The 57,671-nt window shown below is 54.8% G+C and carries 43 protein-coding genes and 1 pseudogene (1 of these 44 running past the window's edge); 16 read left to right on the forward strand and 28 right to left on the reverse strand.

Translation table 11 applies throughout. The annotated features are described in order from the left end of the window. Positions 1–71: 71 nt before the first annotated feature. Positions 72–332 (reverse strand): annotated as a pseudogene (locus AAE484_RS10000) (transposase); the annotation flags it as partial. 432 nt (positions 333–764) lie between these two features. Here AAE484_RS10000 and AAE484_RS10005 point away from each other — a divergent pair. The 3 genes from AAE484_RS10005 to AAE484_RS10015 all read left to right on the forward strand — a co-directional run bounded on the left by AAE484_RS10005 (position 765) and on the right by AAE484_RS10015 (position 3,547). Continuing rightward, positions 765–2,114 (forward strand): PDDEXK-like family protein, encoded by a 1,350-nt coding sequence (locus AAE484_RS10005; protein ID WP_341938242.1) that lies wholly within the window; start codon positions 765–767, stop codon positions 2,112–2,114. Next, positions 2,111–2,350, forward strand: coding sequence for a hypothetical protein (locus AAE484_RS10010; protein ID WP_341938243.1), 240 nt, complete (start codon positions 2,111–2,113; stop codon positions 2,348–2,350). Before AAE484_RS10005 ends, AAE484_RS10010 begins: the two co-directional genes overlap by 4 nt. A gap of 141 nt (positions 2,351–2,491) precedes the next feature. Further along, positions 2,492–3,547, forward strand: coding sequence for a hypothetical protein (locus AAE484_RS10015; RefSeq protein ID WP_341938244.1), 1,056 nt, complete (start codon positions 2,492–2,494; stop codon positions 3,545–3,547). Positions 3,548–3,573: 26 nt separating this feature from the next. On the opposite strand, the gene AAE484_RS10020 is transcribed toward AAE484_RS10015, so the two are convergent. The 7 genes from AAE484_RS10020 to AAE484_RS10050 all read right to left on the reverse strand — a co-directional run bounded on the left by AAE484_RS10020 (position 3,574) and on the right by AAE484_RS10050 (position 14,283). Next, on the reverse strand, positions 3,574–3,813 hold the full coding sequence (locus AAE484_RS10020) for a hypothetical protein (protein WP_341938245.1): 240 nt from the start codon (positions 3,811–3,813) through the stop codon (positions 3,574–3,576). A gap of 160 nt (positions 3,814–3,973) precedes the next feature. Beyond that, positions 3,974–4,753, reverse strand: coding sequence for a metallophosphoesterase (locus AAE484_RS10025; RefSeq protein ID WP_341938246.1), 780 nt, complete (start codon positions 4,751–4,753; stop codon positions 3,974–3,976). Positions 4,754–5,045: 292 nt separating this feature from the next. Continuing rightward, complete coding sequence (locus AAE484_RS10030) at positions 5,046–5,519, reverse strand: DUF6957 family protein (protein ID WP_341938247.1); 474 nt, start codon at positions 5,517–5,519, stop codon at positions 5,046–5,048. A 1,221-nt stretch (positions 5,520–6,740) separates the two neighbouring features. Continuing rightward, positions 6,741–8,327: a carbohydrate-binding protein gene (locus tag AAE484_RS10035; protein WP_341938248.1), complete on the reverse strand. Its 1,587-nt coding sequence runs from the start codon at positions 8,325–8,327 to the stop codon at positions 6,741–6,743. 155 nt (positions 8,328–8,482) lie between these two features. Further along, positions 8,483–10,345 (reverse strand): DUF5060 domain-containing protein, encoded by a 1,863-nt coding sequence (locus AAE484_RS10040; RefSeq protein WP_341938249.1) that lies wholly within the window; start codon positions 10,343–10,345, stop codon positions 8,483–8,485. 85 nt (positions 10,346–10,430) lie between these two features. Further along, on the reverse strand, positions 10,431–11,762 hold the full coding sequence (locus AAE484_RS10045) for a carbohydrate-binding protein (protein WP_341938250.1): 1,332 nt from the start codon (positions 11,760–11,762) through the stop codon (positions 10,431–10,433). A 334-nt stretch (positions 11,763–12,096) separates the two neighbouring features. Further along, positions 12,097–14,283 carry an agarase gene (locus AAE484_RS10050; protein WP_341938251.1) on the reverse strand — a complete coding sequence of 729 codons (2,187 nt, stop codon included), beginning with the start codon at positions 14,281–14,283 and terminating at the stop codon, positions 12,097–12,099. A gap of 307 nt (positions 14,284–14,590) precedes the next feature. On the opposite strand from AAE484_RS10050, the gene AAE484_RS10055 reads away from it, so the two are divergent. The 9 genes from AAE484_RS10055 to AAE484_RS10095 all read left to right on the forward strand — a co-directional run bounded on the left by AAE484_RS10055 (position 14,591) and on the right by AAE484_RS10095 (position 26,692). Beyond that, positions 14,591–15,730, forward strand: a complete 1,140-nt coding sequence (locus tag AAE484_RS10055) for a mandelate racemase/muconate lactonizing enzyme family protein (protein ID WP_341938252.1) — start codon at positions 14,591–14,593, stop codon at positions 15,728–15,730. A 13-nt stretch (positions 15,731–15,743) separates the two neighbouring features. After that, entirely contained in the window at positions 15,744–16,769 is a 1,026-nt protein-coding gene (locus AAE484_RS10060) for a zinc-dependent alcohol dehydrogenase (protein ID WP_341938253.1), read from the forward strand. After that, the gene (locus AAE484_RS10065; RefSeq protein ID WP_341938254.1) at positions 16,766–17,530 is read left to right on the forward strand and encodes an SDR family oxidoreductase; all 765 of its coding nucleotides are present in this window, start codon (positions 16,766–16,768) and stop codon (positions 17,528–17,530) included. The genes AAE484_RS10060 and AAE484_RS10065 overlap by 4 nt, the downstream gene beginning before the upstream one ends. A 4-nt stretch (positions 17,531–17,534) precedes the next feature. Then, positions 17,535–18,977 (forward strand): aldehyde dehydrogenase, encoded by a 1,443-nt coding sequence (gene aldA / locus AAE484_RS10070; RefSeq protein ID WP_341938255.1) that lies wholly within the window; start codon positions 17,535–17,537, stop codon positions 18,975–18,977. 162 nt (positions 18,978–19,139) lie between these two features. After that, positions 19,140–21,485 carry an agarase gene (locus AAE484_RS10075; protein WP_341938256.1) on the forward strand — a complete coding sequence of 782 codons (2,346 nt, stop codon included), beginning with the start codon at positions 19,140–19,142 and terminating at the stop codon, positions 21,483–21,485. Between the two features lie 21 nt (positions 21,486–21,506). Then, positions 21,507–23,855, forward strand: coding sequence for an alkaline phosphatase D family protein (locus AAE484_RS10080; RefSeq protein ID WP_341938257.1), 2,349 nt, complete (start codon positions 21,507–21,509; stop codon positions 23,853–23,855). A gap of 49 nt (positions 23,856–23,904) precedes the next feature. Beyond that, entirely contained in the window at positions 23,905–24,900 is a 996-nt protein-coding gene (locus tag AAE484_RS10085; RefSeq protein WP_341938258.1) for a sialic acid TRAP transporter substrate-binding protein SiaP, read from the forward strand. Beyond that, positions 24,897–25,412 carry a TRAP transporter small permease gene (locus tag AAE484_RS10090; protein ID WP_341938259.1) on the forward strand — a complete coding sequence of 172 codons (516 nt, stop codon included), beginning with the start codon at positions 24,897–24,899 and terminating at the stop codon, positions 25,410–25,412. The genes AAE484_RS10085 and AAE484_RS10090 overlap by 4 nt, the downstream gene beginning before the upstream one ends. Further along, positions 25,409–26,692 (forward strand): TRAP transporter large permease, encoded by a 1,284-nt coding sequence (locus AAE484_RS10095; protein WP_341938260.1) that lies wholly within the window; start codon positions 25,409–25,411, stop codon positions 26,690–26,692. Before AAE484_RS10090 ends, AAE484_RS10095 begins: the two co-directional genes overlap by 4 nt. Positions 26,693–26,717: 25 nt before the next feature. Here AAE484_RS10095 and AAE484_RS10100 read toward each other — a convergent pair whose 3' ends face one another. The 8 genes from AAE484_RS10100 to AAE484_RS10135 form a co-directional block, all read right to left on the reverse strand. Next, positions 26,718–27,974, reverse strand: coding sequence for an NAD(P)/FAD-dependent oxidoreductase (locus AAE484_RS10100; RefSeq protein WP_341938262.1), 1,257 nt, complete (start codon positions 27,972–27,974; stop codon positions 26,718–26,720). 2 nt (positions 27,975–27,976) lie between these two features. After that, entirely contained in the window at positions 27,977–28,285 is a 309-nt protein-coding gene (locus AAE484_RS10105; RefSeq protein ID WP_341938263.1) for a 2Fe-2S iron-sulfur cluster-binding protein, read from the reverse strand. Positions 28,286–28,330: 45 nt separating this feature from the next. Further along, positions 28,331–29,494 (reverse strand): cytochrome P450, encoded by a 1,164-nt coding sequence (locus tag AAE484_RS10110; RefSeq protein WP_341938264.1) that lies wholly within the window; start codon positions 29,492–29,494, stop codon positions 28,331–28,333. A gap of 160 nt (positions 29,495–29,654) precedes the next feature. Beyond that, positions 29,655–30,377, reverse strand: a complete 723-nt coding sequence (locus tag AAE484_RS10115; RefSeq protein WP_341938265.1) for a SapC family protein — start codon at positions 30,375–30,377, stop codon at positions 29,655–29,657. Positions 30,378–30,394: 17 nt separating this feature from the next. Further along, on the reverse strand, positions 30,395–31,945 hold the full coding sequence (locus tag AAE484_RS10120; RefSeq protein WP_341938266.1) for a tryptophan halogenase family protein: 1,551 nt from the start codon (positions 31,943–31,945) through the stop codon (positions 30,395–30,397). 217 nt (positions 31,946–32,162) lie between these two features. Continuing rightward, on the reverse strand, positions 32,163–32,768 hold the full coding sequence (locus tag AAE484_RS10125; RefSeq protein ID WP_341938267.1) for a GntR family transcriptional regulator: 606 nt from the start codon (positions 32,766–32,768) through the stop codon (positions 32,163–32,165). Between the two features lie 94 nt (positions 32,769–32,862). Then, positions 32,863–33,663, reverse strand: a complete 801-nt coding sequence (locus AAE484_RS10130; RefSeq protein ID WP_341938268.1) for an alpha/beta hydrolase — start codon at positions 33,661–33,663, stop codon at positions 32,863–32,865. 39 nt (positions 33,664–33,702) lie between these two features. After that, positions 33,703–34,818 (reverse strand): Zn-dependent alcohol dehydrogenase, encoded by a 1,116-nt coding sequence (locus AAE484_RS10135; RefSeq protein WP_341938269.1) that lies wholly within the window; start codon positions 34,816–34,818, stop codon positions 33,703–33,705. A 138-nt stretch (positions 34,819–34,956) separates the two neighbouring features. Here AAE484_RS10135 and AAE484_RS10140 point away from each other — a divergent pair, with 138 nt between their 5' ends. The 4 genes from AAE484_RS10140 to galK all read left to right on the forward strand — a co-directional run bounded on the left by AAE484_RS10140 (position 34,957) and on the right by galK (position 39,346). After that, positions 34,957–35,850: an AraC family transcriptional regulator gene (locus AAE484_RS10140; RefSeq protein WP_341938270.1), complete on the forward strand. Its 894-nt coding sequence runs from the start codon at positions 34,957–34,959 to the stop codon at positions 35,848–35,850. A 177-nt stretch (positions 35,851–36,027) separates the two neighbouring features. Continuing rightward, positions 36,028–37,068, forward strand: a complete 1,041-nt coding sequence (gene galE, locus AAE484_RS10145; protein ID WP_341938271.1) for a UDP-glucose 4-epimerase GalE — start codon at positions 36,028–36,030, stop codon at positions 37,066–37,068. 81 nt (positions 37,069–37,149) lie between these two features. Next, complete coding sequence (locus AAE484_RS10150) at positions 37,150–38,184, forward strand: UDP-glucose--hexose-1-phosphate uridylyltransferase (RefSeq protein ID WP_341938272.1); 1,035 nt, start codon at positions 37,150–37,152, stop codon at positions 38,182–38,184. A gap of 19 nt (positions 38,185–38,203) precedes the next feature. Next, a complete protein-coding gene (gene galK / locus AAE484_RS10155) occupies positions 38,204–39,346 on the forward strand; it encodes a galactokinase (RefSeq protein ID WP_341938273.1) in 1,143 nt (380 codons plus the stop codon). A gap of 82 nt (positions 39,347–39,428) precedes the next feature. Here galK and AAE484_RS10160 read toward each other — a convergent pair whose 3' ends face one another. The 12 genes from AAE484_RS10160 to AAE484_RS10215 form a co-directional block, all read right to left on the reverse strand. Continuing rightward, positions 39,429–40,553: a glycoside hydrolase family 117 protein gene (locus AAE484_RS10160; protein WP_341938274.1), complete on the reverse strand. Its 1,125-nt coding sequence runs from the start codon at positions 40,551–40,553 to the stop codon at positions 39,429–39,431. Positions 40,554–40,598: 45 nt separating this feature from the next. After that, complete coding sequence (locus tag AAE484_RS10165; protein ID WP_341938275.1) at positions 40,599–41,501, reverse strand: sugar kinase; 903 nt, start codon at positions 41,499–41,501, stop codon at positions 40,599–40,601. 403 nt (positions 41,502–41,904) lie between these two features. Then, entirely contained in the window at positions 41,905–43,470 is a 1,566-nt protein-coding gene (locus tag AAE484_RS10170) for a sugar porter family MFS transporter (RefSeq protein ID WP_341938276.1), read from the reverse strand. A 216-nt stretch (positions 43,471–43,686) separates the two neighbouring features. After that, positions 43,687–46,011, reverse strand: coding sequence for an agarase (locus AAE484_RS10175; RefSeq protein ID WP_341938277.1), 2,325 nt, complete (start codon positions 46,009–46,011; stop codon positions 43,687–43,689). A 43-nt stretch (positions 46,012–46,054) separates the two neighbouring features. Continuing rightward, the gene (locus tag AAE484_RS10180) at positions 46,055–47,074 is read right to left on the reverse strand and encodes an SMP-30/gluconolactonase/LRE family protein (RefSeq protein ID WP_341938278.1); all 1,020 of its coding nucleotides are present in this window, start codon (positions 47,072–47,074) and stop codon (positions 46,055–46,057) included. 82 nt (positions 47,075–47,156) lie between these two features. Then, a complete protein-coding gene (locus AAE484_RS10185) occupies positions 47,157–47,885 on the reverse strand; it encodes a SapC family protein (protein ID WP_341938279.1) in 729 nt (242 codons plus the stop codon). Between the two features lie 40 nt (positions 47,886–47,925). After that, the gene (locus tag AAE484_RS10190) at positions 47,926–49,476 is read right to left on the reverse strand and encodes a tryptophan halogenase family protein (RefSeq protein ID WP_341938280.1); all 1,551 of its coding nucleotides are present in this window, start codon (positions 49,474–49,476) and stop codon (positions 47,926–47,928) included. Between the two features lie 116 nt (positions 49,477–49,592). Then, entirely contained in the window at positions 49,593–52,415 is a 2,823-nt protein-coding gene (locus AAE484_RS10195; protein WP_341938281.1) for a TonB-dependent receptor, read from the reverse strand. A 253-nt stretch (positions 52,416–52,668) separates the two neighbouring features. Further along, complete coding sequence (locus AAE484_RS10200) at positions 52,669–54,975, reverse strand: agarase (RefSeq protein WP_341938282.1); 2,307 nt, start codon at positions 54,973–54,975, stop codon at positions 52,669–52,671. An 11-nt stretch (positions 54,976–54,986) separates the two neighbouring features. Beyond that, entirely contained in the window at positions 54,987–55,628 is a 642-nt protein-coding gene (locus AAE484_RS10205) for a bifunctional 4-hydroxy-2-oxoglutarate aldolase/2-dehydro-3-deoxy-phosphogluconate aldolase (protein ID WP_341938283.1), read from the reverse strand. Between the two features lie 12 nt (positions 55,629–55,640). Beyond that, a complete protein-coding gene (locus AAE484_RS10210) occupies positions 55,641–56,642 on the reverse strand; it encodes a sugar kinase (RefSeq protein WP_341938284.1) in 1,002 nt (333 codons plus the stop codon). Further along, positions 56,639–57,671, reverse strand: partial view of an MFS transporter gene (locus AAE484_RS10215; protein ID WP_341938285.1) — the 3' portion only. 248 nt of this gene lie beyond the right edge of the window; 1,033 of the gene's 1,281 nt are visible here — the last part of the coding sequence; the start codon falls outside the window, past its right edge; its stop codon occupies positions 56,639–56,641. Before AAE484_RS10215 ends, AAE484_RS10210 begins: the two co-directional genes overlap by 4 nt.

Genomic DNA, 57,671 nt, shown 5'->3' on the forward strand with positions numbered 1-57,671 from the left:
TACCTTGGAACGTTAGCACCAATCCCAACTGGTCTTAACCGGGTGGTTGGTTGGGCGCTTACGCTTTACCACTTTTTTGTCATGGCCTCCTGGATGATCTCGGCCTTCAAGCGCTCCTCGGCATACATCTTCTTCAGGCGCCGGTTTTCATCCTCAAGCTCCTTCAGGCGAGCCATCATTGAGGCGTCCATACCGCCAAACTTGGCGCGCCACTTGTAGAAAGTGGCGCTGCTCATGCCGTGCTCGCGGCAGAGCTCAGGCACCGGAACGCCAGTCTCAGCTTGCTTCAAGATTGCCAGGATCTGGCTGTCGGTAAAACGTGACTTCTTCATGCAGAATCTCCTCTGGGGATAGATTACGAGAAAATTCTACTTATGAGTACCCTCAATTTATGGGAGGATTACCATACTACAAGCTCTAACGAGCCATAATGGCTATGACTGAGGGAGTGTTTTTTGGCAAATACTAACAATAGGCAAAAATTCCCAGTTGAGATTTCCTAGGTCGAGCCCCACAACAAGTTGGCGAGCTCGACCACTTGGGCGTCCAAGCGCCGGGTATTTTTGTGTATAGCCAGTTATTGCCAGTACCAACGTAACTGATCGAATACGCTATTACAGCTTCTATGTTTGGCTCTTTTGGCATTTCGAAAAACAAGGCTTGCGCGCTCTGGAGCAATGGCAGCCATTGCTTAGACGGGCCGAGGCCGTCGATTTGGTGTTACAGAAAGCCGAAGCGCTGTCAAGTTCATGGAGCCGGTGACAATGCAATACACTTCATGGCAAAGTCTATTTGCCGCTATGGAATCGCTTGAAGCTGCGCAAACATCGCAGAAACAACAGGGGTTGAACGATTTCAATCTGCTCAGCTCTGTACTGTCAGTCAATGACGAAGTGCGGCTTCATACCCGCTTCATCTATTCTCTGCTGAACCCTGAGGGGAGACATTACCAAAGAACTCGCTTTTTGGAGATTTTTCTGGATGTGATCGGACGACAGGGGTGGCTTGAGCTCTCGTCTATCATGGTATGGAAGGAAGTTAGTCCTAACGGAAAGGGAGATCAGATTGATTTGCTGATAAGCGATGGCAACCGTCAAATCGTCATCGAGAACAAACTCAACGCACAAGATCAACCTCGGCAAGTCTTGCGCTATCTAGAGGCGGTTGGGGCGACAGACCCGGATCGGGCTGATGATACGCTGTTTATCTACCTGACGAAGAACCGAGAAAGCCCCTCCGCCCGCGGCTTGGGCGTCCTGAGAGTTTGCCCTCAGTCATTGTATTTGCGTAATGCCAGGGCTGAGCCAATGGCTCAGTACCAGAATATCAGCTACCGACGGAGTACCAGGCTAAATAGTATTCATGCCTGGCTTGATTTGTGCGCTAACGCTGTTGCTCAGAGATCCAACTTATCTTGGGCGATACGGGATTATCAGGCCGCAGTTGAAAGAGCGACAAAGGAGTACGTGAGCAAGGTGAAAACTTTAAAAGATACGCTGGAAGACGGATTCATTGACGGAAAGCGATACCATGAGCAAGCGATCCAATTGGCTAGGGAGTTGCCAGCCATCCACGCCAGTTGGCTTGATCAAGCGTTAACAGTAAATGTTGATGAGATGTTCGAGTCGCTAGTGAGCGAAGGCGTAGTGACTAAGATTGAATCAGAAAATACTGAATTGTTGAACCCATTCCTTAGTTCAGGCTATCAGGGAAACTCTGCTGATCTTCTCTACGAACGAAAATACAATTTTTTCAGTTCTGGGCATGAAGCTCGTAGTAGGGGGACGTTCTACCAAGTGGAGACCGGTCGCTTTGCCAAGCAAGCTATTCTAATGCTCTTTTACGGATCGCAGATGCTGCATGTAGGTTGTCTCCTGACGGATCACGCTGAAAACCAGTTTCCGGAGGTGCTGGCCGGCCTTAATCTTTCAAAGCCAGGTGCACTTCGAAAGAATATCTTTCCACGCGCCATGACTTACGCCGAACCACTTGAGTACCAAGGGATCATTCATTTGGCTGACTTTATGAAAAGTCCACAACGTGAAATTTTAGAGCAGGTTGCGAAGGCCTTGTGCTTTTTTGAAGCCACAGCTGTGGCTGGAGAGACGATGTGAGCTATGATGCAAATTTTGATAAAGCCCGCCTGGGTCAACTGTCAGAGCAATATCTGACAAACAGTGCCGCCGAAGGGCGGGTACTGTTTCTCAGCGATTCCGACGATAACCGCCTCGATCATGCCCGTTGGCAGGTGGACGATGTCGTGTATGACGATTTTTCGAAATCCGGCTTTAAAATGCATTTGATGGAGCTTCTGGACATCCTGCTGGTGTATCGCGCCCAGCATAGCTAGCCACACGCAAGCCGGGGCGTTGTTCTGATTCGGGGCAATGAACTTGCCATTGAGTGGCAGGCGAAGAGCGAGTTTGCATCACTTTTTGAAAAGTAAGCTGGCTCGAGAGCAGCCTTCAGTTTCCTAAGCGGTGGATTGAATATGGCAATTTACGAGATGAGTGATTCTGGTATTAGAATTCTAACGAAAACGACCTTTGCTGACCGGGGTATCCGGGAGCGGCAGGATATACAGCGCCTGCTAAAGGACCAAATAGAAGTTATCGTCGATGAAGCATTGGTGATTTCGGAGGAGTTTGGTGACTGGGATGCGAGCCGCCGCAGGATCGATCTTCTATGTATCGACAAGAATGCTAATTTAGTGGTGGTAGAGCTAAAGCGTACCGAAGACGGCGGCCACATGGAGCTTCAGGCAATTCGCTACAGCGCGATGATATCGACTATGACCTTTGATCAAGTAGTAGAGGCTCATCAAGCGTACCTCGATATCGCAGGCTCCGGAGAAGACGCTCAGCAGAGAATCCTTAACTTCCTGGAGTGGGAGGAGCCAGATGAGGATTCGTTTGCACAAGATGTCAGGATTGTACTTGCCAGTGCCGAGTTTTCAAAGGAGCTTACCAGCTCCGTTCTGTGGTTGAATGAAAAGGGATTGGATATCCGCTGCGTGAAGTTGGAACCATACAGCGATGGCCAGAGGGTATTTCTGGATATTCAGCAGGTTATTCCCCTGCCTGAAACGGAGCAGTTCCAAGTTCAAGTCAGAAAGAAGAAGCAGAAGGAGCAGCAATCAAGGGCTTCATCGACCCGTGATTACTCCAAGTTTACCCTTAGCTTCGGGGACAACGTACGAACTGGCCTTAATAAGCGCAATTTGATGTTTCTTCTCGTCAGTGAGCTGGTTGAGGCCGGAATTAAACCTGAAGAGCTTGCTAATATTCTTTACTGGCGGAAAAACAACCTATTCGCCAGCTTTGATGGATCATTGGATGAAGTCGATTTCTCTGAAAATTTGATGGAATTCGATGCGGGCGGAAAGCTTCCTATTACAAAGCGATTTTTCTGTAAGGCAGGAGAGCTTTTTGAGGTCGGGGACCGAACCTACGCTATGTCCAACCAGTGGGGGAAGAGGACGTTTGAGGCAATTGATCTTTTGGTGAAAAATTACCCAGCTCTAAACATCAATGTTGAGCGGGAGTAACTCCGAGGGTAGTAACCCCGGAGTTACTAGAGCATAATTTTCAGATCAGGCACATGGTGGCTGGATTGAGCCGTGGTCGGCCCATCATAGATGTCGCTCTGTCTGGGATTGGTATGATTAATTCTTACAGCCGTTCTTGTCGCAGGTGATACGCTGTGACGACTGAACCCAATGACTGGCATGTTCTTTGGTGTTGTATCCGCAGCCAGTGGTCCCCCTTTACTTCCTTGATGCACAATCCCGGTGGGTGTGTGTTTGACAGCCATGCCATTCTCCTTTACAGGTATTTGAGTGGACGTTCAAAGCAAGAAGCAGTTGATGACACTTGCTAATCTCACTATCAACTACATCGTAGTAAAGTGGTTTAAGTGTAGTCCAGACTTCTGATGTTTCAAGTTTCTTAAGAGGCGGGCTGAGCGTGAGATCCTACTTCAGCTCAATCGCTTTCGTAGCGCCGTAGGCAGGGATAGATCCTAGTTCGGAGGGGTACCCCAGTTGATTGCTTATCAGCCTAGTTTTTCCGATGCTGAGGTCGCTACTGTAATGATTGTGGCCGTATATCCAGACTGCCGGCTGGTGTTGCTGAATAAGGTGATCGACGTTTGCCTGAAAATAGGCGGCCATATCGTCGAGAGGGAAATTCTTATTGTGAGTTTCAAGTCCCGGTGGAAAGTGAGTTACCACAACTGTTTTTGAGGGATCGCTACTTGATAGTTCTGAATCCAGGTAGGCAGCGCTCTCTTTGAAGCGGCTGCCGGCGTCCTGTGGTGTGAATATCTCATCGTCTTTAGTTCTAATTAACACGAAATCGTTGATGCCTCTGCGGGCGACATACATCGCCCTATCTCCGTCGCCGAGTGCTGAAAAATCGGTCCAGAGTGTGCATCCGATAAATTTGACTGAGTCAATTTCGACTGAACTGTTTTCCAGAAAATGAACACGGTCATTTTTTGAGCAGGCCGATCGGTATTTCTCGATCTGGGAGTCAATGTTGTGGTTATAAAATTCGTGGTTCCCGGCTACCCATACAATATGGGACCTCGGGTATCTATCTGATAAATCCAAAACTATTTCGGTAGACAGGTTGCCTACGCCGATATCCCCGGCCAGGACAATAACGTCGGTATCGATTGGAAACGCCAGTGCCTGGGACCAGTCGGCTTGGGAGAATTCGAGGTGGAGGTCGGATGCCGCGACAATTTTCATTAGGGATGTCCAATTTTTAAAGAGTGTCGATATGAAGTCACACCATGCCCTGAGATCGAGACGTCGTTGTCTAGAATTCGGGGGATGGCATTTATGAGCCAACGCCTGTCGTTGTTGTGGCGCTTATTGGTAGCACTGAGCTACTCACCGTTGGCTTTCCTTACATACCCGGTGTACTTTGTCTCCGGGAATAAAAAAGCCGCCCACTCGTCTTTATCATCAGGGGAGGTCATACGATATCTCTCTATTCAATGTCTGGAATGCTTAAGGGGTATAGCTGAAGGTGCTGTCCTCAGATCAAACGAAGAAGCGCAACGACGTCGGGCTGGATGTAAATTCGCTTTCCGGGTCCTACCAGCATGTAAATTGAGTTCTGAGTGTGAAACAAGCAGCCGTCAGTGAGCGTTTTAAACGGTGAAGTAAAAACAGAGTTAAAACCGCGATTTCGACTATCCCTGATAATTCGGTTGGCATAGAGAAATGAGTAGGTCAGGCTCTCTGAATCGCCAATCTTGCCTAATCGCGTTAATTCACTGTCGACCCACTTCCATTGAGCAACAACGCAGACTGGCCGGTTAGGAGTGTGTTGTTTACACCTTCTGGCCATTTCGTCGATATTACCTTCTGAGCAGCCTAGGTCCATATTGGCGCCGGAATCATCGACTAGCGTGTCCAAAGCCGAGTAGAACTGCTCATACGTGACCGCCAATCCACTAGCCTGCCTTAATGAGCCGGAGGGTAGTTGGGCAGGAACGCTTGTGATCATGCATGCTTTGCCCTCTTTGAGGTGTTTATGCCGTTATGGTGAATGGGGCAACATTTGGAACGTCGCTGCAGTCAAATATATGGTGAGCAGATTGAAACGTCAAGCGGAAATGTATCGTAACCTATTGATAATAAAGACTTAATTTCGCGTATAATATGTCATGAAATTTGTAAGTGGTTGAACCAGCACAACAATTTATCGGTTTACTTTATGCTTTGAGGCGAAATACATAGGTTTTTATATGAATAAAAATAATACCTATTATGAGTAATTTGAATAATAAACGACTCCCTGCTCTGTCGCTTCGATGATGGCGAGCTTACGTTTCGAGTGATTTTGTCGTGGCCACCACCAAGTAGAATACTAGCCATCGTGCGTTTAATTATGACCCCTCGCATCTGGCTGTATACACAGGTTTCGGTGGTATTATCGGGTCTGCCCTTGATGCCGGAGAATGAGCCATGTGCGGAAGAATGGATGTGGATGCCGATATGCTGAATAGATGGGTTCCAGAAGCCCTGGACCTCTCATTTTCGACGGTAACTAACCACGATCTTCGACCTACGCAACGGTGTAGTGGTCAAGTGTTTTAAGCCACCGTCTTTTGGGTTTTCCAGTAGATCTTCTCTGCCATAAGCCTGTTAGCTCGGTAACGACTCAGCGGCGTATTGGCCTACGTTACTATTTTGGCAATGCTGTGCGGGCTCCGGCAAAGCCGTTGCTGGATGCATGTGCCTCCACAACCTGATTCAGCAGCTTCTGCTCTGCCTCGCAAGGAGTTCTGTCCCGTTCACGTCAGGCCCGATAGTTGCTGCGATGCACCCCAAATACCTGATACAGTCGCTGCACCGCATAACTCTCGTCAAGTAGCTCAATTATAGAGAGTTTCTCGGGGAATCCGACTTCAAGAGAGCGGTTGTGAGTCCAACTGGTCGATCCAACATGCTTTATTGTTAAGAACAATCAATAGGAGGTTGCACCATGGCTCAACTTGGTCGCCCAGGCCTTTCATAGGGGCAAAAATCAGAAGTGCGGCGTAGATGGCGGTCGGGTGAGTCTCTGAGCGATATCGGGCGCGCTATAATGAAGCATCCGGCATCTGTTTTTGGTTTTTTATAGCTTCATGGCGGAATCACTCCACCAGAAAGGTCTCGCGCCTCCTGCACTCTAACCTTTGAAGAGCGTGAGAATGTCTTCGCCCTCTGCACGAACTCACTCTGATCATTCACCAAACTGAACTAAACGAATCAAATTGCCATTCCACTGCCAAGTTGCACTGCCGGCGCTCTGAATTTTGACGGTGTGGGTGCCGGCGGTGAGCGTGACTGGGGTGTCGAGGCTGAACGTTTCGTACGTCTCCCAGCCTCCGGTGGTGGTGATGGCGATTTGCCCGGCGTCGGTTTCGTCGATCATGACATTGGCTGCCAGGCCGGATTGGGTGGGGGAGGCCACATTGACCTCTACCCGGTAGTCGCCGTCTTCCGGCACGGTAATGCTGTAGTCGCCCCAATCACCCAAGGTGTTGTAGTTGATATTGCCATCGGCGGAGGGGTTGAATCCCTCGATGCTGTCGTCGGCGACGGGTTCACCGTCTTTGCCCGTGGCGAAGAAGGCGTCGAAGTCGGTGGTGACCGTTGCGCCCATGTTCGAGGCGGTGTCGTCGTCGCTGGTGTCGGGGGTCATGGACGCTGGCTTGTAAACCCGAATCCAGTCTACATAGAACCGGTTTTTATCGGGGTCCGACAGCTCTTCATCGGTGGCCATGATGCCGTTGTCGGAGCGCCAGTCCTGATCCTCGGCGTCAACGATGATCTGCATCTGCTTGCTAAGACCGGTGCCGTTTGTGTAGCCCTCCGGGTCGATGATTTCCTCGCCGGAGACGGTGCGAACCAGCTCGCCGTCGATGTAGTACTCCAGGTGCCATGGGTCGCGCCAGTAAACGCCGACTCGGCTAAATTGTTCGCGCCACAGGCGACCATCCGTGTACCAGGAGCCCTCATCTTTGGGCTGATAGTCCTGAAACGGGTCGCGAATAAAGACGTGGTGCGACAGGTGCATGCGCTCTGCGAACCAGGTCTGATCCGGGCGGCTGCTACCGTAGGCTTCCACAATGTCAATTTCTTCGGTGGAGTCGGCGCTCAGCATCCAGACGGCGTTGGCGAGGACTTGGTCCATGATTTTAACACGGGCTTCGACGTAGACCGGGTATTGAACGCTGGTTTTGGAATGAATGGCGCCGGTGTATACCTCGTCGGTCTCGGGTTTGCGGGTGGCTTCGATAACAAGGTTCCCCTCGGTCACAGAGGAGTTCGGGTCGTGGTAATCCGTGAGCCCCGGCCCCTGCCAGCTATTGATAAACCCTTCGGACCAACGCTCGTAAAACGCCTGGCCTTTGTCGTCGCCGGGGGCGGAGTAGTTAAAGTCGTCGGATACGGCGTCGACCAGCTTCCAGGTGTTGCCGGCGCCGGGGTCTGCTGGTACCGCCAGGCCGTCCCAGTCGGCGGTTGTGGAAGCGCGCTCGCTTCTGCTGGAGGACTGATCGCTGGTGGACGAGCTGGAAGAGGAGACCGCTCCTTCGCTACTGGAAGACACGGCGCTTTCGCTGCTGGAGGAGGAAGCGCTGCTGATCGCCTGGCTTGATGAGAGGCTGCTCTGCTGGGATTGGGCGCTTGAGGAGGTGCCGTTCTCCGGAGTGTCATGCGAATCGTCGGAGCTGCTTCCCCCACAGCCATGGAGGCTTGCGCTCAGAAGGGCGACGAGGAGTAGTGAGAGCGGCTGCCGCAGGGAGCGTTGCGGGGCATAGAGCATTCTGTGACCTCTTGAGTCGTTATCGTTAGAGTGTTGGGAGTCGAGGGCGCTTCTGGCCTTCAATCACGTCAGAGGCCCATATTTTCTTAAAAACTGTCAAATGTCAACAATATGAAACGTCTCCGCTGTTATCGCCGCTCGCGGAGGTGAAGCGACTATTGTCGCTTCACCAGGATTACCCAATCGTTCTCTGTGTCTCTAGGTGGTTTTCCCAAGTCGACCGTTGCCATATCGCCCCAATAGGTGGTCACTTCCTTATCGACCCTGAGCTCTGTGATAGAGCCGGTTTGCAGCTCGCCGCCGTTGCGTGGGTCGAACCACTGTACGCTGTAGTCGGCTTTGCCTGGCAGTAAACGAAGCGTCAGAGCTTTTGAGGCGTCTTTCGCATAAATGATATAAAACTCGCCGACTTCCGCTAACGCCGAGGCGTTACTGACCACTTCGTCTCGGCTGACCGCTCGCGACAGAGCCACATCGGCCAACGCGAAAAATTTTACAGCGTGGCGAGCTTGATCCCAGAAGAGGTCTCGGGTGCGCCAATCCTGAGCGGTCAGGTCCGAGTGCTCATGTTGGTAGCCAAAATACCATTCCGTTCCCCAAGCGCCGGCGGTCAAGGCCCCCCAGAGCCCGTTCATGCGGGCAAGGTTGTGTTCGGGGTCTTCCGAATCGGGCACAAGGGAATGTTGTGCGTCGCCCGGCTCGTCGACGGCGACGGCCAGTGGTCGCCCGTTGGCGACGGGCCAACTTCTGATTTTTTTGACTTGGGGATGAACCGCACCAAAATCCGCGCGGTGGGTCTGTAGCGAGACGCCGGTATAGTAGCTGTCAACTCCGGTGAGGTCTTCAAAGAAGTTACCGTTGTGAATGACAATGTGATGCTGATACGGGTCATTGTCATGAAAGTACCGGGCCATAGCCAAACGCTGGATGGTCGATTGCGGTACGGTTTGGTGCTTTGGGTACCACTCACCGTTTTCTTCACCCATATTCCAGTTTAAGGCCAGGTGGTGACCGAAGCGCGCGATGAGTTCTCGATAATAGAGCTGGCGTTGCAGGCCCAAACCGCCGCCATCGAGCAAACCCTGGTTTTCCACTTCTTGCGTTTTGAAATGCAGAAAAAGGCCGCGCTGTTGCGCATGCTCAAACACTACCTCCCACTGATCTAGCTTGGAGACATCGAACCGATCGTATGTGGTGTAGTCGACATAGGGAAAGACGTTTTGGTCGTCCCCCATAATGTTCAGTGTTAAAAAAGAAACGGAATTCATGCCTTTTGAGGCGAGGTAGTTCAACGCGCCGATCAGCCCTTTTCCTTTATCGTTTTTCCAGGTGGGGTCGCCTTTGCTCCAGTCTTTGATATGAGGCCCCCAGGTTTTGACGAGAGAATCTTTCTTGCCGTCATCGTGAAAGGTACCGTCAAAGTCCGCATAAGCGAGGAGGTTCTCAGGCGCATCAGGTCCTGCTTTAATGAAGTAGTCGCCCGTTTCTTCAAAGCGTAGATAAGGCTCGTTCACATAGTTCAGGCGACCACGCTGGCGAAAATCTGGCCACGTTTTATTGGTGTCGAGAATGGTTAGGGTACCGGTTTCGTCGTCCATGAAGCCGGCGCTGACGCCACTGATTGGCTTGCTGGAGACGGCGACAAAGGGCCCTTGTCTAAAAGACGCTTCCCATTGCCACGGTCCGACCTCGTCCGGCGCGAAGTGGACTCGCCATTTGTTCCCCCCAGTTGCACCGGTATTGGCGGCGTCTCCATCTGCTGCGAAATAACCGGGAACAAGGTAAGACTTTCCCGTGGGCTGGTGGGTAAACGTGACATTTAGCCGGTAGTAGACAAACGGGTTAGGCGTGTCACTTTCTGAGGCATTGGGCCCGTCAAAGGTCAGCGTGACCTTGTGCCACTTGCGAAGCTCGCCACTGAGCTCAGCGGCCAGGGTGGGACAAGTGTGGAGGAGTAGGCCGAAAACGGCGATAAAAAGGCGAGCTTGCCATCGAAAGGGTGCGTTCATAGTTGTCATTTTTCAGCCTCGTGTGGTTAGAGAGCCCTCTTCCGTGAGGACTAATAATTTCTCTTTCGCTTTCTGAAAGCAATGATTGCGATGGTTAGTCGGTGACTTTCACAAACCGGATGACATCACCATTCCACTGCCAGTTGGTATTCCCAGCGCTTTTAATCCGAACGGTGTGGGTGCCCGCGCCGATAAAAAAGTCGCTGTCGAGGCTGAAGGTCTGGTAGGACTCCCAGCCGCCGGTGGCCGAAATATTGATTTGGCCAACGTAGACGCCGTCGATAGTGACATCAGCTGCCAGCGTGCCGCTGGAGGGAGAGGCGACATTGACCTCTACCCGATACCGACCGTCTTCTGGCAGAGTGATGCTGTAGTCGCCCCAGTCACCCAAGGTGTTGTAGTTGATATTGCCCTGGCCTGAGGGGTTGAACCCTTCGACGTTGTCGCCCGCAACCGGACTGCCGTCTTTCCCCGTGGCAAAGAAAGCGCCGAAATCGGTCGATACGCTCACATCGCTGCCCGAGCCGCCGCCGTTACCACCATTGGTCTGGGTAACGGGTTTGTACACTCGAATCCAGTCGACGTACATCCGGTTCTTGTTGGGGTCAGAGAGCTCCGCGTCTGTGGCCATGATGCCGTTGTCGGAGCGCCAGTCCTGGTCTTCTGCATCGACGATGATCTGCATGGGCTTGCTCAGGCCCGTGCCGTTTGTGTAGTCGTAGGGGTCAATGATGTCGGTCCCGGAGACGGTTCGAACCAGCTGCCCGTCAATGTAATACTCCAAGTGCCAGGGGTCACGCCAGTAAACGCCGACCCGACTGAACTGATCGCGCCAGATGCGGCCATCGGTGTACCAGGAGCCCGAGTCTTTGGGCTGATAGTCCTGGAAGGGGTCGCGAATGAACACGTGATGCGACAGGTGCATCCGCTCTGAAAACCAACTCTGCCCGGGGCGGCTGCTGCTATAGGACTCCACGATATCGATCTCCTCGGTGGAATCGGAGCTCAACATCCAGACGGCGTTGGCCAGCACCTGATCCATGACTTTGGTGCGGGTTTCAATATAGACCGGGTACTGAATACTGTCGTTGGAGTGAATGGCGCCCGTGTAGACCTGGTTGGTGTTGGGCTTGCGGGTGGCTTTGATGACCAGGTTTCCGCCAATCACCTCCGAGTTGGGATTGTGGTAATCCGTCAGGCCGGGGCCTTGCCAGCTGTTGATGAACCCTTCGGACCACTGGTTGTAGAAGGTCGGGCTTTTGCCGTTGGCGGGGGCGGAGTAGTTGAAATCGTCGGAAACCGAGTCAACCAACTGCCAGGCGTTGCCTGCGCCGGGATCGGCAGGCACTGGTATACCATCCCAGTCGGCGGCGTGAACCAGGGAGCCGTAGGCAGTGACGGCGGCGATACACAAGAGTTTTTTCATAAATCCTCCATCGCGTTTATATCGTTATCGCTGTGGGGTGTTGTGTGACGTGGGGCGCGGAGCCCAACAGGCGGGCCGCGCGAGTCGGGGCACGCGAGCCAAGTCACGCTAGATAGGAACAAGAGGAAATGCGCTCTTGAACCCCTCAACTACTATATATAGACGATTGTATAATGTAAACAATACTTCTGGTTGGTTTCTGAAAACGTGATGTAGAACTCAAGGTTGAAAGCGGCGCCCAAGGGGGAGTTAAAGGGCTGAGCGGGAAAGGGAAGAGGAAAAACCGCCCTGGCCGGATTAGGCCCGGGTAGGGCGGTCAGAGGCGGTTGTTGTCCTAGAAAGCCGTTTGTGGACGCAACAGGGCGGTTGTAGATGCGCCGTAGCGAATCGCGAGTGAGCTCACGTAGCCACCGCTGTCGGGAAACTCAATGCGAACGGTGTTGTTGACGTCGATAAGCTCTACGGGGAGCGGAACCTCGATCACCCCAAAGAAACTTTCTCGGCCTTTTCCGTCCAGGTACTGGTCCCCACCACGCCAGTCGGTCGGTACCGTGACCGGCTCATCATTGACCGTGATTTCCGGTTGAAGCGACAGGCCGTGCTCCCGTCCGAGGCCCACGCGCAGAATGGCAAACCCTTCGGCAGACGTGTTGATGTCATCCACTTCGAAGGTAATCGGCTGTGCGCTTTCAATCGGTTGCTTGTAGGTGTTGGCGTAATAGTTGGTCTCTTGCAGCTCACCCTGCGGTGCGTTGCCGGTGTTGCTGTAGCGGATGACCATGGTAGCTTCCGGCTCCAGAGTCAGCGTCTGAGGCAGCTCGCTATAGGTCTGGTTCTCGATCATCGGCGTTCTGTCATGCAGGGGCAGCTCTTGGTCACCCAGGAACAGCTGTTTGGTTTGTATCTCGGCCGGGGCCGCTCCATCGCGGAAGTTCAGGGCAAACTCTTGAGCCTCAAAATCAAGGTTGTTGACGATGATAAAGGTCTCGGTATCGCTCCGGTAGGCGTCGACTCGCAGATCCGGGTCGTTGGCGGCGGTATCCAAACGGATGCCTTCAACGTCTTTCCATAGCTCGTACAACTTCACCAGTTCGGTGTATACCCATTCCTCACCGGTTTCGCCTTCGGCTTCAAATTGTTGCCGCATTAAGCGGAAATTGTAAGGGACGGTCGGGCTTATTCGGCCCCATTCTGCTTTGACGGTAATGAACGGCAGTGCTTTTTCAACCTGATGGGGACGCTCCATAAAGGCCATCATCATAGAGTTGATGGAATTGATCGTCAGCCAGTCCCTATAAGGGAACCAGGGTTCATTTCTCAGACGGTGTACTTGGGCGCCGTACTCGGAAATGATCAGCGGAATTTCCTCGCCGAACGACAGGTCGGTGTAATGGTTCAGCATGTCCAGCGTCGCTTCCATGTTGGCGCCTTTGCGGTATCGCTTGACCGGCACACCATTGTCGGTAAAGTCCGGGAAGTCGTACAGGTGCAGGGATATGAAGTCCATATTGCTTCCAGCGACGTCCAGGAAATGCTTGTCGCGCTCCTCCCAGCGGTTGAAGTTGTCTTTTTCGAAGTCGGGGAAGGCGGCGGTGTACCCGCCCAGCAGCACATCCGGGTTAAGGGCCCGAACCTCTTTCGCAACCGTGTTATGAAATTCAAAAATGGTGGTTAGGTCGACCGGGTCCTCGGCCACTGTTACCAGCTCCCACAGCGGCTCATTCATCACTTCGGCGTATAAAGGTTTCGGTTGGCCTGGCTCGCCTTCGCTTTGTCGGAAGAAATGCTTAAGGAACTGACTCATGTACTGCCCGGTCGCTGTTCCCAGTGGCTCCTCGGGGGTATCGATTTGGGAAAAGGCCCACCCCTGTCCGGTGGGAGTGCCGTTCGGCCAGTAGGGATGTTGCTGTGCCGCAACAATCATTTGCTGGTTGCGATGTTCCTGGGCCCGCTGAATGGGACCGCGTACGTCTTGGCGGGCGCTATACCAACCGGTGGCGTCGTTGCCTCGGCTCTCAATCGCTTCATCATCAGCGTAGCCGGGCTTCTCCGGGTCCTCGGGTACCTGTGACAGTTGCCATGCCATACCCCCGGTATCCCGACCGAAATACACGTCATACTTCGTCACAAATTCGGCCATCAGGTTGTCGCCACCGACTGACTCGGCATTCTCTCCCAGCCACCAGTCCTGTTCGGTATGGGAGGCATGTAGGGTAATAAAAGCTTCCCGGTGAAAGGAATCTGCATCGCCCACGGTTCGGGTGACGCCGGAATCAATGTAAACCTGTGTGGCGCCTTCCGAGGCGGCGGCGCTGGAGCTGCTGGAGGAGGCACTCATACTGCTGCTGGACGAGGCACTTGTCTGGCTGCTTGAGCTGACGCTCTGCTGAGAGCTGGAAGTGCTTGAGGCGCTATCCGAGTCGCCCGAGCGCCCTCCACAGCCCTGAAGGCCGGCGGTCAGTAGCACGGTGAGTGCGAGTGCGGATCGGTTGCGGGACGAAAGATGCGTGCGATTGAGCATGCTTATTACCTCTTTATCGTGTCAGGCATCGGGCTGGAGTAACCGCCCTGTTCTGCCTGCTTGGGTTTTTATGTCGTTATTGCGTGCCCGGCTGAATCGGGCGAGACCGGGCACGCTGGGTGCGATAGCTTTGCTATAGTCACCACTATATGGTATATTGTCAACAATATCCAAGTGTCGATAGGTGCATTGTGCCGCAATGCCAAATTAAGGTGGAATGCATTAAACATTGTAATATTGTTGACAATATGCAAATTCGAGCCTACAGTCGTCGTAAAGACCGTTGTATCAATAAGAGAGACCGATAATGAACAAGCTTGATGTTGTTCCAGGGTGTGAGTCGCGCGCCGCATCTGAAATCGTTGATGTAAGAATCGAGTACTACCGGGTACCGTTGGAAGAGGTGCTCGCTGATGCAAAGCATGGGGATCATACTCATTTCGAGCTGGTTATTTGTCGTATTGCTTGTGGTGATGGCCGGGAGGGAGTCGGCTACACGTATACTGGTGGCACCGGCGGTCGAGCTATTTATTCTTTGTTGAAGGATGAGTTGGCGCCAGGCCTTGTAGGGCTCGACTCTTCTGAAATTCTGTCGATTTGGGAAAAAGTGCAGTGGAAACTGCACTATGTGGGGCGCGGAGGCTTGGTCAGTTTCGCTCAGTCAGCGATTGACATTGCTTTATGGGATCTGAGGTGCAAACGGCTGGGGCTGCCCTTGTGGAAAGTGGCCGGAGGGGTGAATAACACTACCCGTTGTTATGCGGGCGGAATTGATCTTAATTTTTCCAAGGACCGGTTGCTGGAAAACATCAAAGGTTATCTGGATCGCGGTTTTGATGCGGTCAAGATAAAAGTTGGCAAAGCGGACTCCCGCGAAGATGTTGATCGAGTTAGGGCTGTCCGCAATTTGATCGGCCCCAGTCGCGGATTCATGGTCGATGCCAACTATTCCATGACAGTGGAGGGAGCAGTGCGCTTCTCTAACTCCATTGTTGATCAAGATATTACCTGGTTTGAAGAGCCTACTATTCCTGACGATTACGAAGGATATGCTCGTATCGCTCAATCAACGTCTATTGCGTTGGCCATGGGTGAAAACCTTCACACCATTCACGAGTTTACCTACGCGGTCTCTCAGGCCAGGCTTGGGTTTCTTCAGCCTGACGCCTCCAATATCGGTGGTATCACCGGTTGGCTGAAGGTGGCGGACTTGGCACAGGCGTTCAACCTCCCGGTCTGCAGCCACGGAATGCATGAGCTGCACGTTTCTCTCATGGCGTCACAACCCAATGCGGGCTACCTGGAAGTTCACTCCTTCCCGATCGACGCCTACACCACCCACCCCTTGAAACTTGAGAACGGTCGTGCCGTGGCGCCGGATATTCCCGGCACCGGTGTAGAGTTTGATCACGACCTTCTGCGCAAGCATCTCATTCAAGCTTTTTAAACAGAGGTGTCCCATGAAAGCTTCTCAATACGCAGGAAACAAAAAATTCACCATCGTCGAGGGCGAAAGAGTCGCACCCGGTGCCGGTGAAGTGTGCTTGAAAGTCGGTTATACCGGTATCTGCGGAACTGATATGCACATCTATCACGGCGTAATGGATAAGCGAGTGTCCATTCCCCAGACGACTGGCCACGAAGTGTCCGGTGTCGTGGATGAAGTTGGTGAGGGCGTCACTGACTACAAGCCGGGCGAACGGGTTGTCGTGCGTCCGCTGGACTATTGTGGAGAATGCCCGGCATGTGATGCGGGACATTCACACATCTGCCACAACCTTAAGTTTATGGGCATTGATACGCCAGGGTCCTTCCAGAACTACTGGACCGTGAAGGCCAGAACGCTCCATCGCCTTCCCGAGAACGTCTCCTTGCAGCAAGGCGCTCTGGTGGAGCCGCTGTCGGTTGCCTGCCACGATGTGGCTCGCGCGAGACTGAAAACCGGTGAAAAGGCCGTGGTGCTTGGTGGTGGCCCGATCGGTCAGCTGGTGGCAGCGGTCGCTAAGGGCATTGGTGCCGAAGTGATGGTGTCAGAGCTCAATCCGGCACGCCTGAAGTTCTCTGAAGAGCTGGGATTTGAGACGGTAAACCCCAAAGAAGAAGACATAGAAGAGAAAGTCAAAGCTTGGACGAACGGCAAAGGTGCGGATGTCGTCTTTGAGGTAAGCGGTGTTCAGGCCGCCGTAGAAACCATGACCCAGATCGCGTCGGTACGTGGCCGCATCTGCATGGTGGCGATTCACGCGGAAAAGCCTCTGGTCAACCTCTTCCACTTCTTCTGGAAAGAGCTGGAGCTGGTTGGCGCTCGCGTCTATGAGGCCGAGGATTTCGACCAGGCTATCGATATGATTTCCTCCGGAAAGATCGATATTGATCGGTTTATTACCTCAGTCTCTCCGTTGGATGAGATCGACGAAGCGTTCGCCAATATCGATGCAAACCCCGAAGGTATGAAATCTCTGATCAACTGTGGAGGCGTTCAATGAACGACATGTTTAACCTGGAAGGAAGCGTTGCCCTGGTAACCGGCTGTAGACGGGGTATTGGCAAGGCTATGGCTGTAGCTTTGGCCGAAGCCGGAGCCGATATTATCGGTGTGTCCGCGACTCTGGAATCCTCCGGCTCCGAGGTGGAGAAAGAGGTTACCGATAAAGGCAGAAAGTTCTCGGCCTATCAGTGCGACTTCTCCAATCGCGAGAACCTGTACGCCTTCATCAAGTCGGTCAAGAGCGATTATCCGAAAATTGACATTCTCGTGAACAACGCGGGAACGATCCGCCGGGAGCCGGCGACCGATCACGGCGATGACATCTGGGACGAGGTGATCGAAGTGAACCTCAACGCCCAGTTCATTCTGAGCCGGGAGATTGGCAAAGAGATGGTCGGTAATGGCTACGGCAAGATTATCTTCACAGCTTCGCTGCTGACCTTCCAAGGCGGGATTACCGTCCCGGGGTATGCCGCCAGCAAGGGGGCGATTGCCCAGGTGGCCAAAGCGCTTTCAAACGAATGGGGCCCCAAAGGGGTCAATATCAACGCCATTGCGCCGGGCTATATTGCAACGGACAACACCCAAGCGCTGCGTGACAACAAAGAGCGGGCCGACGCCATTCTGGCACGCATCCCTCAGGGGCGCTGGGGTGAGCCGGAAGACTTCAAGGGACCGGTAGTCTTCCTGGCTTCCACAGCATCCGATTATATGAATGGCAGCGTCGTTCTCGTTGACGGCGGTTGGATGGGAAGATGATCTCATGATTAAGAACAATCTCAACTTCATTGGCGGAAAGTACGTAGCGTCCAGCTCAGACTCGACCATCAAAGTCTATAACCCAACCACGGGTGACGTGGTCGGTGAGGTTCCGGGAGGAACCAAAGAAGACGCTCAGAGCGCGCTTGATTCTGCCAGCCAGGGTCAAAAACAGTGGGCCAAGCTGACCGCTCGTGAGCGTGCGTCAATCCTTCGTGCGTTTGCGCAAGGCATTCGAGGCAAAAAGCAGAGCCTGGCGAAGCTTCTGGTGGCGGAGCAGGGCAAGCTGCTCTCCGTAGCAGAAGCCGAAGTTGAGGCGACCTGCACCTTCATAGAATATGCCTGCGACAACGCGCTGACGATCGAGGGGGATATCCTTCCCTCTGATCGTCCGGGTGAGAAAATTTATATTCACAAAGTGCCGCGTGGCGTGGTGGTCGCGATTACCGCCTGGAACTTCCCGCTGGCGCTGGCTGGCCGGAAAATCGGCCCGGCGTTGGTGACCGGGAACTCCATTGTGGTGAAACCGACCCAGGAGACGCCTTTGGCAACATTGGCGCTGGGTGACATTGCGAACGAGGCGGGCATTCCTGCCGGCGTTCTGAACATTGTCAACGGTCATGGCTCTGTTGTGGGACAGCATTTGTGCGAAAGCCCCTTGACCAAGCTGATTACCATGACCGGCAGCACCCGGGCGGGGCAGATCATTTCCCGCACCAGTGCGGACCTCCTCACGCCGGTTATGCTCGAACTGGGTGGTAAGGCGCCTTTGATCATTATGGAGGATGCCGATCTTGATAAGGCAGTAGAAGAAACCTTCACAACGCGTTTCAGTAACTGTGGTCAGGTATGCACCTGTGCTGAGCGGGTGTATGTGCATGAGAGCCTGTACGACCGGTTTCTCGAAAAGCTGGTTCCAATGGTGGAGTCGATCAAACTGGGCGACCCGATGGACCCGGAAACGACCATGGGTCCCAAGGTGAATGCCCGGGAAATTGAAAACATCGACAAGCTGGTGAAAGAGGGCGTAGAGCAGGGCGCCAAGGTGCTAACCGGTGGAGGCGTTGCAGAAGTGAAGGCGTTTCCAAATGGTCATTGGTATCAGCCGACCGTTTTGGGCGATGTCAAGCAGGACAACGTGCTCGTTCACGAGGAAACTTTCGGCCCGATTCTACCGGTGGTGAAAATCTCCAGCATTGACGAGGCTATCACCTACTCAAATGACAGTATCTATGGTCTGTCTACGTATATCTTTACCAATAACTTGAACTATATCCATCGGTACATTGATGAAGTCGAAAGCGGTGAGGTCTATGTCAACCGTGGGATCGGCGAACAGCATCAAGGATTCCACAACGGTTGGAAACTCAGTGGTGCCGGTGGTGAGGACGGTCGCTATGGCCTTGAACAGTACCTCGAAAAGAAAACGGTTTACTTTCAGGAGTAAATTGGTTCGACGTCTCCCCGCCATGAACGACAAGCGGGAAGACGTCGTTCGGACCAAAACAACCGCTCTGAGCAAAATTGACTTCATTACAATAAGCTGTATTTGACGCCAGTTACGGTACCTTAACTGGCTTTTTGTTTAACTAGAATAAAGTGGTTTACGATGAGACTCCTTACGATTAATAAAAGTATCTCAGTCCTGATCTGTTCCCTGGCACTCGTAGCCTGCGATTCCGACACGAAAAAACTTGAGACAGACTCCAAGCCCCAAGCGAATCTTCTGGAAGTGTTGTATGACTTTGAAGAGGGAGTCAAAAGCAGCGTAAAGTCAAGTAGTGCCAATCTCGCGATTCGACCCGGCCCCAAGGAAGGAAACGTGCTCTCGGTTGAGTTTAAAGCCAGCGAAAGCAGCTATGCCGGCGTGACCTTCGAGCCGGAATCCCCCTGGGACTGGAGCCAATACGAGAGCTTCAACCTGAGGATGGACATGAAAAGTGTCGGTGAGCACTCGACGCAGATTTACCTGAACGTGGAAGACGCGGATGGTAAGGTGTTCACCAGAAGCGTGAATGTACCAGTGGGTGATTTCAAGACCTACTACGCCAAGATGTCCGGTCACGATATCGAAGGTACCTATGACGATGACGATACCGAGCTAAACTTCTCCTCGGGCTTGAGGTCTAATCCGCCCACTTGGGAATCAGAGGATGAAATGTTCGTCTGGATGTGGGGCACTCAACAGCTCAACACCGCCAAGATCACTAAAATCAGCTTAAGCGTTAAAGGGGCTTTGTTCGATAAAAAGGTCTTGATTGACGATATTCGGCTGGAGTCCAACCCTCCCATGAAGAAGGACTTTCTGGTGGGAATAGTAGACCGGTTTGGTCAGAATGCCAAAGCCGACTACCCGGGAAAAGTTAAGTCCGAGGGTGAGCTGATTCAGCGCCGCAAGGAAGAGATCGCTTCACTTAAAGAGGGCATGATGTCGGGTCGCTCCAAGTTCGGAGGCTGGAAAAATGGTCCGAAGCTGGAGTCCACCGGGTATTTCCGTACCGAGAAGTACAATGGTAAATGGTCTTTGGTTGATCCGGAAGGTTATCTGTATTTCGCGACTGGTCTGGATATCATTCGGCTGTCAAATACCACGACCATGACCGGCTATGATTATGATCAGGATTTGATAAAGAAACGGGATAAAGACGAACTGACCCCGGAAGACTCGATTGGTATGATCTCCGTGAGAGATGAAGCCAAAGCAACTCGTTTTGTCGCATCGGAAATACGTGCAAATATGTTCAAGTGGTTGCCGGATTTCGATCATGAGCTGGCCAATCATTACAGCTACCGCCGTGGTGCTCATTCCGGCCCCCTCGACCATGGTGAGACCTACAGTTTCTACCAGGCTAACTTGGAGCGTAAGTACGGCGAGGAGAAGCCGAACTCCTTCTTGAAGGACTGGGAGCGAGTCACCATCGCACGCATGCTGAACTGGGGATTTACTTCTCTGGGCAACTGGACCGATCCGCAGTTCTACGACAATGAGAAAATCCCGTACTTCGCCAACGGTTGGATTATCGGCGACTACAAAACCGTATCGAGCGGCAATGATTTCTGGGGCCCGTTGCCGGATGTATTTGATCCAGTGTTTTCCGAGCGTGCCAATGCCACCGCCGCACAGGTAGCTCGGGAAGTGCAGGGTAGCCCCTGGGCCGTTGGGGTCTTTATCGATAACGAAATGAGTTTTGGTCGCCCCGAGTCTGACCAGCTTCGCTATGGCATTGTGATCAACACCTTGGGCCGAGACGCCGAGAGCGTGCCTACCAAGCGAGCATTTACCCGTGCGATGCGTGAACAGTACGAAAATATTGAGGCGCTTAACGCCGCTTGGGATATTGACCTGGAAAGCTGGGAAGCGTTTGCCGCCGGCTTCGATCCGAAAGAGATTACGGCGGCCCAGCGCGAGGACTACTCCTCCATGTTGGAACTCTATGCGTCCGAATACTACCGGATTGTGGACCAGTCGTTGGAAGAGCATATGCCTAACCACCTGTACCTGGGCTCTCGGTTGCCGGATTGGGGGATGCCTATCGAAGTGGTTCGATCCGCCGCTAAGTATGTCGATGTTGTCAGTTACAACGCGTACAAAGAAGGCCTGACCAAGATCAAATGGGAGTTTCTGGAAGACATTGATATGCCAAGCATTATTGGCGAATGGCACATCGGCGCTACGGATCGCGGACTGTTTCACCCGGGCCTGATCCACGCTTCCAGTCAGCAAGATCGTGCCCGGATGTATAAGGACTATATGAAGTCTCTGATCGACAACCCGTACTTTGTGGGGGGGCATTGGTTCCAGTATATGGATTCGCCGATTACCGGACGCGCTTACGACGGGGAAAACTACAACGTCGGCTTTGTCGATGTGACCGATACGCCCTATCCGGAGATGGTGGAAGCGGCGAAGGAGATTGGTGAATCTCTTTATCAGCGACGTTTTGACGCGAAGTAACTCTCAGAGAAGATTAATAACATGAAAAGACGAGACTTTATTAAGGCGGCTTCGGTCAGCCTGGGAGCGGCCATGGCCCTCCCAAGTGCAGCGGCGCTTGCGGCGGCTAAACGCGAAAGGCTGACATCTGTGCGGCCGCTGGCAGCGTCAATTCCCTCTCAACAACAGACCTGGCTCGGGCCTGACTTCTGGGGTAATCGTCTGCAGGATTGGCAGTCGCGAAACGGACGCATCGAATGTCTTCGCGGCGATCAACACTTTGAGTGCCGCACGGTTTCTCTGCTGACACGTTCGCTCAATAACCGTCACGAGCCCGCCAGAATCCGGGTAACGGTAGGGACGTTGGACCCCGTCGCCGGTGGTTTTTGTGGGCTGTTGCTGGGTGTCGGCGGTGGTAAGCTGGATTATCGCTCGTCCTCTTTGGCGCAGCGGTTTTCCGGAGTCGGTGGTGGCTTCATGGCCACCCTGGATACCAACGGAGGCTTGGGGTTCCGGGACTTCAGTGATCACGCCCATCCTCTGGCGTATGAGGCCATTGTTCGAGAGCGAGCAATTCAGGGCGCACCCGTGGGTGAACGGGAGATCGTGTTGGACTGCCATATCGATCCGGTTCCCGGTGGGCGCTTCGATGTGCGACTGGTCGCGTTTGATGCTGAAAGTGAGCAAGAACTTGGCTTTGTGGTCCGTACAGGAGTCTTGCCCCACGAGCTGGAAGGCGGCGTCATGCTGGTGTCCTCTCCTTCGGGAGAGGAGGGCGCGGCAGGGGCCCGTTGGTGGTTCAAGGATGTTCAAACCGGTGGCAAAAAAGTGACCGAAGCGGATGTAAATGCGTTGGGACCAGTCATGGGGTGCATGTACTCTCTTAATGGCAAGACGCTGAAGTTGACGGCACAGTTCATGCCCCTGTCAACCGACGCTCACCCTACAGCTTGCCTTGAAGTGAAGCGTAAAAAAGGTGGCGATTGGCAGCGAATCGACACCGCTCGAATCGAAGACGGCTATATCGCCCGGTTTCGCCGCGATGACTGGGCCTCTTCGGAGGGTTACGACTACCGAATCACCTTCCCAGAGTCCCAGCCATCCCCGCTGTTTGAAGGGAGCATAGCGGCTGATTCCGGTGGCGAACATCCCCTGAATATTGCGCTGTTTTCCTGTATTTTGCCAACCGCAAAAAGCCTGAATGATGGTTTTTACAAACCGGCCATTCCCCAGGAGCGAACGCTGGGGCGTTACACGCCGGACAACATTCTGTTTCCGCACCGGGAACTGGTGTCGAATTGCCAGACGCATGACCCGGACCTGTTTGTGTTTTGTGATGATCAATATTACGAGACATATCCCACTCGAGTGGGCCGTGATACCCCGGATGCGAAGTTGGACACTCTATATCGCTGGTACCTGTGGTACTGGACCTTCCGCGATTCGATACGGCATAAACCGTCTATTGTGTTGGTGGATGACCACGATATTCTCCAGGGCAACCTCTGGGGGCAGGGCGGTGTCTCCGGTGGCGATGCCGAGGAAGACGGCGGTTTCAAACACGAAATTGACCTGGTGCGGATGGTCTATCGGGTTCAGTGTGGCCACAACCCGGATGGCTATGACCCCACCCCGATCGAAGGGGGAATTCCCGTCAGCTACGGTTCGTTTATCTATGGCGGTGTGAACTTCGCCTTCCTGGAAGATCGTAAGTTTAAATCTCCCCCCGACTACGAAGCTGATCCGTTGACTGTGAAAGGCGAACTGTTGGGAGAGCGACAGGAGCTTTTTCTGGCAGAGTGGGAGGAGACCCACCCGGAATTACCAAAAATGGTGTTGACCGCCTCGGTTTGGGGTTCTCCTCAAACAGACGAGCACGGGAATCCGCTGTTGGACTACGATGCCAATGGCTATCCACCCGATGGGCGTCGGCGGGCACTGCAGTTGGTTCAGAAAGCCGGTGCGATCGTGCTCTCTGGTGACCAGCACCTGGGAATGATGTGCGTTCAGGGCGTAGATGATTACGAGGACGGCCCCCTGTTTTTCTCTGGGCCCGCAGCGGCCGCGTTTTGGCAGCGCTGGTTTGAGGGCTATGGAAAGTTGGAAAACCCGAGAAATGGCGACCCCAATACCGGCCATTTTGTTGATACCTTTGGCAACAAGATGCGGGTGTTGGCCGTGGCCAACCCGAGAGTGTCCCACGCGACTTTTGAGGAGGGTAATGACAGTTGGGGAAAATTCTTGTTTGACCATCGCCTGAAAAGCGAAGGCTACGGACTGGTTCGAGTGAATACTCGTAAGCAGCGAGTCGTGTTTGAGTGCTGGCCCTGGCAGGCTGACCTGAAAAAAGATTCACAGTTTGACGGTTGGCCGTTGGAGGTGTCGCTGTAACCAGGGCTACACGGCCTTGTTGCGACACTTCCACCTGGAGGTCTGGCTTATGATGCGCCAATACCGCGCTGCTCTGATTCTGTGCACGACAGTCGCGGTGACTCTGCTACTGATTATTCTCTGGCGTGTCGAGGGCACGCGGACGCTGCGTTGGGCACATGTTTATGAAATCAGTTCGCCGTTTCATCAACAGACGCTTATAGCGGCCAGGGAGTTCGAAGAGCGGACCAATGGCCGTTATCGTGTGCGTGTCTATCCGGCCTCGGCACTGGGAAAGGAAAGCGCCATCAACGAGTCACTGGCGCTGTGTGCCATTGACATTATCTATACTGGCGCTTCACTCGTCGCGAACGAGTATCCGCCGATTGCACTGTCTGATTTTCCGTATGCCATCGATAATTTTGAACATTGGCAGGCATACCGCGACTCGTCGTTGTTTGAGGAAATGGCGACAGCGTTCGGCCGGGCAACGGACACGGAAGTCATAGGGCTGACCTATTACGGTTTCCGGCATGTCACCGCAAACAAGCCGATTTTGCACCCGGATGACATGCGGGGCCTGAAAATTCGCGTACCGAATGCGCCAATGTATCTGATCTTACCTAGAGCGACGCGTGCCAACGCAGCTCCGATGCCATTTTCGGAGGTTTATCTCGCATTGCAGCAGGGCGTGATCGACGCTCAGGAAAACCCGCTGACAACCATCCGGTTAAAGCGCTTTTACGAAGTACAGTCGCACATCAATCTGACAGGGCATATAGCTCCCTCACTGCTGACTCTCGTGTCGCACCGGACTCTCGATGAGCTCGGCGAAGAGGACGCAGCGTTGCTCAAGGACGTAGCGGACAGAGCGGCGCGGCGGGCCTCTGAGGAGATTGCGGCCGACGAGGTTGAGCTGGTCGAGTGGTTTGTAGATAAGGGCCTGACTGTCACTGAGGTGGATCGAGACGCGTTTCGAAAGGCTGTCGACGCCTATTTTGATGACCATGCCTATCCATTCGATGCGTCTTACCTGACGCGACTGAGGGAGCTTGCGAAACCATGAATAGTAGGCCGGCTGCCCGAATCCACTGGATCGACTGGCCTGCATTAGCGTTATTTGTGGCTCTCGCCGCCATTGTGCTATTGCAGTTCCTGTCGAGGTACGTCCTCAATGACAGCGTCGCCTGGACAGAGGAAATTGCCAGGTACCTGTTAATAGGTGTGGCCTACGCCGGTTCGACTACCGCGCTTCGGAAAGGCGAACACATTTTTCTTGAGGTCATCTACCGTCGCGTGTCCCTGGCCAGTATAAAACCGCTGGCGATTATGGTAGATCTCGTCAGCGTCGTGTTTCATGCGGTGCTGACGCTGCTTGCCGTCTGGCTCTCGATTGAAGCAGACCGGCGTATGATTTCGGTCGACCTGCCAAAGAGTATCGTCTACTGGTTCGTTGCAGCAGCGCTGTTTTCTACCACAGTCGTTTCGGTATGGCGTCTCATCCAGCGAGCTTGTCTAAGTAGCCGTGAGATCCTGAGCGAAATCGATAAAAGTGCCGGGAACGAGGACGCCGTATGATGATATTGCTACTTGTACTGGTGCTTCTGTTTGCGTTGATTCTTTCCGGGGCGCCGGTTTATGTCGCACTGGGTCTGTCATCGCTGGCGTATTTTCTCAGCGAGGGCATCGCCGGGGTTGCTGCCGCTCATACCATGATCAATGGACTCGACAGCTTTACGCTGAGTGCCATTCCGTTTTTCATTCTTGCTGGGCACCTGATGAATGCCGCGGGCTTTACCGAGCGCATATTCACTTTTGCGCGCGCGCTCGTTGGCTGGGCTCCGGGTGGCCTGGGCCATGTCAACATCGGTGCCAGCGTCGTATTTGCCGGAATGTCAGGTGCCGCCGTTGCCGATGCTGGCGGTCTCGGCGCCGTCGAGATCAAAGCCATGCGCGATGCCGGCTATGAGCGTGGTTTTTCCGTGGGTGTTACGGCGGCCTCATCGACGATCGGACCGATCATCCCCCCGTCGTTACCACTGATTGTTTACGGCGTGGTCGCCGAGGTGTCGATCGGTAAGTTGTTTGCAGCGGGTTTGCTGCCCGGACTGATCATGGCGATCGCGCTGATGGTAATGGTGCATGTCACGGCGGTCCGCCGCGGCTTTCGGCGCGAGGCGGCGTTTTCGACGCGATTCGCGCTGCGTGCTGCCAAATCCGCGATTTTGCCACTATTGACGCCGATCATCATTGTCGGCGGTATCGTATGTGGGGTTTTTACGCCGACCGAAGCGGCCATTGCCGCGGTGGCATTCACTACGCTAGTGGGTTGTGTCTTGTTCAGGACACTACGTTGGCGGGCGATCCTGGACGCCATGGTGGCAACGGTTGAGACAACCGCGTCCGTGCTCATGATCGTTGCTTCGGCGGCGTTGTTCGCCTGGGTACTCACAGCGAATCAAGTCGCGGATGGGCTCGCCAGTGGCTTGTTGGCCATGACCAGCGACAAGACTGCCGTTCTGCTGCTGATTATGGCAATTGTCTTTGTGGTCGGTTTCTTCATGGAAACGATCGCCGCGATTACAATTCTCGCACCGCTGGTGCTACCTGTCGCGATGGCTGTGGGCATTGATCCGGTTCACCTTGGGGTGGTGTTCGTGCTCAATCTGATGATTGGGTTACTGACGCCACCCGTTGGCATGGTTCTTTATGTATTGGCAAAGGTATCCAGAACGCCGTTCGAAGAATGTGTGCGTGCGACGCTGCCCTTTCTCGTGCCACTGTTCGGGGTGTTGTTATTACTGGTTTTCGTGCCCGAGATAGCGTTGTATTTGCCGGGTCTTCTGTTTGAAGATTGATCAGAATTCCTTCACATACCTGGCCTTACACGGCCAGGTTACTGAGGGAGAGCTCTTCTGAGGGGTTGGCTAACGTTTCTTTGTTCACGGGCCGCCCCTCTTTAATCAGCTTGGTGCCGATAACGTAGGCTTTGGGTTGGTTGACGGCATCGACAGAGAGAAGTTGCTCGCCGCGGAAATACCATACCGAAAGCCGGGGCGGCGAACTTTCGCCTTCCGTGCGGGTGACGATATTGTCATAACCGGCGGACAACCCCACAATTTGGAGTTTCACGTCGTACTGGTCGGACCAGAACCACGGAATGCTGTCGTAGTTACGTGGCTTTCCCGCAATGGCCGCCGCCGCAATTTTGCCTTGATCTATGGCATTCTGTACTGACTCCAGGCGTACCTTGCGGTCGTAGCGGGGGTTGTGGTGGAAGGTACAGTCGCCGATCGCGTAAATATCCGGATCACTGGTCCGGGCATGGGCATCGACCGCAATGCCGTTTTCAATGTCCAGGCCCGCCTCTTCAGCCAGCTCAATATTGACGACAATACCCACCCCGATGATAACCACATCGGCCTGGTATTCCTCGCCGTCCTCACACATGACGCATGGGCTACCGTCCACTTCGCCGAGTGAGACGACGTTTTTCTGTGTTTGAATGGTGACGTTGTTGTCGCGGTGTAGCTGCTCGAAGAAAGTGGACAACTCCGGACTGGTCACTCGCGCCAGCACCCGATCTTCCCGCTCAATAACGGTAACTGAAACCCCCATTTGGGTGAGAGAAGCGGCCGCTTCGAGCCCGATGTAACCACCCCCGATCACCACGGCACGTTTGCCCTGGGGTGGTGCAACGGCGGCCTTGATGTGATGAACGTCCGTGGCGGTTCTGAGAGGGAGCACAGCGGCCGTAGTATCAATACCCTGAATGGGCGGGATAATGGGCGAAGCCCCCACGGCCAGAATCAGTTTTGAGTAGGCCAGTGTCTCGCCGTTATCCAGCAGCAGTGTTTTTCGGCCGCGATCAATAGATGCCACCGTCACGCCGAGCATCAATTCAATGTTGTTATTGTGGTAAGCGCTTTCAGGCTTGAGAAGGATGCTGTTGATACCGTCGTCCGAGGTCAAAAATGCCTTTGACAGCGGTGGCCGGTGATACGGTAGAGCGTCATCTTTGTCGACTAGTATGATGCGTCCGGTCCACCCTTCTTTTCTCAGCGCAAAGGCGCTATTGACACCGCCGTGGCTGGCACCAACGATGACACAGACGGCCTCTTGTTCGGAGGAATAGGCCATGGTTAGTGCGCCACCTTGAGAATGATACCATCCAGTGCTTCAGACACGTCCAGCTGGCAGGTCAGCCGGCTGTATTCGGAGACTTCATCGTCCAGCTCAAGCATGTCTTTCTCAATGTCATTGGGACCACCGGTTTTCTCGAAGTCTTCCGGGCGGACGTGTACATGGCAGGTCGCACAGGAGCAAACGCCGCCGCAGTCCCCGTCAATACCTTGCACACCGTTGTCGACGGCCAGCTCCATAACCGTGCCTGTGGTGGCTTCTGCGGTAATGGTGTCGTTGTCTTGGGTAATAAAGGTAATCTTTGCCATAAAAGTCACCTGATACAGTCGTAATCGGTTTGTCGGTTATAGTGTTTATGACGTCAGAGCATCAAACGCGAGTTGAATGTTGTTGTAGCCCACTTTTCGGTCGAACGGACCCCAGTGTTCAATGTTCTCTTCTTGGTCCTTGATCTGGATACGCCCTACGTTTTCGCATAGCTCTTCAATCAAGATTTTGAGGATGGTGCGGGCGTGAGTGGCGCCCAGGCAGTTGTGGTGCCCAAAACCAAAGCTGATATGCGGGTTCACCTTGCGGTCGAGCACCACTTCGTTGGGCCTTTCAAAGACGGTGTCGTCCCGGTTGGCTGATGCCCAGCATAAGGAAATTCTCGAATCTTTTTTCACCGCGTGTTCGCATACGCTGCTCTCTTCGGTCGCCACACGGCCCATATGGGTCAGGGGCGAGAAGTAACGAATGAGTTCTTCGATGGCACGCCGGTGGATCTCCGGCTCGCTTCTTAATCGCTCCAGCGCTTCCGGGTGGTCCGCCAGGTAGGCCAGGGTATTGGTGACCATGTTGATGACCGTGTCCCGGCCACCCGCAAAGGTCAGCACGATTGCGCCCATCACTTCTTCCCGAGTGACGGGACGGCCTTCGACGGTGGACGCCAGCAGCACGGAGAACAGGTCGTCCCCGGGGTTGGCTTCGGCCTCGTCCATTTTCTGGTCGATGTAGTCGTACAACACCTGGGCCTTTCCGGCATCGAGGGGGTTGTCCTCACTGCGGAACACGTGGGTACCCCAACTGATGTAGGTTTCCGCCTCCTCAAAGGGCACATTGAGCAACAGGGTCAGGGCGCGGGATTGAAGCGGCAGGGAAAAGTCGTGAACGGCCTCGACGGCGTCGCTGTTATTGGCCGCTTGAATCAGCGTGCGAATCTGCTCTCTCAATGCGTTCTGGTAGCCCTCTTCCAGGGGGCGTTTGAACCAGGGGTCCATAATCTGGCGAAACTCACCGTGGAGTGGGGGGTCCAGCTCGAATGGCACCTGACGAATATCGCGAATATTCACTTCGGAGGGAACCACAATACGTCCTGCTCTGGCTTGAGAGGAGTAGGTTTCCCAGTTACGAGCACACTTGCGAACATCCTTGAGTCGCAACACCATGGCGACCGGGTCATTCTGATCATCAATTTCCTGAACGCCGGTGTTCGTGCGAGCCTCTTTGAACGGGTCGGGATGATCTGACTGACTCATAAGTGGGCCTCCAAAGTCGATAGCATCGTTTTAAGCCAGGATTTCCTTTGCCGGGTTCCTGGCTGCTATCTGTCATATTATGGTTCTCTGCGGCGCAGTTATAGGGTGAAACCACCAGAAAGCATCATAAATATGCTCTCTGGGGAGCGCCGGCTTCAGACTACTGGCGGTGCGTTCGCGTGAGCCAGTGAGCGAGCTTTTCGATATGGGTGCGGGCGTTCAAGAGGGCGTAACAGGTGCGTAGAGCGCCACTGTCATGAAGCGACTTGAGTGGCTCCGGATCGAGCCCGGCCAATGCGGCTTCATCGATCTGATAAAACCCAGTGAGGCTGACTTTGTCGCCCGCTGGGTTTTCGTACTCAATGGTAACAGGTTCGAGCAGTTGGTGGTGCTGTACCTCGGTTAAGAAGCGCTGGGTTGCCTCGGTCCCCTGCATCAGCGATGCAAAGCATTGTTGAATGCGCGTGAGCATGGGGCTGGGCTCTCCCGAGGGGGTGAATAGTGCGGTGCCGCCCTCATTGCTGAACGACGGATGGTTGGGGTCCAGGGTAATGAGCCCACGGTCGCTACTGTCCGCTTCCGGGAGGTAGAGCCGGAAAGGGTAGGTTGTGCATTCCATCGGCAGAAAAAACGCTTGCCACTGGCCGTTCTCAATAAACAGGTTTTGACGTTTATCCAACCCCAGGAGGGCAACCAATTGGAATTGGCCCGTGGTGGGGTTTTTGGTAATGAATAGCGGGTACTCATTGGCGAGCGGGACTACCTCCTCAAGCACAATAAACGCTGTGTCTTTTTGTGTCAGCGCCTGCAGGCGGGGCGCCGTATTGAGGGTTAAGTGGCGATGTTTTTTTTCATCGAGAGGGACGTATTGGGGTGAGGTCATACAATGCTCCAGTGCCGCTAGATGCTAGCGAGGCCGTATTTATGAATTTTCTCGAGGAGGTCGCGATGGGCGGGCAATGTTTCCGTCAGCCCATGAATCATTTTCTGGTTTCTGGCCATCACAGTGTCCGCCAGGTGAGCTTGTCTATGGCTCAACGTTCGAACCGTAGCGGTGGGGAACGCCATCCCGTACAGAATGTATTGATAGCTGATGGCTTGAAACAGCTCGCTCCGACGCTCGAAGTCGCTGTTCCTGGGGGCGCGATGGGTCCAGAGTGCCAGCAGGTCGGCGAGGCGCGCGGGAATACTGTCCGGGTGACGGTTGTCCTCCCAGAAAGGCGTTTGGCGCCTGCTGAGAACATAGTGCAACTTCAGGAACTCGACTGTGCGTTGCCAGTGGTAATCAAAGGTGTCGTTGTAGTGCTTCGCCGCGATGGGGATATCGGCGGTGACGCTCGGTAGCTGCTCGGCAATGGCCTCTGCGGACAGCTCAATCATGACCATGGCGGAGGCTTCCAGCGGCTCGAGAAAGCCGGCGGACAGACCGACGGCGACACAGTTCTTGTGCCAGAACCGCGCCCGCCTGCCTGCCTGAAAGCGGATGTCTCGAATGTCCTGGTCCGCAACCTTTGCGCCCGACGCGGCGATATAGGCTTTGAATTGATCAACGGCTTTTTCGGTTGATAGATAGTCATTCGCGTAGACGTGGCCAACGCCGCGGCGATTCTGCAGACCGATGTCCCAAATCCAGCCGGCTTCTTGAGCCGTGGAGCGCGTGTAGCCAGCAATCGGTGCCTGGGGTGAGGGGTACGCCACATGGGCGGTGATCGCCGCGTCGGTCATCAGCACGTCGTTGCAGGGTTGAAACGGCACTTGCAGTTGTTCACCCAGCAGAAATGAACGAAAGCCGGTGCAGTCGACAAAGAGGTCTGCCAAAATGTCGCCGTGTGCTTTGGTCTGAATATGAGTGATGGCGCCATCCTCACCGAGAGGTGCGGCAACAACGTCATCCCACAAGTGTCGAATACCGAGCGTCTCGATGCAGTGCTCCCGCAATAGCTGGGTGAAAGCGCCCGCATCCAGGTGATAGCCGTAGTTCACCGCACCTGAAAATTCGGGGTGAGTGATCTGTTTCGGTGCCAGGCCCCGCTCGCACAATGAAACCTGAGCCGATATCAATGCCGCGAAGGATTGGGACGGTTTTTCGATGCAATAAAAATCAGCGAGATTGACCTCGGACAGGCCTTCGGGAACCGCAAAGGGGTGGTAGTACACATCCGACGCTGTGTCTTCGTTCCAGCGGTCAAAGCGCGAGCCCTGCTTAAAGCTCGCGTGGCAACGGCGCACGAACTCGGTTTCTGAAAAACCCAGTTTTTGCAAAGTCCCACGCATGGTCGGCCAGGTGCCTTCGCCGACGCCTACGGTCGGCACGGAGGGGGATTCACAAAGGGTGATCGTCAGTGCTCGTTGCTGGATGCGGCTCTGATGCTCAGCGGCAATGAGTCCGGCGGTCAGCCAGCCGGCGGTCCCACCTCCCACCACCACGATGGATTGGACCAACGAAGCCATAGCGGAAACCTTTTGGTTCTGGCCCCGAAGCGCCGCTCTTTAGTGAGCGGCCGTCTTCATACCCAAGGGCTCAAATTTGTTATCAGTGTATCCTGAGAATTCCACAATGTTGGAAAATTGTCAACAAAATACAGGGTGGGGGCGGAGTTTAACGGGGCGGTCGAGCAGGAGAGGGCCGGCAGAGGCCGGCCGAACATGAGGGCGGAACGATTCAGCCCTATTTAATATTGGCCAGCAAGCACTTTTTGGCCATTTCCAGGTCGTCTGCTTTCAGCGCGTCGGCGATGGCCTGGTGCTCCTGAACACACTCTTTGGGCGTGGACAGACGCTTGTAGTTCATGCGCATGCGCAGCACGATCGGGTACCACAGGTTGACCAACTCGGCACCGCCGGCCTTAAACACCAGATAGCGGTGAAAATCGATATCCGCCTTGGTGACTTCGGTAAAGTCTTCCTGGGTGAAGGCTGTCTGAATACGATCCAGAATGGTATCCAGGTTCTTGAAGTCCTCGTCATTGAGGGCGCCTTTGAGGTTTGACAGTGCAAAGGTTTCAATCTTCCGACGAATATCAATCATTAACTTCTGCATACTTGAGCTGAGAGCGCTATTGACCGATACGCCACAGTTGCTCTTGGAAACCAATAGACCTTCTTTGGTCAGTTGCAGCAGTACTTCCCGAATCGGGCCGCGAGACACACCAAAGCGTTCAGAAAGTGTCTGCTCGCTGAGTTTTGAGCTTGGTGCCAGCTCTCCGGATATAATATCGGAGCGAAGCTGGTCGGCGATTTGATCTTTGACGGAGATGACTGGGCTGTTGAACATAGGCTTATCGTGTTGGTGGTCGATTGTGTACAATTGTAATTGACGGCAAGCCAAATGTCTATTGTGAACATATCATAGGACTAAATTATATAAATCATATATATTCAAGGTCATTTACAAAACGGAAGGTGTGTTCAACCACTTTGTGCCAGTATGGCCACTCATGCCTCCCGGTGAGCAGCTGGAAGTCGTGCGTTTTGCCGAGCTGATCCAACAATCGTGAGTACTCTACATTCCCGCGACGTAAATCGTCATCCTCTCCGCAGTCAAGGCGGATTGGCGGGAGCTGGTGCAGATTTTCCTGCGTCCAATAGCGCAGGTCGGCCTCCTTGGGGTGCCCACACTGGTACAGGCTTAAATCCTCATCCACGAAAAGTGCCATTTCGTCCAACCGGGTAATGGCCGAATGAGCCGAGATGCCCTTGAACCGGCCCGGGTACTTGGCCCCCAGTCGCAGGGCGCCATAGCCCCCCATGGAAAGTCCGCTGATGTACACATTGGAGCGCTCGGACACACAGGGAATCGAGCGTATAACCGCCTCCAGGCAATCCTCGACGATCCAACGCTCGGCATTCGGTCCGTGGCTCAATGGCAGGTAGCCCGAACCGGCGTAATAGCTGCCGTCCTCCGGCATGACCAGGAGCATCTCGCCAATATCGGCGCTTGCCCGCAGGCGATCGTAGACCCGGTCAACGCCCCCCAGGTTCATCCAGACCCAATGGTTTCCGTAGACCCCGTGGAGCAGGATCACGATGGGGATATCGAGCGCGTCGCTAAACGCGTTGTAGCAGGCGATATTGCCGCGCCCTTTGAGCGCGGAGGAGTGCACCGTCAAGAGGCTCAAGCCCTCCTGGGTGTACTTGGGGTCGGACTGCTCGATTTGCTGAAGGCTCATGGCGGCTCCTGTGCGTGGTTTTAACGTTGGCGGTGAGTGTCACAGCGCATCATCAATAACGATGACGCCCTTGGCTAGGCGGCCGTTCAGCATGTCATCGAACCCCTGGGCAGCGGACTCCAGGGTATAAGTGCGCGTAATCAGCTCGTCCAGCTTCAGCTTGCCAGCGGCGTAGAGGTCGAAAATGCGGGGAAAGTCCCGGGTCGGACTGCATTGGCCGTACAGGGGGTTAATGTAAATCTTGTCCCACTCGAACAGTTCGCAATCAAAATCGATCCGTTGCTCGATCCCGCTGGCCTGCACTGCTGTGCCTGCACTGCGGATCAACTTCAGCGGGGCCGAGCCCAGCGCGGGTACCGCCGTGCATTCGAACGCGTAATCGGCGCCGCGGCCGTCATTCAGGGCCAGCACGTCTTGCAGAACGCCGTCGAAGTCGGTGTCTTTAGGGTCGGAGAGCACCGTGTGGGTGGCACCGAATTGGCGTGCCTGGGTCAGGCGTTCCTCGCTGATGTCAATGGCGATGACCCGGGCAGCCCCTGACAGCGCTGCGGCCTGGATGACATTCAGGCCGACGCCGCCACAACCGATCACACAGACGCTGGAGCCCGCCCGGACGTTCGCCGCATTGACTGCAGAACCCCAGCCGGTCATGACGCCACAGGCAATGATGGAGGCGGTATTGAATGGCACGGCGGCGTTCAGCGGGGTGACGGCCTGCTCTCTAACGACCGTGTACTCGGACATGGTGCCCAAATGGAAGGAGCGCTCGAGCGGTTTACCCTCCAGTTGGCAGGCTTCCGGGTGGGCGTGGCCGGCCAGGGAGCCGGAGCAGACCGGAGAGTGGTTCTCACAGATGTGGGGGTTGCCCTCCCGGCACTGAAAACAGGCGCCACAAGGAATGGCCCAGTTCAGCAGAACCCGGTCCCCCACGGCACAAGTGGTCACGCCGGTGCCCACCGCCTCCACCGCGCCCGCGCCCTCGTGGCCCACGATAAACGACCGGTCCCAGTTCTGGATAGAGTCCCAGTCCGTGTGACAGATGCCCGATGATTTAAGCTTTATTCGAACCTCGCCGGGGCCCGGCTCACCGACCTGAACCGTTTTGAGAGTGAATTGCCCGCGCCCGTCAGACACCAGTGCCTTACAGTCAATCATAGCCTCTCCCTTTGGGTAAAAGTGTCAGTGTAACTTCATTCAAGCGCGTTGACTTTCGGTAAAAGGGTCATTAATGTCATATTTTTGCGCTCTTGGATGACGAGGGCGAGCCTTGCGCCAGCCTAAGAGGCTACTAAAATGAAGCCAAGCAATATCTACTGTGAACCTTTTTGTATTCAAAAGGGCTTTAATTTCGAAGTGCATCACGTGGTCTATAACCAGGGGGACCCATACTCCTGCTTCATGCACTTCCACGAAGTGCATGAGCTCATCGTGTTTCAGGATATCGAAGGCGCGTTTTTTTATAACCAGGGCGAGTCGACCCTGAATGATTCGGACATTGTCTTTACGCCCGCTCTGGAAACTCACGACTTTGAACTCTCGGAGCGCCCCAAGTCCTGGTACATCATTCAGTTTCTGCCGAGTCTTTTGGAAGAGCCCGATATGGCGACCGTGGGCTCGTTTTTCCAGTACGGTATGCACCTGAGGCCGAACCAAAAGGCGATACCCGACATTAAGCAGTTGGTGCAGTGGTTGCTGAAGAGCTATCAGGAGAGCCCCCAAAGTGAGAAATCCCAATGGTTGCTGAAACTCCTTTTATATTGGGTGGCCGATGCGACATACCCGGTCAAGCCGCCGCATACGCTACCGATACAGCGAACCGTCGGCTATGAGCGGTTGATGCCCGTGATCAACCTCTTTCGTCACAGCCGCAGCGTCTCGCTGCCACTGAAGGAGGCGGCCGCCAAGTGCAACCTGTCACCCTCCTATTTTTCTCGGCTGTTCAAGAGTGTGTTCCGCTACAGTTACACAGAATACAGCATTCGTCACCGGCTCTACAGTGCTGCCAGAATGCTCAGCCAGAGCCGCCTGTCCGTCACCAATATTGCCTACGAGCTCGACTTCTCCAGCCCGTCCCACTTTATTGCACTCTTTAAACAGCAGTTCGGTGTTACCCCCAAGAAGTATCAGGGCAAAGTGACCGATCTGGCACTGGCCGATGTGGAAGAGCAATCTCCGGCGGAGTCCTGATCGCTTCTTTAGGCATTCCTGTTTGTCCTGGTGGGGCTGAGGAAACCTGTCAGCCTCCCCTCAAAAGTGTCATATTGTTGCGGTTCGCCCTTGAGTTGTCCCTCCTGACCGCTTGTGCTGGGCGGATACACCGAGTATATTGCATACAATATACAAATATGGCGAGTTGGGGGATTTATGCCTGAGCAGCAGCAAGTGCTTGTCACCGGTGGGGCCGGATATATTGGGAGCCATGTGTGCGTTTCCCTGATTGAGGCCGGATTCACGCCGGTTGTGGTCGATAATTATTCCAACAGCCATGAGGTGGCGCTGGATAGGGTGACTCAGATCACCGGTGTTCGTCCCCCGGTTTACGCCGTGGATATTCGGGACGAGCAACGCCTGGGAGAGGTCTTCGCCGCCCATGACATCAAGGCAGTGATGCACTTTGCCGGTCTCAAGGCGGTAGGAGAGTCCACGACCTTGCCGCTGGAATACCACGGCAATAATGTGGGCGGTTCAATCACGCTGTTTCGGGTAATGGAGCAGCACAATGTTCGGAAACTGATTTTCAGCTCCTCTGCGACCGTCTACGGTGACCCGGCCTCGGTACCGATCAAAGAAACCTTCCCCTGTCAGGTTACCAACCCCTACGGTCGGACCAAGTTGATCGTTGAAGACATTCTCAGAGATATGTCCGCCGCACCCGACGCCCAGTGGAACACCACGCTGCTGCGCTACTTTAACCCTGTCGGGGCGCATGAGTCCGGCCTGATCGGGGAAGACCCAGCGGGTATCCCCAATAATCTGGTGCCCTTCATTGCTCAGGTGGCGGTGGGAAATCTGCCCTACTTGAAAGTCTTTGGAAGCGATTACGACACCCGCGATGGCACCGGCGTGAGAGATTACATCCACGTTGTGGATTTAGCCGCTGGGCATGTCGCGGCCCTAGAGCAGCTGTTTCAAGTCGCACCAGAGTGCCGGGTCTACAACCTCGGTACCGGTACTGGCTATTCCGTGTTGGAAGTCGTAAAGGCGTTCTCTGAGGCCAGTGGCCTTGAAATCCCTTACGAGCTGGCTCCCCGGCGCCCTGGAGATATCGCCCAGTGCTTCGCCGACCCCGAACTTGCCTGGGAGCAGTTAGGCTGGCGCACCCGGCGGGACCTGAAACAGATGATGGAAGACACTTGGCGCTGGCAGAAGCGTAACCCTCAGGGGTACCGCACCAGTGAGTCCTAGATAAACCAGAAAGCCCAAGGGCCGGGCCACAGCGGTGGCCCGTTTACGTCAACCGATTTGCTGAGGTAGGTCATCGCCACTATGAGTTTACTGAACGACAAGAGTCACCGCCGCTTCAACCCGTTGTTGGGGGAGTGGGTTCTGGTATCGCCTCACAGGAGTAAGCGCCCCTGGCAAGGCCAGACGGAAAGCGCCGAGCGCTCGGATGCCAAGAGTTATGATGAAAAGTGCTACCTGTGCCCGGGAAACACGCGCATAACCGGCGATGTGAATGCCGCGTACACCCATACCTACGTATTTCAGAATGACTTTCCGGCATTGATCGCGGACCCGCCGGAGGAGGCGGGCGAGCAAGGGGATCTGGTTCGGTACGAGCCCGCTCGCGGCGAGTCGCGAGTGATCTGCTTCTCGCCAGACCATTCCAAAAGCCTGCCTCAGTTGGCCCCCGAAGACATCGAGTGGGTGATTGACACCTGGCGAACCCAGGTGGACGAGTTGTCTCGCCAGTACGTCTGGGTTCAGGTTTTCGAGAACAAAGGGGCGGTCATGGGCTGCTCCAACCCGCACCCTCACGGGCAAATTTGGGCACAGGATCAATTGCCCACCGAAGCGGAAAAAATCGACCGGAACTTGAAAGCCTATTGGGATAAACACGGCTCCAAGCTGTTGTTGGACTACGCCGCGCTTGAGCTGGAACAAGAGCAGCGCGTCGTCGACAAAAACAATGACTGGGTTGTCGTGGTGCCGTTTTGGGCGTGCTGGCCGTTTGAGATCATGATCCTCCCGCGCTTTCCCGTTCAGGACTTCTCCGGATTGACTCAGGCGCAACAAGTGTCCCTAAGCCAAATCATGAAGATCAGCCTGACCCGGTATGACAATCTGTTCCAGTGCAGTTTTCCGTACTCCATGGGCTGGAGAGCGAATCCCTTCAATGGTCAGGACAACCGCCATTGGCAGTTGCACGCTATTTTCTTTCCGCCACTGCTGCGGAGTAAAGACATCAAAAAGTTTATGGTCGGCTACGAAATGCTCGCCGAAGCTCAGCGAGATATTACGCCCGAGCAGGCAGCTGCCCGCCTGCGCGAATGCAGTACCGTCCATTACCTGGAAACGTGACGTCGTTAAGAGGCTGACAATGATTAATCGAATTACAGAGCAGTTCCGGACGCTCTTCAAGCGGAATCCGGATTTTTCCTACTTCGCGCCGGGGCGGGTAAATCTGATTGGCGAACACACCGATTACAATGACGGGTTTGTGTTTCCCTGCGCAATTGAATATGGCACTTACATGGCCGTAGGAAAACGGCCGGGCTCGGTTATGCGTGTGGTGGCGGGAAACTTTTCCGAAGACTACAGCGAATGGTCTCTTACAGACGACATCGTACGCTCCGAAGACAGCCCCTGGTCAAATTACCTCCGGGGGGTTTGTGTCGCCCTTCAGGAAAAAGGGCATACCTTATCCGGCCTGGATGTGTATGTGGAAGGCAATGTACCGCGTGGTGCCGGGCTGAGTTCATCCGCGTCCCTGTCCGTGGCATTCGCCGGTGCCTGCAGCGAGGCCAACGGTTTGCAACTGGATGTCTCCACTCAAGCGCTGGTGGCGCAGCAGGCGGAGAATGATTTCGCCGGTTGCAGCTGCGGTATTATGGATCAATTGGCCTCGGCCGGTGGTCAGGAGGGCAGGGCGCTGCTGATCGATTGCCAGTCGTTGACCTTCGAGCGCTTTCCGATACCGGAAGCGCTCACTTTGATGATTATTGACAGCCGGGTCGAACGGCAACTGGTGGGCAGTGAGTACAATGATCGGCGGGTGGATTGTGAGCGCGCCGCTGAGCACCTCCAGGTGAAGAGCCTTCGAGGGGCCGACATGACCCTTCTGAATCAACACAAAGGGCAGCTGGATGATCTGGCCTACCGGCGAGCACGGCACGTCATCACCGAAAATGAGCGTACCGTAGCTGCCGCCCAAGCGTTGGCCTCAACGGACTATCAGACGTTGAACGCGATGATGAAGGCGTCTCACGTGTCGATGCGGGATGACTTTGAAATTACCATTCCGGAAATTGACTTTATTGTCTCAACCGTTGAGCAACACTTGGATGAAGACGGTGGTGTTCGCATGACCGGTGGTGGTTTTGGGGGCTGTGTCATCGCGCTGGTGCCTAACAACAAGGCGCAAGCGATTGAAGAGCAGGTTACCCAGGCTTATGCGCAAGAGTATGGTCGGGACTGTAAAGTGTATATGTGTTATGCCGCGCAAGGGGCTCGAGTGTTGTAAGGCGGTGCTGGCAGTACGCTGTGTCACCAGAGAGGCGAACGTACAAAAAAGCCGGCGATCATCATCGCCGGCTTTTTTGTGTCTATATGCCTGAGCCCCCGGTTTGCTGAAAGGTGCCGCTGTCGAGGACTTGCCGGCGCGCCCGGTACTGACAGATGTAATTCCAGTTCCAGCTGCTGTCATATTTGTGGCACAGACCCCAGCGAATGCCGCTGATCGGGTCATCGGAGTGCTCGTAACCCGGGTCACGGTACAGCCCCATAGCCTCAGGGGCTCCCTTGATGTGGGACATAATGTCAAAGTTCAGGCCGTCCTCGGCCCACTGGCAGGTATTCTTTTCCGGGCCATCGGTGGTCAGAATGTTGGCTATTCCTCCATTGAAATGCCAGACGGCCACTTCGTGACCGCTGTTGGTCACGGGGTTGAGGGGCGATTTTATATAAGGGCCCATAATGTCATCCGCGATGGCGACGCCGTGTTTTATTTCGCGTCCCCCGAAGTTCATTCCCTCTCCCATGGTTTCCCCTTTGTAATAAAGGTAAAACTGGTCGCGATAAAACATGAGACAGGGGTCGTGCACCTTGTGGCTGTCGAAATCCCCTTTCTCTTTCACCATAAAGCGGTTGTCCTCGTCTCCCAGCCATTCGCCATTCTCGGAAGGGCTCAGGATCGGAGCGTCGGATTTTGTCCAGGGGCCGAACGGCGAGTCAGCGCGCGCAATGGCAATATGTTCCTTGCTGCGGTTGAGGTAGGGGGCCTGGACCGTCTGGTACACCAGGTAGAAGCGCCCTTGGTGTTCGAGCACCTCGGGGGTAAAAACCGCACGATCATCGTAGCGGCCGTCGTCGCCGGGAGTAATGGCAGGGCCTTCTTCCTTCCAGTGGTAACCGTCTTTTGAGGTGGCGTGCCAGACTTGGGTCTTGTCCCAGGGAAAGACTTTGTCGTCCGGGTTGTCGCTACCGAAGCCGACGGTCTCGCCTTCGCCTTTGGTGTACCAGACGTGGAGGCAGTCGTCTACCGTAATGACGGCGCTTGGGTCCCGCCGGATAATCCCTTCCTCGTAGGCTAGGTCACCGCCCAGCGGCTCAATATCAAACTCAAACACCCACTCGGGGCCGGTTTCATCGTAGCCGCGCTCAAGGGCTCGTTGTGTCGCTCTACTTAGGGGTTTTTCAACGTGCTTGGGTTTCACTGCGTCTTCTGACATATTGTCTACCGGTTGTCGTTATAAAAAAATTTTGGCTGGGGGTGATCATTGGTGCTGCCTGGGTAGGATGGCCCCCCGGTGTTGAATGACTTTGCGCGCCAATGCCGAGCCCGCTTGTATGCTGGCGGTCAGCGAATCGCCCGATAGCCGTGTCGCCAGAAAAGCGGCATTGAATGAATCCCCGGCGGCGGTAGTGTCCACCACTTTGTGGCAGGGGGAGACGGCAACCTGGCCGGTCTCCTCAGGTGTGGCATACCAGATAGGGTCCGCCCCATTTTTAATGATTATGGTGTCAATGTCGTAGTCCTTTAGCAAGCCGAATACCTCGTCCGGTGTTTCGGGGCCATAAAGCCGGGCCATGTCTTCAATGCCAGGAAGCGCAATGTCGCATAGGGAGAAAGCCCACGCGTACACCTCCAGGGCTGCCCCTGTTGAACTCCATAAAGCGGGTCGGTAATTGGGGTCGAATACGACAGTTGTTCCTCGGTCTTTGAGATACTTCAGCCAGCTTTTAAGATTAAAGAGGCTGGGTTCGTCATAGATGGCAAGGGAAATACCCGAGATAAAGAAATAGTCTGGCGGGTTAATTTCGTAACTATCGATGATTTTGAAGAAATCTTTTGCAGCCGACTCGCCTCGCCAGTAAGTGAAGTGCCTTTCGCCGTCGGCTTCGTTTTTTACCATGTAGAGCCCCATGTGTCGACTGGGATGGGTTAGTACATGGGTGCTGTCTATTCTCTCCTCCCTCAGAGCTTCACGGAACTGTAGGCTAATGGCGCCCTCTCCAACGGCAGTCAGTAACCGCACGTTGATTCTGGGGCTAACGAGTCGGGCCATGTATACAGCTACGCTGTAAACGTCACCAGCGAAACCTTGCTGAAAACAATTGTCCTGTTCGGTGGGTGCCATCTCTAACATGCACTCCCCAAGAATAGCGATGTCTGTCATAGTTTGCTCCCCTGTTGGTTGTATATTGTATACAAAAATAGAGTCTCGTAAAAGTTGTTTACAAAAAACAGTTGACACTTTAGGGGGGCGGTGCCAAAATAAGCGTATTGCAAGCCAGTTGCTTTTTGTCATGAGGGCAACTGATAGATTCCGCTTATTGTCCTGAGCGGAATCCAGAGGTTTCACAAGCTCTGGGTATCGATTTCGAGGCCATTGGGTCTAGTGCATCCACGAGTGAACTCTCTCACTCTCTTTAGCCACAACCTGCCGTGCAGGTTGTGGCTTTTTTTTGCCTATCTGAAGAGTAAAAGCGGGAGGCGTCGGAGGTAAACAGTAGACGATGCAGTAATGGTGCTGGGAAGTGCCGAGGGGGCGACCTGACGGCCGCCCTTAAAACTGCGGTTTAGGTACTGCTTAGCGAGGCTTCGATTTCCTCGATGGACTTATTTTTGGTTTCAGGCATAAGCCGAGCAATGATAACAACGCCAATGGTGATGCATACTGCGTAGAAGAGAAAGATCATGCTGGCACCCATATTGTTCAGCTGCCAAAGAAAAAGCTGCTGCACCAGATAGTTCACGATGCTGGTTACCAGGGCAAAGCAGGGAATAGCGATGCCGCGAACACTGGTGGGAAATATTTCGGAAAACAGGACCCACATAATCGGCCCGATCGACAAGTGAAAGGCCGCGATAAACCCAGTGATCGCCAGTAACACCAGAGTTGCATCAATTCGAATGGCCTGCTCCAAAAGCGCGCTATCGTTGGCTCGAACAATTTCGGCTCCCAGTACTTCCCGTGCGGCATTTTTGAAGGTGACGTCGCTCGTATACTCGATATTAGCCAGAGGCTGCAGAAGGGAAGAATCAAAGGCGCCTGCCAGGCTGTTGATAGCCGCGGAATCGAGCAGGTACGTGGCACTGTAAAAACCCCAGGCGCACACGAAAAGACTGGCGGCCGCGGCACAGAGGCCCGCAAGCATTAAGGGGCGGCGCCCGAGTCGGTCGATCAGCAGCAGCGCGATAGCGGTGGAAACGACGCTGACCAGGCCGATGATAACTGACTGCATGAAGGCGGCATTCGTGCCGATGCCCACCTGTTCGAAGACGGTAGGAGCATAAAACATGATAGCATTGATGCCGGTAATCGGCTGGAGGAAGGCAACGGTGAACCCAAGCAGCATAGCGGCACGGATGCGCCGGTCAAACAGGTCAGCAATCTGCGCCTTCAGCGACCGGTCTTTGTGACCGTGGTGGACGCTTTCCTCAATACTTTTGATTTGCAGGTCAATCTCTTCTTCGTGCATTACTGTGCGCATGACAGTTTTTGCCTCAACCTGGCGGCCCTCCAGAATCAGCCAACGCGGGCTTTCGGGAATCGTAAGTAGCAGCACCAGCCAGATCGCGGCGGGAACCACTTCAACACCCAGCATCCAGCGCCACGTGTAGGTCGCCAGACCCACACTCTCAACCCACTCCGCGCCAGAGTTGGACGCCTGCAGGATGGTGTAGTTGGCAAAGTAGGCGGCCAAGAGCCCAAGGACGATGTTGATCTGGTTCATGGAAACCAGCTTCCCGCGCATATTGGGGGGAGCAACTTCCCCGATATACATAGAGGCGACTGAGAGCGAGGTAAACGCCAGGCCTCCAAGAAAACGGGCGGCGACCAGAGCCTCAAAGTTGGGCGCAATCACGGAGGAGACCGCTGAAATAAGATAAAGGCCGGCGATGATAATCAGTGCTTTTTTTCGCCCCAATTTGTTGCAAATATGCCCGGTAGCTAAAAGCGCGAAAATGACCCCAAACCCGGGAGCGGCCACCACGGCGCCAACCTGCATATCAGATAGACCAAACTCGGTGGTGATAAACCGGACGGTCCCGGAAATAAGGGCGGCATCGAGACCGAAGATGAAACCACCCAGGGCGACGATAATCGCGTAACGTAATGCGGATGAGCGATAACTTGCCATAAAAAAGTACCATCTTATTACTATAATGTTGGCTTTACGGGCCAGAGACCACGTCAAAGGCGGTCTGAGGGCCCGTAATGCCTCGCGCTAACATCGCATCATACCTCATGTTCGCACGATTGTTAACAATCTACATGGTTTCTGTGAGCCATCCAGCTCAGCCGGAGCCTGTAGATCGAAAGCTCAGCCCCTGACGGCAGGGGCTGAGTCGTGGGGTTATTGGTCGTTGAATCGCTTGGGGTACAGGGTTTTGTTGAACGAACGAGCGGCCTCAACCATGTTGGGGTATGGAATGTCGGTGACCGAGACAAAACCCACGTTATAGTTTTCGCCATCGAAAGCGCGGCCGGTGATCGGTGAGTCGACGTATTGAAACCAGTGCGCTCCGACCATGGTGTCGTGGGCTACGACACTCTCCATATATCGCTTGTACATTTCGGCCCGGTCCGCCAGATCATCCGCCATAACCAGACCCGGGTGGAGGAGGCCGCTACCACGAGTCGCCCCGATATGGAATTCACCAATAATACTGGGAAGGTCGATTTCATTGAGAAAGTCCCAGGCGTGGGGCTGAACACCCTCGTCGTAAATGTTGAAGCTCAGAACATCTGAGTACTTGATAGAGGCCTGAACCGTTTCGTCCGGCATTCCCCAGCTTGCCATTCGAACGCCCATATAGAGATGATATGGAAGTGCGGCTTCCAGAGTGTTGTGCACCACGCGAAAGTACTCTTCGGAAAGTAACGCCAAGAGGGTTGAATAGTCCTCAACAGCGGCGTCGGTGTGAGTGCTCGGGGAGTACTTTTTTTCCGCCAGGGCATCCCAGCTCGCAAATGAGGTGTCCCAGCGCTCATTCAGCTGAGCAATGCTTTTGTAGGTCTTTTTCAGGTGTCGGGTAAACGCCTGTTTCGCGGGGCTTTGGATGGCGGGTTGTGACAGGGCATCAAGAATAATACCGTAGCGTTCGGACACAGAGCCTTCGGGGCGTCCCCAGCTTTTTTCATTGTCGATGAACACGCCGATACACCAGGGGGAGCCTTGAATTTCCTCGGCGACCACATCAATCGTCACCTTTGCTCGACGAACGAACTCCGTGTCAAATGGGTCGGGCATGGGCGCCCATACATCGTGTTTGGAATTTAGGGTGGCAAAGTCCCCGATAATCCAGCCGTTGGCAAAGTAGGGCACTTGTTCGTTGGGGTAAAACGCCGGATCAACCCAGTTACCCATAGAGGTAAAGCCCCAGCTTTGCATTCGGTCCAGAGTGACGTCTTCCCATTGTTTGACGTAGGACTCCGGGGCTTGCTCTCCGTAGCGACGCTCCAGGTTGGCGCGATAGAAGCTGAAGGTCTCGCCGGACTGGATGGGCCCTTTGTGAACCGATCGGCGGTAGCTGTAATGGTCGGAGAGTGGGTGATCGTATTCCGGCAACCAGGTGAACATGTCGTGGCGCAGCGACGACGACACATAGCGGGTTCGGCGAACCTCATCGGAGAGTTTAACGATCCCGATTGAGTCCTCTGGAGTGACTTCGTCCGGGTCCACCTCGCGCACGGAGGGGTCGCGAAAGTCCATTCCGGTCAACGTGGTCAGGTTGGCCATACGGACATTGGCCAGGCCATTGGAGAAAAACAGGTAACCCTCCGGGTCAACCAACCACCACTTTCCATCCACCTTCTTGGTGCGGAAATAACCGGTGGCCTCATAGCGGGGGCCGTCCTTCCAGCCGCCAAAGCGAGAGCGGTCGGCCATGGGGCCATTGCTCTCCAGTGCTTCGAGTTCATGCTTGGCGGTTCGCTTCAACTCGGATTCACTGTGAATTTTGATCGGATAGTCTATAGTCGAATTCTGTCCAAATTGGTCCACAAACTGCTGGATGTGAGAGGGTGAGTACACCGGGTTCTGTCGCAACCGAATGTCATCAACGGTGATCACTTTTTCGGTAAGGTTGCCCTCGACAAACAAGGTGATTTTTTGAATCTGACTAAGGTCAAGGTCTTTGGTGCCGTGGCGCCAATAGAACATTTCATCGGCGTCCCAGGGTGGGGGATTTTCCCGAAGGCCGCTGTCGAGTTGATTGAACGGGCCGTTGAGTACGACGTAGTAGGTTCCTGACTCACCGGCGGCCAAGTTCACGCTTTGGCGGCGCACGGCGCCTGAGGCATCGGTAATTCCCAGCCACAGCTGGACGGATTCATCCCCCGGGTTGTGGGCATCCAGAGCGAGGTGGAAATCCTTCAAATCGCTCCAGTCCCAAAGGTTTTCGGGGCGTAAGGTGACTGCCGCTTTGTGAACCTTTGGCGAAAAGCGGATGTGAAGCTGCTGGTGGCCCCTGTCGGTGGAACGAAGCTCGCTGCGGGTGCCCTCTGAGTCCTCACGAAGTGCAGACGGGGGAGTGGCGTTGAAGTCAGCGATGGACTGCAAGGGGGTAAATGGACGTAGTGTATCGTCGACGGTGTCCTGGGTTGGGGCGCATCCCGTACCGACTCCCAGCGTCAGGCCCAAGGCCAGGGCGGTTCCAATTGAGGCTTTTGATGTCATGGCTTTGTTCCTCGTTATAATGTGGTCGTGTTTGGGATTAGGGCTACGGCGCTTTCTTGAGCGAGACTCTCATCAGAGTATCGTGTGCGGTGATGTACAACTGCGTCTCGTCGGCGTTCAGCGCACAGTTGGCGGTGAGCCGTCCGGTAAAAATTGTCGCGATGGGCTGGCCTTTGGGCGTAAAAACCCAGACACCACCCGGCCCGGTGGCGAAAATGTGGCCATTGGAGTGAACGGCCATCCCGTCGGGAACGCCTGCATAGTCGGGCTCGCCCTTGGTCCAGGAGGCGTCGTAGAGAACCCGTTTCTGGGTCACATCACCGGAGGCGGTCACATCGTAGGCGAGCCAGCGAGGGTGGTCTTTCGAGGAAACGCCCACGTAGAGTGTTTTCTGATCCGGTGATAGGGCGATACCGTTTGGGTGTATCACGGTGTCGTCCAGAAGATGCAGGGAACCCGAAGCACTCAAGCGGTAAATCCCCTGAAAGCCGAGTTCTTTTTGAGGGTCATCCAGCCCGCCGTTCAAGCCATAGGCGGGGTCGGTGAAATAAAGGTCTCCGCTGCTGTTCAATACGCCATCGTTGGGGCTGTTTAATCGTTGCCCTTGGTACTGCGCCGCAAGTGTCTCGAACTCAGGTGTCGGCTCGCTGACCGGGGCCCTCATCCGGGCGACACGCCGGTCCCCCTGCTGCAGAAGAATCAAGTGCTGGTTGTCGTTGAGCAACAGACCGTTGGAGCCGCCGGTGTAGTCGTGTGCCTGCAAACCGGTTGCACCCGAGGGTTCCAGGTAAGGCTGGACTCCTCCGCCCTCGCTGTACTTCAGAATTCGGTTGTTTGGTATATCAGAGAACAGCAAATACTGGCCATCTTCGACCCAAAGCGGCCCCTCGGTCCACTCGAACCCACGATCCAGGGTTTCCACGGGCGTGTTGGGGTTAAGCAGTGCTCTGGCGCTTTCATCCAGAATGTCAACTCGAGTTGTCGCCGGCGTGGTGTGCTCCGGCGTTGGTGAGGGCGCCAGTGACGTTTCAGCAACCGGGGAGCAGCCAATCAGGGCGGTCATTAACGCAAACACCGCTCCTTTTCGACAAATAGTGAGAGTGGCGAGAACCGAATGCTCGCCGGTTGTCATCCTCTGAGCAGTTTTATGAGTCATCACGGTTCACCTGATCGACTAAGCGTTGAATGTGACCAAGAGAAAAGCAGATAAGGTAGCTCGCCTGCAGATACCCTTTTTCGCTCCACCGCGCGAGCGTAGCTTCGGGCAGCGCGCTCAGACGTTCCTCCTTGATGGTGTAGAGCCCGCTGTATTGTCGACGCTCCCGCTCCGTAAACTGAATATCGAGCTTAGCGGGCTCGATCAGGTCTTGTTCCACCAGCTGGTCGATAAACACCTGGGTCGAGGCTTGGCCCGACATCATCTGTGACAGGGTGCGAATCATTTCTCTGAGAAAGGAGGTTTGCGAGCCGTCTTCCTCAAACAGTCTCTCGCCACTTTCCCGGTTCACGCGGGGGCTGTCGACATCAATGGCCACGAGAGCGCTCGGGCCCTCTTGGGTGTCGTTTTTGGTCTTGTGGGTGGTTCCCGTCAGAAAGGGTTGCCGTCTGATATGAAGCGGTACGTAACTGGCGTTCCAGCTAGAGCGAGTCAGGTAAAGGTTTTCTTTGGGCTCAAACCCCAACAGGGCGTAGAGACCGAAGCGCCCTGTATCCTCGTCCTTGGCAAGAAAAACAGCGTATTCGAGCACCAGCTTACGCAGCTCGTCCGCGACCACTGGGCTAAGGTGTATATTTTCCCCATACTGGGCGCCGCGCTCGGTGATTACGCGTAGGTCTTTATGTTTTTTGGGGTCAAGTATTTCTGGGGTTGGCACAGGCTTATCCTCTTCTTTTGTCTGAAGGCGTTGGGTTCGGTCACACTCTTTGCAGCCCGAACTCATGGATTTTGTTGATCAGGGTGCGGGTTGAGGGCAGGGCCTGGGTCAATTGCTCAATGGCTCGCTGATTCGCCCGAAACGCCTCCAACGCTCGTTCCCGGTTTTCATCAATGTGGTGCGCTCGGGTGGGGCGGGTTTCAAAGCCCATGCCGTAGAGCACGTACTGGTAGCTGGCGGCGGGGAACACCTCCACAGCATGTTCAAAATCATGATGCCAGGGCGGGTGATAACGCCAGAGTTCAGTCAATTCCTTCAGGCTCTCGGGAATGGTGTCCGGGTGTCGGTTATCGAGCCAGAAATCGCTGTCCGTCCGCTGGCTCAGGCTGTAGTGAAGCTTGAGAAAGTCAATGATGCGGTCCCAGCGATATTGAAAGGTACGGTTAAAACGCCGGGCGACGACATCCATGGTTTCGCGGTTGTCGGGAAACTGCTCGGCCAGCATGGCCGCGGATATTTCGACAAGGACCAGGGCTGAGGCTTCGAGTGGCTCGAGAAACCCGGCGGATAGCCCGATGGCCAGGCAGTTGTTGACCCAAAACCGTTCCCGGTGCCCTGGCTCGATATCAATGGTGCGGAATTTCAACGCCTCGGGGTCGTTAACGCTGGAGGCGAGATACTGCTTTAGTTGTTCGTAGGCTTGCTCTTCCGAGGTGTGAGCGCTGGAGTACACATGACCGACGCCGCGCCGGGATGAGAGGCCGATGTCCCAGATCCAACCGGCATCCTGGGCCGTGGAAATGGTGTGTGATGCAATCGGGCTTTGCTCTTCCGGGTAGGGCACATGAGCGGCTATCGCGCGGTCAATAAAGAGCACGTCTTTGCAGGAGCGAAAGGGAACCTGGAAATGCCCGCCCAGCAGAAGGGATTTGAACCCGGTGCAATCGATAAACAGATCGCCCTCCACGGGGCCTTCCTGCCCGGTCAGGACGGCCTTGATATCACCGTTGTCGGCGGACTCTACGCCGGAAACGTCGGCCTGCAGGTGACGCACGCCCAGGTTTTGAGTGCAGTGCTCTTTGAGAAACTCGGAAAAAGCGCCGGCGTCCAGATGGTAGGCGTAGTTTGCCACCGCTTCAAATTCGGGGGTAGTGATCAGCTTGGGCGCGAGCCCATGTTCGCACAGGGCCTCCTGAGGGCATACCGCCTGTGAGAAAGAGGCCTGCTGCCGTTCGGCTTGCCAATACGGGGCCAGATTCAATTGAGAAAACTGGTGGGGTTGCACCAGTGGATGGTAGTAAAAATCGTCGTCTTTGCCGGTCGCCCACCGGGCAAATTTGGCGCCCTGTTTGAATGAGGCGTGACATCGGCGAATGAAGTCGGTCTCGCGAATGCCCATTTTCCTGAGCGTCGAGCGCATGGTGGGCCAAGTGCCTTCGCCGACACCGACGGTGGGTACATTGGGTGACTCAATAAGCGTGATGGTGGGCGAGTGCCCCTGCGTGGAGACTCTGGCTGCCAGGGTGCCAGCGGTAATCCACCCCGCGGTGCCACCACCGACAATAACCACTGAGGTAATTGGTTTGACCACCTGATGTCCTCCTCGTTAATTGGAGAGGCCTGTTCTTATTGGCGTGATAGAGAAAGGCCGCCACACATGTGACGGCCTTCCCTGATGGTGCTTAACTGTTAGCGATCAACGGTTGTTTAGAACTTGGCACGAATGCCAATGTTATAACGAGAACCATACTGCTCAGCGCTTAACAGCTGTTCGGCATAACGACCATGGCGGCGGGTGGTTTCCTCGGTGATGTTCAAGCCCTCAAGGAATATCGACACATAATCGTTGATGTCATAGCTGGCGTTCAAGTCCAGCTGACCGTAGGCTTCGGTAAACGTCGGCTCATTGCCGTTTTGCGGCTGGCCTGTGCTCAACAGGAAATCATCGCGCCAGTTGTAAGCTAGACGAATCTGGAGGCCGTCTTTTTCGTAGAACCCTATCAAGTTAGCTGAATCGCTCAGGCCAGTCAAAGCCAGGGACTGGTCGAACGATGAGATGTCATATTCAACATCGCCGTCTACGAAGGTGGCATTGGCAATTGCACCAAAACCACTCTCGCCGAACATATGTTGCAGGTTGATTTCCCAGCCGCTTACTTCGGCGTCTTCCAGGTTGCCTGGAGTACCCACATCCCAGGTTACGACGGGGTCGCCTGCTTGTGACAGGCACGATTCGTTGAGAGGGTCTGTCGAGGCATCGGGGCAACCTTGACGTGGATCAACACTTGGGTCACGAAGGGGTTCGCCGTTTACATCGAGAATCTCGCGCTTCTCAACGGTGGAGCCGATAAAGTTACTCACATATTTCTTGAAATAACCCATAGAAGCATAGCTACCCGTGCCGTAATACCACTCTACGGATAGATCAATGTTTTCTGACTCGTACGGTAAAAGCCCTGGGTTGCCCTGGGTGGCGTTAAATGGGCCGTTGGGGCGGACTACGTTGATTTGAGTGGCAGGAAACATTGCCGAAACGTCTGGACGAGCCAAAGTTTTGCTGTAGCTGAAGCGAGTTACCCAATCTTCGCTCAAGTCAACTTTAACATCCAAATTCGGAAGAAACCGGGTGTACCCACCCTTCAACGTCTGTTCTGACGGCGTTTCTCCGGGAACGACGTAAAGTTCTTCAGTGTTGCGGTAGTAAAGATCTACGAAGCCATTTTGCACTGATGTACCTTCAGTGTCTGTATCTTCGTAACGAAGCCCCGCATTAATGGTTACAGGAAGATCGTTAAACTCAGTTTCCAGGTCCAGCGCCACGTAGGCGGCTGTTGTTTCCTCCATTATACGATTGATAGTGGGAGGGTTAACAAAGAAATCGCCCTGTTGGTCCAGGATATCAATGAAGTCAGCTGCGTCGTAATCCGTAAGGTAAGGGAACAGGCCACTGGTGTCGCCCAGGTCATCGCCGAAATTATCGCGATCGTAGAAGTTCAAGTCAAGGTCAGTGAGGTCCGCGTTTACGAAACTGAACGTGGCGGTCCGGTAGGCGTCGACATTGTACTCAGTGGATTCAATGCCGAAGTGAACAGTCCTAAGTGCGCCGTCACCGGCGTTGTCCCATTGCCCGCCGATTTCGTACTGCTTGATGTTGTTTTCAATCTCATTACCACGTTTCTGGAAGAGGTCGGAAACAATGCTGCCCTTGTCGTACGCTCCGCCGCCGGTTTCCGCAATCAAATCCGAATCGTCATAGATAACCGTTGGTAGGCCTGTACCATTGAGGTCTGCACCGATATCCACCAAGCCAACCGGTGGCGTGCTAGGGTCGTTGTCGGTGTCGAGACGCGGGTTTTTCAGGTTGGCAATGGTTTCGGCTTGCTCTCCATCCGGCTGCGAATGCGAAGTGGAGTCGTGAGCATCGAAGCTCAGACTCAGATTATCGGTAACATCCCACTCAACGTTTAAGCCGAAAGAGTCGTTCTCTGTCAGGAAGTGATAATCCCAGGCCCAGAAGTTTAACTCGTCATTGGGATTGCGGATTGAGACCGGAGTACCATTTTGGTCGACCTGGCTGACGGGGTTGTCAAACCAGTAGCTGGTACGGTTCATGTCGATATTTTCTTCATAGTCCGACATCACGTAATCCAAAGTTGCTCTCACGCTATCGGACGGCGCAAACTGAAAGACGACCTGAGCATTTTCGCGGGTACGGTAATGATTGGAAACATCGACATCAAAGGTATAAGGGGCCCAGAAATTGCCGTCTGGAGGAATGACATTGCCATCTGAGTCGGCGACTTGCCCTTGGTTGCGTACCCAGGCTTGAGTACCTACGCGCTGGCTCTGGCTGTCACGCTCAGAGTAGGAGCCTGAAACCAGAAGACCAAAGATGTCGTCCATGAAAGTGGTGCTGACCATGGCCGAGATTTCGGGGGTAATGTCATCACCCTCCTCGTTACTCTGGTCCATCATGCCTTTTATGCTGCCGGCGGCGGTGAAGCCTTCGTAGTCAAAGGGGCGGGCGGTTTTAATGTTGATGGTAGAGCCAATGCCGCCCGAACTGATGGTGGCGCGGCCAGATTTGTAAACCTCAACCCCCGAAACGCTTTCGGCGGCGATCTCTTGGAAGTTAAAGCTGCGGGTAATGCCCTTAGAAGCGAGTGCGTTGGAATTGGGCATCTGGCGACCGTTCATTGTGACCAGATTAAAGGATGGTCCAAAGCCTCGTACGGTGACCTGGTTCCCTTCGTTGTTGGAGCGGTCGATAGATACACCGGTGACCCGCTGAAGAGACTCTGCCAGGTTGGAGTCCGGGAATTTACCGATGTCTTCGGCAGAAATGGCGTCGACAACGCCCGAAGCGTCGCGCTTGATGTCCATCGCGTTGGTCAAGGACTGGCGGATGCCAGTCACTACGACTTCTTCGAGCATCTGGGTGTCGTTGCCCTCCTGGGCGAACGAGCTGACGCTAGTGGCCGCCATAATCGCGGCGGATAGCGCCCCGTACTTAAAAGGGGTTTTAGTCATATCAAGCTCTCCTGGTGATTGCTGGTCAAAGGCAAGCGTTTCGCATGGCCTTCAACTCATTGCTTTTATTGGTTGTGGAGCCTCTTGCTGGGCTCCGAGACGTAGAGCGGTGGACTGCACCACAACTCTCATATTCCTACTCTAAAAGCCGATTGTCAATAGAAAATTGTAGACAAAATATTAGATGTATCCTCGTGTCATATCCCCGGCTCAAATTGGACTGGGAAAGGAGGCTCCTTGATGGCCAGGCCCGCTACGGCTTGACATAACGTACCTCATATAACCGTTTGTTAAACGCCTTCGCGGCCTCAATCATTTCCGGGTAGGGGCGATCGGTGACGCTGACAAAGCCGACGTTGTAGTTCTCTCCGTCGTACGCACGCCCTGTCAGCGGGGAGTCCAGGTATTGAAACCAGTGGGCCCCCACGAAATAGGGGTTCTCGAGCACGCTGTTCATGTAGGCCTTATAGGTGGCCGCTCGGTCGGATTGAGATGTTGTGTGCACCAGGCCGGGGTTGAACAGTCCGCTGTCCGAGGCGCCCATATGGAACTCGCCGATGATGCTTGGTTTGTCGACCTCTTCGAGGAACTGCCAGAACTCCGGGTGAAGGCCTTCCTTATAATAGTTATAGCTCATAACGTCGGCATGAGTGGCGGCTGCGGTGCGAATTTCGGGGGTCATACCCCAATCCGCAAAGCGTGCCCCCATGTAGAGGTGGTTGGGCAGGTGCTTCTCAACCGCCTTCGCGACGATGGCAAAGTACTCGTTGGCGTAGTGATGAAGCAGTGTCGACAAATCGTCCTGCAAGGCGTCCGGGTAGTCAGAGAGAGTGACGCCGCGCTCGAACGCCTCCCAGTCAGGTACTGCGGTGCCCCACTGCTTGTTGAGCGCTGAGATGGACGGGTACTTTTCGCGCATCAAGCGCGAGAATTCCGCCTTGGTCGGGCTCTCCTGTGCGTCCCGTCCCAGCGTGTTCAGCACCAGGCCGTAGCGCTGCGTGACTGAGCCGCTGGAGCCCCAGCTTTTCTCGTTGTCGATAAAGACCCCGACGCACCATTGGCTGTTCTGGACCTCTGCCGCCACTTGTTTCAGGGTTTGATCGGCCCGTTCGGCAAAGTGGGGGTCAAACGGGTCGGGCAGGGGGCTCCAGTAGTCATTGCCGCTGGAAACGGTTTTGAAATTGCCGATAATCCAGCCGTTGGCAAAGTAGGGAATACGGTCCATCTGATAAAAGTCGGGGGAGAGCCAGTTCCCGAAGGAGGTGAAGCCCCAGCTCAACATCCGGTCCACCGTCGTCTCGCGCCAGGCGGCCATAAAGCCCTCGGGGTGGCTGTCGGCGTATTTGTGCTCCAGGTTGGCTCGATAAAAGCTGTAGGTTTCCCCCTGTTTCAGCGGACCTGAGTGCACCGAACGGCGGTACCCAAAGTGTTTGCCCTGCGGTTCATCGTAGCTGGGCAGCCACTGGAACATGTCGGCGCGCAGTTCGGACTCCACATGTCGACTGGGGACCGCTTCCTCGCTGACTTGGTTGAGCCCCTTGGAGTCTTCCGGAGTGAAGTCGTCTTTGGCGCGCGGCTCAATGAATTTGTGGTCGAAATCGTAGCCGGTCATGGTCGAGGTGTTGGCCATGCGGACATTGGCAATGCCGTGGGAGAAAAAGAGGTAACCGTCCGGGTCCACCAGAGACCATTTGCCCTCGTGCCTGGCTGTTCTAAAGTAACCGGTCGCTTCGAGCTGCGGCCCTTGTTTCCAACCGCCAAAGCGGGAGCGTTCGGGCCAGGGGGTATCCCGCAGGGTTTTCTGCTCGCGTTTGCGCTGCTCGCCCAGCTCTGATTTGTCGGTAATTTTGCCTTCAAAGTCTACTTTGGCGTTTTGCCCAAGCCGGTCCACCAAACCGGTCAGGTACTTCGTGTCTACTTCAGGCTCCGCGAGCAAGCGCACGTCGTCGATGACTAGTGTGCGGTCGCTGAGCAGGCCGCGCACCGAAAAGCTCACGCTCTGCACCTCGGACAGATTGATGTTCTTGGTGCCCCAGCGCCAGTCAATGGGTGTGTCGTCGGTTATCCAGTACGGTGGGTTGGCGCGCAGCCCGGAATCGACGTCGAGATCGTGCCCTTTAAGCTCCATGTAATAGGAGGTGTCACTGTGGGCAGGCACCGCAAAACTGCGGTTGTGCGTTTGCCCCTCGCCATCGGTGACGGTGAGGTACAAATGGGTCGACTCATTGAGTGGGTTTTGAATGTCCAGCGCCAGTGCGAAGGGACCGTAAGAAGACCAGTCCCATGGCGTGTTTGGGACGAATTCGAACCCGGCCTCTTTGTGCGCTTTGGCTTTCAGGCGGATGCGCGCCGCCCGGCCATTGTCTGGCGAGGCCACGGACTCTATCTCGGCGTTGTTCACACTCAGAGCGTCAGGCAGGGACCTTTTGTCGAAAGCAAACAGCGTTTCCAGTGTCTTTGGTTTTTGTACGGGCGTCTGTGAGACAGCGTCTTTCTCTGGAGCTTCGCAGGCGCCTAGCAATGCCAGTGAAAGACCCAGAGCTATATGAGTTTTTTTCATGAGAGGCTCCGTTATTGAGAGTTATCTGAATGTAACGCAGTGATCAGCTGCCGGATTCGGCCGGTGAGCTCGGTTTTTTCTAGTTCGGTGTGAACCGGGCAGGCCAGACTTCCCCCGACACCGACGCCAATCGCGCCGTTTTGCATCCATTCGTGAGCGTTGGTTTCGTCGATGCCGCCAACGGGGAAAAAAGGGGTGTGTAAAAAGGGCCCACGAGCAAGCGCAGCGAGATACTCAGGGCCAAGATTCCCAGCGGGGAACAGTTTGACGATGTCAGCCCTGGCCGTTTGGGCGGCGTGGACTTCAGTGGGGGTCATGGCGCCCATCACGACGGGAATGCAAGCCGCATGTGCGGTGCGCACAACAGACTCGGAGGTGTTGGGCGTGACCAGAAACTCAGCCCCGGCGTCAATGGCTTCCTGGGCGAGCGCCGGGTCGGTAATGGTGCCGGCTCCCACCAAAAGCTGGGGGAACTGCCGCTTGATGCGGGCAATCGCAGAAGTGTAAAGGGGCGTATTGCTGGTGATCTCCACCGCGCCGCCTCCGCCGTCGGCAATACATTGCACAATGTTGTCGATCTCGTTGGGATCCTTGACACGGATGATCACAACGAGCTTCTCGGCAATCAGTCGTTTCACGATTTGTTCTCTCATGGAGCGCTCCCGCTAGCGAATAATGTGACCGGAGTGGTGACCGTCGGCGATGTGTTGAATCTCTGCTTCCGAGCACCAGTGCTGGTCTCCAGCAATGGTGTGGGCCAGCGCGAAAGCGGCGGCGGCAAACTCAATTCGGATGGGTTCCGGCCAGCTATTGAGGTAGCCGTGAATCAAACCGGCCGCGAAGGCATCGCCGGTCCCTAGGCGATCCAGAATCCCGACGCTGATCTGTTGTGACAGATGGAGACCAGCGTCCGACACTAGAACACCAGCCACAGTGTTGTGATTGGCATCGTGATGATTCCGGGCGGTGGTGGCAGCGTCGACACCGAACCGCTCTCGGAGAGAGGTCGCCGCCGCAGTGGCAACGGCCGGGGCGTCACCCGTGTACTGCTCGCCAAAAACGTCGGCCATAACGCCTGCGTTCCCCAGCGCGAGGTCCGTGTGCTCGAGAATGCGCTCGAAGTAGTCCCGTGCTTTTCCGGGGCTCTCCCACAGCGTGCGGCGAAAGTTCAAATCAAAACTGACGGACAATCCCATGGCCTTGGCGGTGCGGGCCGCGTCGACGGTGGCCTCCGCGCATTGCGGGGAAATCGCCGGGGTAATGCCCGATAAATGCAACCACTGCTGCCCTTTGAGAACGGTATTCCAGTCAAAGTCTTCGGGCGCCATTTGCGCGAGAGCGGAGTAAGCGCGGTCATAAGTGACACGAGAGGGGCGGATGGAGGTGCCCATTTCAATGAAGTAGGTTCCCAGGCGTTCCCCGCCTCGTTGAATGTGGCGTGTGTCGATGCCGAAGCGACGCAGGCTTGCTACTGCCGCTTCCCCGACCGGGTTGTCGGGGATTTTTGTGACCATGTGGCAGTGGTGCCCCAACAGGGCCAGAGAGCTGGCAACGTTGCTTTCTGCCCCGGCGAAATCCATATTGAGTGCCTGACTTTGGGGCAGCGTGTCGAGATGGCGGCCGGGCGTCAGCCGCAACATGATTTCGCCAAAGGTCATAAAGCTCATGACGTTGACTCCTCGGACAACTTGGGCTGCAGTTGGATACGCTCGACTTTGCCGACCAAAAACAGGTAGGAGAGTAGGCCGACCACTGCAAGACCGGTCACCAGGAACAGGGCCGGTCGGAAGTCACCTTCGCTGGCGAGAAAGCCGATGGCCACGGGCACGGTAACGGCCGAGAGGGCACCGATAAAATTGAAGCAACCGCCCACCAGGCCGATCATGTTTTTTGGCGCCAGTAATGATACAAACACCCAATTAATGGAGGCGAGGCCGTTCCCGAAGAAAGTGAGTGACAGAAAGAATGTCACCCAGAAGGTGGAGTTCACATAGTTGGCGCCCATCACGGAGCTGGATAGCAGCAAGCCGACAATAATAGGGGCCTTGCGGGCAAGCTCGTTGGAAAAGCCCTTACGCACCATTAAGTCGGAGAAAAAGCCGGATAGCAGTACGCCACAAAACGCGGCCAGGAAAGGTACGGAGGCGAGTAGGCCGGTATCCAATGTGTCATAGCCCCGGTACTCTTTCAGATAGGTAGGAAACCAAGTTAAAAAAAAGATCAGCGTTCCGCCCAGGCAGAATTGTCCGATGTAGACGCCCCACAGTTTGCGGTTGGAGAAGGCCACCCTCAGGTTGTGCCAGGAAAGGCCGGCCTGAGGCTCAGCCAGCAGAGGCTTTTCTCCCGCTTCGCGCGGCGTTTCGTCCGGATCCCGGTACACAAAAAACCAGACCGCCGCCCAAACGAAACCGATCAGGGCCGAAACGATAAACAGACCACGCCAACCAAACAGATCCTGAATAAAGGCGAGTACCGGCATTAAGAAAGCCAACCCAATGAACTGACCCGAGGTGTAAATCGCAATGGCGCTGGCTCGCTGTTCCACAGGAAACCAGCGCGTCACAATTTTATTGTTGGCGGGGTAGGAGGGTGCTTCAAAAAAACCGATGGCCATGCGGCAGCCCACTAGTGCGGCCATTGAACTGACCAGTCCCTGGATAAGAGTGGCCATCGACCAAACCACCAGAATAAACGGG

It is taken from the genome of Marinimicrobium sp. C2-29 (assembly GCF_038419845.1).
In the GTDB taxonomy this organism is placed as follows: Bacteria; Pseudomonadota; Gammaproteobacteria; order Pseudomonadales; family Cellvibrionaceae; genus Marinimicrobium.

What these genes read in the sequence shown, in the direction of transcription:
- AAE484_RS10150 (WP_341938272.1), top strand. Translation starts at nt 37,150, where the DNA reads ATGAGTTTACTGAACGACAAGAGTCACCGCCGCTTCAACCCGTTGTTG.
- aldA (WP_341938255.1), top strand. Translation starts at nt 17,535, where the DNA reads ATGATTAAGAACAATCTCAACTTCATTGGCGGAAAGTACGTAGCGTCC.
- AAE484_RS10165 (WP_341938275.1), bottom strand. Translation starts at nt 41,501, where the DNA reads ATGACAGACATCGCTATTCTTGGGGAGTGCATGTTAGAGATGGCACCC.
- AAE484_RS10025 (WP_341938246.1), bottom strand. Translation starts at nt 4,753, where the DNA reads ATGAAAATTGTCGCGGCATCCGACCTCCACCTCGAATTCTCCCAAGCC.
- AAE484_RS10160 (WP_341938274.1), bottom strand. Translation starts at nt 40,553, where the DNA reads ATGTCAGAAGACGCAGTGAAACCCAAGCACGTTGAAAAACCCCTAAGT.
- AAE484_RS10100 (WP_341938262.1), bottom strand. Translation starts at nt 27,974, where the DNA reads ATGGCCTATTCCTCCGAACAAGAGGCCGTCTGTGTCATCGTTGGTGCC.
- AAE484_RS10095 (WP_341938260.1), top strand. Translation starts at nt 25,409, where the DNA reads ATGATGATATTGCTACTTGTACTGGTGCTTCTGTTTGCGTTGATTCTT.
- AAE484_RS10115 (WP_341938265.1), bottom strand. Translation starts at nt 30,377, where the DNA reads ATGACCTCACCCCAATACGTCCCTCTCGATGAAAAAAAACATCGCCAC.
- galE (WP_341938271.1), top strand. Translation starts at nt 36,028, where the DNA reads ATGCCTGAGCAGCAGCAAGTGCTTGTCACCGGTGGGGCCGGATATATT.
- AAE484_RS10195 (WP_341938281.1), bottom strand. Translation starts at nt 52,415, where the DNA reads ATGACTAAAACCCCTTTTAAGTACGGGGCGCTATCCGCCGCGATTATG.
- AAE484_RS10130 (WP_341938268.1), bottom strand. Translation starts at nt 33,663, where the DNA reads ATGAGCCTTCAGCAAATCGAGCAGTCCGACCCCAAGTACACCCAGGAG.
- AAE484_RS10050 (WP_341938251.1), bottom strand. Translation starts at nt 14,283, where the DNA reads ATGCTCAATCGCACGCATCTTTCGTCCCGCAACCGATCCGCACTCGCA.
- AAE484_RS10110 (WP_341938264.1), bottom strand. Translation starts at nt 29,494, where the DNA reads ATGAGTCAGTCAGATCATCCCGACCCGTTCAAAGAGGCTCGCACGAAC.
- AAE484_RS10170 (WP_341938276.1), bottom strand. Translation starts at nt 43,470, where the DNA reads ATGGCAAGTTATCGCTCATCCGCATTACGTTACGCGATTATCGTCGCC.
- AAE484_RS10200 (WP_341938282.1), bottom strand. Translation starts at nt 54,975, where the DNA reads ATGAAAAAAACTCATATAGCTCTGGGTCTTTCACTGGCATTGCTAGGC.
- AAE484_RS10105 (WP_341938263.1), bottom strand. Translation starts at nt 28,285, where the DNA reads ATGGCAAAGATTACCTTTATTACCCAAGACAACGACACCATTACCGCA.
- AAE484_RS10005 (WP_341938242.1), top strand. Translation starts at nt 765, where the DNA reads ATGCAATACACTTCATGGCAAAGTCTATTTGCCGCTATGGAATCGCTT.
- AAE484_RS10060 (WP_341938253.1), top strand. Translation starts at nt 15,744, where the DNA reads ATGAAAGCTTCTCAATACGCAGGAAACAAAAAATTCACCATCGTCGAG.
- AAE484_RS10015 (WP_341938244.1), top strand. Translation starts at nt 2,492, where the DNA reads ATGGCAATTTACGAGATGAGTGATTCTGGTATTAGAATTCTAACGAAA.
- AAE484_RS10055 (WP_341938252.1), top strand. Translation starts at nt 14,591, where the DNA reads ATGAACAAGCTTGATGTTGTTCCAGGGTGTGAGTCGCGCGCCGCATCT.
- AAE484_RS10085 (WP_341938258.1), top strand. Translation starts at nt 23,905, where the DNA reads ATGATGCGCCAATACCGCGCTGCTCTGATTCTGTGCACGACAGTCGCG.
- AAE484_RS10090 (WP_341938259.1), top strand. Translation starts at nt 24,897, where the DNA reads ATGAATAGTAGGCCGGCTGCCCGAATCCACTGGATCGACTGGCCTGCA.
- AAE484_RS10210 (WP_341938284.1), bottom strand. Translation starts at nt 56,642, where the DNA reads ATGAGCTTTATGACCTTTGGCGAAATCATGTTGCGGCTGACGCCCGGC.
- AAE484_RS10135 (WP_341938269.1), bottom strand. Translation starts at nt 34,818, where the DNA reads ATGATTGACTGTAAGGCACTGGTGTCTGACGGGCGCGGGCAATTCACT.
- AAE484_RS10205 (WP_341938283.1), bottom strand. Translation starts at nt 55,628, where the DNA reads ATGAGAGAACAAATCGTGAAACGACTGATTGCCGAGAAGCTCGTTGTG.
- AAE484_RS10065 (WP_341938254.1), top strand. Translation starts at nt 16,766, where the DNA reads ATGAACGACATGTTTAACCTGGAAGGAAGCGTTGCCCTGGTAACCGGC.
- AAE484_RS10080 (WP_341938257.1), top strand. Translation starts at nt 21,507, where the DNA reads ATGAAAAGACGAGACTTTATTAAGGCGGCTTCGGTCAGCCTGGGAGCG.
- AAE484_RS10075 (WP_341938256.1), top strand. Translation starts at nt 19,140, where the DNA reads ATGAGACTCCTTACGATTAATAAAAGTATCTCAGTCCTGATCTGTTCC.
- AAE484_RS10040 (WP_341938249.1), bottom strand. Translation starts at nt 10,345, where the DNA reads ATGACAACTATGAACGCACCCTTTCGATGGCAAGCTCGCCTTTTTATC.
- AAE484_RS10045 (WP_341938250.1), bottom strand. Translation starts at nt 11,762, where the DNA reads ATGAAAAAACTCTTGTGTATCGCCGCCGTCACTGCCTACGGCTCCCTG.
- AAE484_RS10125 (WP_341938267.1), bottom strand. Translation starts at nt 32,768, where the DNA reads ATGTTCAACAGCCCAGTCATCTCCGTCAAAGATCAAATCGCCGACCAG.
- AAE484_RS10020 (WP_341938245.1), bottom strand. Translation starts at nt 3,813, where the DNA reads ATGGCTGTCAAACACACACCCACCGGGATTGTGCATCAAGGAAGTAAA.
- AAE484_RS10175 (WP_341938277.1), bottom strand. Translation starts at nt 46,011, where the DNA reads ATGACATCAAAAGCCTCAATTGGAACCGCCCTGGCCTTGGGCCTGACG.
- AAE484_RS10030 (WP_341938247.1), bottom strand. Translation starts at nt 5,519, where the DNA reads ATGATCACAAGCGTTCCTGCCCAACTACCCTCCGGCTCATTAAGGCAG.
- galK (WP_341938273.1), top strand. Translation starts at nt 38,204, where the DNA reads ATGATTAATCGAATTACAGAGCAGTTCCGGACGCTCTTCAAGCGGAAT.
- AAE484_RS10140 (WP_341938270.1), top strand. Translation starts at nt 34,957, where the DNA reads ATGAAGCCAAGCAATATCTACTGTGAACCTTTTTGTATTCAAAAGGGC.
- AAE484_RS10035 (WP_341938248.1), bottom strand. Translation starts at nt 8,327, where the DNA reads ATGCTCTATGCCCCGCAACGCTCCCTGCGGCAGCCGCTCTCACTACTC.
- AAE484_RS10180 (WP_341938278.1), bottom strand. Translation starts at nt 47,074, where the DNA reads ATGACCGCCCTGATTGGCTGCTCCCCGGTTGCTGAAACGTCACTGGCG.
- AAE484_RS10120 (WP_341938266.1), bottom strand. Translation starts at nt 31,945, where the DNA reads ATGGCTTCGTTGGTCCAATCCATCGTGGTGGTGGGAGGTGGGACCGCC.